Raw genomic sequence first — 56,269 nt, 5'->3', positions numbered from 1 at the left:
CTGCGGACGCGGCTCGCCGGGCGCCGGCGGGCGCAGGGCATAGTCCGGCGGCACGGCCAGCGGGGCCTTGCTGACGACGCGGAATTCGTCGGGAACCACCTTGTTCATGCCCAGGGCTTTCTGGGTCGAGGTGCAGCCCAGCCATGCCGATCGCGGCAATGGCGGTCAGGGCGCTCACGGTCGCGACCCGATTGAAACTCATCAAACCATGCTCCAGCAGGCCGACCCCCGGCCCAGAAATTCGGACGCTCTCGATACGACATCCGCGCCCGGGCGCCAATCTCCCACGCGAATGCGGCGTTATTCGGCCCGAACTCGCACGGCCAGGCTACTCGGCGGGGTCGGCCAGCTTCTTCTCGCCGTAGAGAAAGCTGTCGATCAGCAGCAAGGCCACCCCGATGTTGATCGCCGAGTCGGCGACGTTGAAAACCCACGGAAAGTTCAGGCGCGAGACGTCGATGAAGTCGACGACATAGCCGTACAGCACCCGGTCGATCAGGTTGTTGCCGATCGCCGCGCCGATGATCATGCCGACCCCGATGGCCGGTAGGAGCTTGGTGGCCTTGCGCGCCCAGAACGACAGGCCGATCACCACGAGAATCGAAAAGCCGATCAGCAGCCAGCGGCCCCAGTCGTGGTCCTTCAGCAGGCCAAAGCTCATGCCGTAGTTATGGACCATGGTCAGGTAGAGCGGACCAATGGCTTGCACGGACGAGCCCTGCTCGCGGCCCAGCAGCCCCAGGATCCAGAGCTTGGAGATCTGGTCCAGAACCAGGGTGGCGGCGGCGACGGCGTAGGCGGTCCAGCCGAGGCGGGTGATTTTCAAGGCCTTCTCCGTTCTTCCCTCCCCCTTGATGGGGGAGGGTAGGTGGGGGTGATGCGGCGATCGTCGCGAGCACGGCCAGCGCCCCGTCACCCCCATCCCCAACCCTTCCCCCATCAAGAAGGAAGGGGGCTAATTGTGCGTCGCGTCCCAATAAGCCACGGCCTCGGCGTCGCGAAGGCTAAGCTCCGGATAGCGGGGATCGGTTCCCACCTCGGGGAGGATGCGCCACGAGCGGGCGCACTTGTTCCCCTCGGCCAGTTTCGGATCCACCGACACGCCCTTGACCTCGTCGGTCGTGAACGCGCCGCCTTCACCGGCGACCAGGGTGGCGGCCGACGTGCGGAACACCTCGGCGGCGTCCAGGCCGTCGAAGGCGGCCAGCAGATCGGCGTCGGCGACGTGCACGACCGGCGCGGCTTCCAGAGCCGAGCCGATGCGCTTTTCGCGGCGTTCGACTTCCAGGGCGCCGGTGACCACCGACATCACGGTCTCGACCTTGGCCCAGCGGGCGGCCTCGGCGTCGTTCTGCCACTCGGCCGGCGTCGCCGGGATCACCCGCAGGCTGTTGGAGCCCGCTTCGGGGAAGCGCGTCTGCCACGCCTCTTCCATGGTGAAACTGGTCAGCGGCGACAGCCAGATGGTCAGACGCTCGAACACATAGTCCAGCACCGTGCGATAGGCCCGCCGACGCAGGGCGTTCGGCGCGTCGCAATAGAGGCTGTCCTTGCGGATGTCGAAGAACAGGGTCGACAGATCGCCCTGGCAGAACTCGATCAGCGGACGCGTCACGTCGGCGAAGCGATAGGCCTCGTAGGCGGCGCGCACCTGGCCATCCAGTTCCCACAGGCGGTGCAGGATGTACTTCTCCAGCGGCGGGAAGTCGGCGTAGTCGGTGACCCGCTCCTCTTCCGTGAATCCGGCCAGGGCGCCCAGCAGGTAGCGCGTGGTGTTGCGCAGCTTGCGATAGGCGTCGGTGGTGGTGGCCAGGATCGTCTTGCCGATCCGCTGGTCTTCCGAATAATCGACCATCGCCGCCCACAGGCGCAGGATCTCGGCGCCGCTTTCCTTGGTGATGGTCTGCGGCTCGACGGTGTTGCCCTTGGACTTGGACATCTTCTCGCCGTTCTCGTCCTGGGTGAACCCGTGGGTGAGAACCGCCTTGTAGGGCGCGCGGCCGCGGGTGCCGCAGCCTTCCAGCAGGCTGGACTGGAACCAGCCGCGGTGCTGGTCGGAGCCTTCGAGATAGAGGTCCGCCGGCCAGTGGCTGTCGGCGCGGCCCTCGATCGTGAAGGCGTGGGTGCAGCCGGAGTCGAACCAGACATCCAGGATGTCGCCGACCTTCTCGTACTGGGCCGGGTCATGGGCCTCGCCCAGGAAGTCGGCGTCGGGACGCGAGAACCAGGCGTCGGCGCCGCCTTCGCGGATGGCCGCCAGGATGCGGGCGTTGACGTCTGGATCCATCAGCGGCGCGCCGGTCTCCTTGTCGACGAACATGGCCAGCGGCGTGCCCCAGGCGCGCTGGCGGCTGACCAGCCAGTCGGGGCGCGTCTCGACCATCGAGCCGATGCGGTTGCGGCCGGCGTCGGGGTGGAAGGCGGTGTCGGCGATGGCCTGGAGGGCCGTCTCCCGCAGGGTCTTGCCGCTCTCAAGCGGCTGATCCATGCGGATGAACCACTGGGGTGTGTTGCGGAAGATGATCGGGGCTTTCGAGCGCCAGCTGTGCGGATAGCTGTGCTCGACGCGGCCGCGCGCCAGCAGGTTTCCGGCCTCGATCAGCTTGTCCATCACCGCCGCGTTGGCCGGACCGAACTTGCCGGCCTTCTTGCCCTCGGTCTCGATGACCTTGAGGCCTGCGAACAGGGGGACGTGCGGGTAGTAGGCGCCGTCCGGGTCGACGGTGTCGGGATAGAGTCCAGTGCGTATCCGCTCTTCAGCCACACGAGATAGTCGTCCGCGCCATGGCCCGGGGCGGTGTGGACGAAGCCCGTGCCGGCGTCGTCGGTGACGTGGTCGCCAGCCAGTAGCGGCACGTCGAAGCCGAAGCCCTCATCGAATTGGGCCAGCGGGTGGGCGCAGATCAGGCCGGTGGGATCGACGGGCTCGATCCGGCGCCAGGTCGCGACCTTGGCGGCCTTGCGGACGTCCTCGGCCAGCTTGTCGGCGACGATCAGGCGGTCGCCGGCCTTCGACCACGGGGCGAACTCGAGGTTCTCCTCCATGGCTTCCACCTCATAGAGGCCATACTCGACCTTCGGGTTGAAGCTGATGGCGCGGTTGGCCGGGATGGTCCACGGCGTGGTGGTCCAGATCACGACCGAGGCGTCGTTGGGCTGAAGGCGGAAGACGTTGTCGCCGGCCGGATTGCCCGACAGCGCGTAGTGCTCCTCGTCATAGACCTTGACCGGGAACTTCACCCAGATCGTGGGGCTGACGTGGTCGTGATACTCGATCTCGGCGTCGGCCAGGGCCGTGCGCTCGACCGGGCTCCACATCACCGGCTTGGAGCCGCGATAGAGCTGGCCCGAAGCCGCGAACTTGTGGAACTCGGCGACGATCGTGGCTTCGGAGGTGAAGTCCATGGTGGCGTAGCGGTTCCACCAGTCCCCCAGGACGCCCAGGCGCTGGAACTCGGTCTTCTGGGCCTCGACCCAGCCGCCGGCATATTCGCGGCAGCGGGTGCGGAACTCCTCGGCCGGGACCTCGTCCTTGCGGCGGCCCTTGGCGCGGAACTCTTCCTCGATCTTCCACTCGATCGGCAGGCCGTGGCAGTCCCAGCCCGGCACGTAGTCGACGTCGTAGCCCAGGGCGAAGCGCGAGCGGACCACGAAGTCCTTCAGCGTCTTGTTCAGGGCGTGACCAATGTGGATCGCGCCATTGGCGTAGGGCGGGCCGTCGTGCAGCACGAACAGCGGGGCGCCGTCGGCTTGTCTCTTCGCCCGAACAGCGCCGTAGAGGCCCTTGGGCGACAGGGCGGCCCAGCCCTCCAGGATCTCGGGCTCCTTCTTGGGCAGGCCCCCGCGCATCGGGAACGGGGTGTCGGGAAGGAAGACGGTTTCGCGATAGTCGCGGGCGGTCGTGGCGTCGTCGGCCATGGAATAGGTGTCCGGCTTGAAGGTATCGGAAGAGGGCGGAAAACCCGGCGCGCGCTGGAGGATCGTCCGGCGGCGTCACGCCGGGCGGATAATTCGCGAAATCTTCCGAACGAAATTCATGGCCAGCGGGATAGCAGAGGGAGGGCCGGGGCGCAAAGGCTTCGGCTAAGCCCCCGGCTTCCGCAGCTTCGGCGTCACGGTCACGGTCATCAGGCGGGCGTTGCGGATGACCAGGAACGGTGTCGGATGGCCTATGCTGTGGTGGTCAAGGGCGCGCAGCAGATCGTCAAGGCCGGTCAAGGGGCGGTCGCCGGCGGCGATCAGCAGGTCGCCCTCCTTGACGCCCGCCTTGGCCGCGGGGCCGCCGAGATCGACATGGGCGACATAGACCGCATAGGGCTGCTGGACGCCGGTGGCCCGCGCCAGGGCCGGCGGGATCGGGGCCTGCTGGGCGATCAGGCCGATCGAGCCGCGTCGCACGTGGCCGTGCGCCAGCAGCTCGCCGATCACGAACCCGGCGGTGTTGGCCGCCACCGCGAAGCACAGGCCCTGGTAGCCGGCGATGATCGCCGTGGCGATGCCGATCACCTCGCCGGTCGAGTTGACCAGCGGTCCGCCGCTGTTGCCGGGGTTGAGCGCCGCGTCGGTCTGGATCAGGTCCTCGATCAGGCGGCCGCGCTCGCCGCGCAAGGACCGGCCCATGGCCGAGACGACGCCGGTGGTCACTGTGGCCTCGAAGCCCAGCGGCGCGCCGATGGCGATGACCAACTGGCCGCGCCGCAGCTTCTTGGAGTCGCCCAGCCGGGCCACCGGAATGTCGGCCGCCTGGTCGATCTTGATGACGGCCAGGTCGGTGTCGGGATCGTCGCCGACGCAGCGGGCGGTGAAATTGCGGCCCTCGGCCGTGATGACCACGAAGCGGCTGGCGCCCTGGATCACGTGACTGTTGGTCAGGATCAGCCCGCCCCCAAGCTCCTTGTCGGCGCCGATGGCGAAGCCTGAGCCGACGCCGGACATCCGGGGATCCTCAAGCATCGGATGGATGCGCACGACGCTGGGGCCGACCCGCTCGACGGCGCGGACCACGGCGTTGGAATAGGCGTCCAGCAAGTCGCCGTCGGGCAGGGCGCAATAGCCGCCCTCGACCTCGAGCGCCTTGCCGGTGTCGAACACGAACCGCGCGCCTTCGGGATAGGCCAGGATCTCGTGGGCGGGCGTCTTCGCCGGCCGCCTGGCGCGCGCGAAATGTTGGTACTTGCGCCCCTTGAGCATGCGGTCCCCACCCAGCCGTTAAACAAGGTTAACGGGGCGGGGGAAGAGGGGAAAGGGTTTCGTGCGTCGGGAGAGCCCCCCATCAAGGGGAGGGAAAAATAGTTAGAACCCCGGCGCCACGATCGCCCGCGCCGCCTGCTCGTCGCGGTGGATCTGTTCGATCATCAGCTCAAGGCTGTCGAACTTCAGTTCTGGGCGCAGGAAGGCGATCAGGTCGGTTTCGATGATCTGGCCGTAGAGATCCTCGTCGAAGTCGAACAGCCAGGTCTCCAGCCGCGTCTCGACCATGCCGGTGGTGGGATTGTTGCCGAGATTGGCCACGCCGGGCACCTCGCGGCCGTCGGGCAGACGGGTGCGGGTGGCGTAGACGCCGAGCTTGGGGACGACATAGTCCTCGACCTCGACATTGGCGGTGGGGAAGCCCAATTGGCGGCCCAGTTGCTGGCCCCGGCGCACCACGCCCTCGATGGCGAAGGGCCGGCCCAGAATGCGGGCGGCCTGGTCCGGCTCGCCGTTGCGCAGCGCGTCGCGGACGCCGGTCGAGGAGAACTTGTCGCCGTCGCGGCTGGCCACGGGTTCGGCGATCGAAACGGTGAAGCCGTATTCGTCGCCATAGGTCTTCAGCAGGTCGGCGCTGCCGCTGCGGCCGCGACCGAACGAGATGTCGAAGCCGGCGGCGACGTGCTTCACGCCCAGGCCCTCGACCAGCACCTTTTCGACGAACTCTCGGTCGCTGAAGCTGGCCATCTCGAAGTCGAACGGCAGCAGATAGAGCAGGTCGACGCCGAGGCCGCCCAGCGCCCGGGCCTGCTGGCCGTGGGTCATCAGCTTGAAGGCCGGTTCGGTCGGCCGGAACAAGCGGCGCGGGTGCGGATCGAAAGTGATCACGCCCAGCGGCGTCTTGTCGGCCAGGGCCGCTTTCGCGGCCTGGGCGATCACCTGCTGGTGGCCGCGATGCACGCCGTCGAAATTGCCCAGCGCCACGGCGGCGCCGCGCTCGTCGGCGGGGAGGTTCTTCCAGGCGTTGACGGTCTTGAGCGGCATCAGGCGGCCTTGCGCGGAACCATGACCACGGCCTCGCCATCGACGACCGCCTTGCCGCCCACCTTGCAGACGGTGGCGAGGGTGACCTGGGCCTTGGCCTCGTTGATCTCGGAGATGGTGACCACGGCGGTGACCTCGTCGCCGATCTTGACCGGGCGTTTGAATTTCAGCGTCTGCGACAGGTAGATCGCGCCCGGCCCGGGCAGGGTGGTGCCCAGCACCGCCGAGATGTAGCCGGCCGACAGCATGCCGTGAGCGATGCGCTCGCCAAAGCTGGTCGTGGCCGCGTAGTCGGCGTCCAGGTGCACCGGATTGGTGTCGCCGGTCACCTGCGCGAAGGCGACGATGTCGGCCTCGCCGACCTTGCGGACCAGCTGCGCGGACTGGCCGACGCTCAGCTCTTCGAGAAACTTGCCCTGCATCACGATCCCCTTGTTCTTGTTGTCACCAGACCAGGTCGCCGATGGCGTGGGTCGCGCCCACGGCCTCGGCGTCGAGCAGGGCCCGGACGGCGTCCGGGATCAGCAGGCCATCGGGACCGATCGCCTTCTCGCCATGGATGCCCTTGGCGATGAACAGGCAGGCCAGCCTCTGGTCGTGGGCGCCCTTGACGTCGGTGATGACACCGTCGCCGATGCACAGCACGCGGTCGCGGTCGACCGGACGGCCCAGCAGCTGCGCCGCCTCGGCCACGGCCAGATCGTAGATCGCGGCATAGGGCTTGCCGGCCATGATCGCCTTGCCGCCCAGGGTCTCATAGAGATCGGCCAGGGCCCCGGCGCAGAAGATCAGGCGTTCGCCGCGCTGCACGACGCGATCGGGATTGGCGCAGATGAACAGCAGCCCCCGGTCGGCGGCGACCTTCAGGCGATCGCGATAGTCCTCGGGGATTTCCTTCTCGTCCTCGTAGAGGCCCGAGCACAGGATGAAGTCGGCGTCCTTGGGGCCCGCCAGGGTCAGGTCGAAGCCCGCCCACAGCGGTCCGTCGCGCTCGGGACCGATCTTCCAGACCTTGGTTCCCGTGTGCGGCGTCAGCAGGGCCCGGGTCGCGTCGCCCGAGGTGACGAAGCCCTGCCACGCCGAGCGCGGCACGCCCAGGCCGTCCAGCTGAGCGACCACGTCGTACGAGGGGCGCGGCGAATTGGAGATCAGCACCACCGGACCCTTGGTCTGGCCCCACCGGGTCAGCGCCGCGCAGGCTTCGGGAAAGCTCTCCACCCCGTTGTGGATCACGCCCCAGACATCGCACAGCACCACGTCGTAGCGGTCGGAAAGGGCGGAAAGGCCAGCGGGAAAGTCCATCATGGATTGGGCGGTAAAGCTCGCGGGAGTGGGCGTCAACCAGGAGCCATCTAGGCGTTCGCGCCCTCGGTCGCCAGGGCCAGGCTCATCTGTTCGGCCAGCCAGTCGTTCATGCGGGCGTCGATGACCAGGTGAACACGGTCCGTGGCCCCGCGATTGGCCGCCGTATGAGGGTCGGACAGGCGCAGGTACCAGGCCTCGCCCGGGGCCAGCGGCGCGGCGACGCCGTTGACCCTGAACTCGACGTCCGGATTGCTGGTGATCGGGATATGAATCCGCGCCTTGCCGCCCTCGGCGCACAGGTCGAGGTCGGTATGCTCCTTGATCACCGAGCCGGGCGCCAGCTTCATCAGCCGCACGCTGGTCAGCGGGCATTCGAAGGCGGCCAGGACCGCCTGGAAATAGGCGCAGGCCTCGAGGAAGGGCGTGGGAACGTAGTCGGTGCGGACCGGGTCGGAATAGATCATCCGGATCGGATGGGTCTCTCCGGTCATGCAGCGCAGGGCGATGGCGCTCCAGTCGCCGTCATAGTTCTGGCGGACGAAATGCGAGACCCAGGTCGTGTCGGCCTCGACCCGTGCGAGATCCGCGCGCAGCCGGTCCGGATCGAAGGCCAAGGGCAACCGCACGCGGTCTGGGAAGCGCATGATTTCAGCTTATGATAGTGTTCCGCGCCGCTACAAGCGTTGATCTTCGGGAACTCGAATGACCCTCGCACCCAGCTTGGCGGCCTTCGAGCGGCTGCTCTCAGATGCGGATCTTCGCGTGCGTCTCGCCGAGGAGCAGGACATCGGCGCGGTCGCTGTGGCGCTGGGTCTGGAACAGCCCGGCTGGCAGGCTCAGCCGATCCCGGCTCGACCAGGCGCCGCCGCCAGGCTGGCTGCCGGCCGCGACCGACGACGACCGGGTGTCTTGGCGGTGGTTCGGGCGCCGGGGGCTGCACGACGGCTTCTACGCGCACGAACTGCAGACGGCGGGTTTTCTGGCGATCAACCGGCTGTTCGCCGTCGAGACGCCGCTCTCGGCGTTGCCGTCGGGTTCGCGCGCGCCGGACGGCCTCGTCTTTCACATGTCCCGCTGTGGCTCGACCCTGATCGCGCGAATGCTGGCGGCCGATCGCGACGCCACCGTGATCTCGGAGGCCCAGCCGATCGACGCGGCGGTGCGGACCGGCGACCCGACCCTGCTGCGCGCCGTGGTCGCCGCCTTCGCCCGGCCGCGCGGGATCGGCGAGGCGCGGCTGTTCCTGAAGCTGGATTGCTGGAACAGTCGGGCGCTCCCACTGTTTCGGGCGGCCTTTCCCGACACGCCCTGGATCTTCTCCTACCGCGCGCCCGTCGAGGTGATGGTCTCCCACGCCCGCCGCGCCGGAAGCCAGATGGTCCCCTCGCTGGTTCCGTCCTCGATCCTCGGATTGGCGTGGGGGAACCCGCGGGATCCGCTCTATCATGCGGCCGTTCTGGCCAGCGTCTGCGAGGGCGCGCTGGACGGCTGGGCGAGCGGCGGCGGGCTGCTGATCGACTACAGCGACCTGCCGGAGGCGGTGTTCACGCGGGTGATGCCGCATTTCGGACTGACGCCGGCTTGCGACGTCGAGGCGGCGATGCGGGCGGTCGCGGGCGTGAACGCCAAGGTCCCGGGCGAGGCCTTCACGCCCGACAGCGAGGCCAAGCGCCGCGAGATCAGCCCCGCGATCGTGGCGGCGTGCGAGGGCCGCCTGGCGACCGCTCACGCGCGGTTGCGCCAGCTTTCGGAAATCGTCGTTCCGTGACTATGATCCCGGGATAAGCGGGAGGGGCCGATGACGATACTGATCCTGGGGCTGGCGCTGTTTCTGGGCGTCCACTCGGTGCGGATCCTGGCCGCGCCGTTCCGCAACGCCCAGGTCGCCGCCAATCCGGGGCGCTGGAAAGGGCTCTATTCTGTCATCTCGGCCGTCGGGCTGGGGCTGATCATCTGGGGCTGGATCCAGTTCCGGCCGATGGCGCCGCAGCTCTACGACCCGCCGCCCTGGGGCCGTCACGCCGCGATGGGCCTGGTCTGGATCGCTTTCGTGCTGCTGGCCGGCTCGAACGGGCCGGTTGGACGGATCAAGGCGACCGTGCGCCACCCGATGCTGCTCGGGACCATCCTGTGGTCGGCCGGCCACCTGCTGGCCAATGGCGACCAGGCCTCGGCGCTGCTGTTCGGGGCGTTTCTGGTCTGGGCGATCGTGGACCTGATTTCGGCGCTGGGACGCGGGGAGCCGGCGCCGGTGGTGACCAAGCCGATCGCGGACGTGATCGCGGTCGTGGCGGGCACGGCGCTGTATGCGGTGTTCGTGGTCTTCCTGCACCGGCTGCTGTTCGGGGTCTCGCCGTTAGGCTAGGTGGCGTCGTGGAAGATGACGCCCAGGGTCCGCCGCCGGCCTGAGCGAATCTCGCTCACGCCATGCCGCAGCACGCGACGGTGGACGCCGCGCACGCCCTCGGCCGGCCGTTCGCGCACCGCGAAGATCACGCCCTCGCCTTGTCTCAGCGGCACGACCTGCGGCGCGCTCTGTTGGCGGGGCCGCTGCTCGACGATCACGAACTCGCCGCCGTCGAAGTCCCGGCCCGGCTCGTCCAGCAGGAACGCCGCCTGCAGCGGGAAGACGTGCTCGCCGTAGAGATCCTGGTGCAGGCAGTTGTAGTCGCCGGGACCGTAGGTCAGCAGCAGGGGCGTGGGCCGGGCCTGGCCGGCCTCGCGGCAACGGGCCAGCATGTCGTCCAGTGCTTCAGGGAACCGGCGGTCCTCGCCCAGACGCTCGGCCCAGCGGTTGGCGATCGTCGACAGCGGACCGTAGAGGCGCTGCCGGAGCCGCTGCACGACGTCCGGCAGGGGATAGCTGAAATACTTGTACTCGCCGCGTCCGAAGCCATGGCGGGCCATGACCACCCGACTGCGGAAGCCCGCGTCCTGGAGATAGAGGTCGGCGATCCCCTGGCAGGTCTCGGGCTTCAGGATCGGGCCCGTCAGGGCCCAGCCGCGCCCGTCGAGCTCGGCGCCGATGCGAATCCAGTCGAGTGTCACGCGGCCACGCGCGCCCCTTCACGCGCCAGGAGGGCCTGCTTGCGTTCGACGCCCCAGCGGTAGCCCGACAGGCCGCCATCGGCGCGGACCACGCGATGGCAGGGCGTGATCACCGCCAGCGGATTGGCCCCGCAGGCCTGGGCCACGGCGCGCGCGGCGCTGGGCCGGCCGATGGCGCGGGCGATCTCGGCATAGGAGGCGGTCTGGCCGGCCGGGATCTCGCGCAGCGCGCCCCAGACGGCCTTCTGCAGTTCGGTGCCTTGCGCGTCGGTCGGCAGGTTCGGCGCGCGGTCGGGATGATCGACCAGATCGGCCACCGCCTTCAGGTCGACGGCCAACCCTTCGGCGTCCGGCGCGATGCGGGCGTGCCTGAAGCGTTTTTCCAGGTCGGCTTTTAGCGCCTCGACCTCGTCGCCCAGGGTGACCAGGCGCAGGCCCGCGTCCGAGCGGGCGACCAAGGCCAGGCCCAGGCTGGTCTCGCCGACGGCCCAGCGCAGGGTCTCGCGATTGATGTCGGGCTTGCAGCGCAGGCAGGCGCGCAGACCAGCGGCGCGGGCGTCTTCCCGGGTGGCGTAGAAGGCGACGTTCTTGCGCAGCGGACGGCCGCCGCAGCTGCCGACGCAATAGACGCCGGTGGTGCGCACGCCGATATAGAAGGCGCCCTCAGCGGCGCGGTCCTTGGCGCGCATGGCGTCCCAGCGCGCGTCATCATCGGGATAGGTCGAAGCGATCATGGGGATCTCCTTTCGTAAGGAGACCATGCGCCGGACTATGCCGGCGATCATTCCGAAGCTTGCGGCTCCGCGCCCAAAGCTGTCAGCAGTCTAGTGTCCCGATTCCGAAGTTCGCAAGCGTTTGTGGCAAGCTCCGACGAACTTCGGAATCGATAAGGACACTAGTAAGTTTATGTTTCTAGTGTGCTTTTTTGGATTTGAAGTTCGCTCAGAGCCTGATCCAAGTACGGGCGAACTTCAAATCCAGCACACTAGGGGCCTACCAGCCGACGGCGCGGCGGCGCAGGGCGCCGCGGATGAAGTCCTGCGGCGGCTCGGCCTCGGCCAGCACCGCGTCGCGGATGGCGCGCGGTTCGCCGAACAGGTGGCCTTGGCCGTAGCCGATGTCGAGATCCAGGATGTCGACGATCTGCTTCTCGGCCTCGACCTTCTCGACGATGACCTCGATGCCATAGCGGCGGGTCAGGGCGGCGAAGTCGGCGGCGTTCAAGTCGGGCAGCGAGGCGATGACCAGCTTGCCGTCCTGCTCTTCCAGCTGGTCCAGCATCATCTGGGCGCCGACCTTCAGGTAGCGGACGTCGGCGCGGGCCAGGTCCTGGAAGTCCAGGTCGAGGTCGTTGACCTTGTCGAGGCTGAAGCTGAAGCCCAGGCTGGCCAGGCGGGCCATGTGACGGGCTTCGACCGGACCCCGGCGATCGAACGCCGCCTGGCCCAGCTCGAAGATCACCGCGCCGGCCAGGTCCTTGTTGGCCTGCATGAATTCCAGGAACTGCGGGAAGAAGCTCTCGTCGCCCAGGCTGGCCAGGGAGATGTTGCAGAAGATCCCGACCTTGCGATCCTGCTTGGCCAGACGACGGACGATCTGCACGCAGCGGAACAGCAGCAGGTTGTCGATGGCCGTCATCAGGCCTTCAGGCTCGGCCACGGCCAAGTACTCGGCCGGCATCATCACGCGGCCGGTTTCGTCGCGCAGGCGCGAAAAGCTCTCGTAGAACACGGTCCGGCGCTGGGGCAGGCTGACGATCGGCTGCAGGTAGAGGTCGACGCGGTTCTCGGCCAGGGCGTCCTGCACGACCTGAAGCATGTGGCTGGTCTGCGGCGCGCGTTCGCGGCCCAGATTGTGACTGCGGGCCGAGGCGGCGGCGACCTGGTGGCTGAGCTGGTGCTCCAGCCGGTCGTTCATCTGACCGATCAGGTCTTCCAGCTGATGGACCTCGGTCGACAGCTCTTCGGTGCGGCGCTGGGCGTCGGCGGCGACCGACTCCACGAGATCCGACACGCGCGCGTCGACCTTCTCGATCTGGTCCAGCAGGATGGCGTGAGCCTCGCGCACGGTGTCGATATCGCCGCGCAGCGCGGCGGCCAGGAAGGTCTGGCCCAGCAGGCCGTGGAAGGCGAAGCACAGCCCCAGCGCGCCGATGAAGGCCGAGACGCCGACAGCCGGGGCCGCGCCCATCCTCCAGAGGAAGAGGGAGACGATCAGAGCCAGACAAAGATAAGCCCCCGTCAGGAGCCCCAGCATCAGCCTACGCATCATTCGCCCATACGAATCGTAACACGCAATCAGACCGACCCACGGTCGAAGAGTCGAATCTATTAACGACCCTGCGCCATTCGGTCCCAACAGCCCGCTGGCCCGCCCGGACCGGATGTTCCATCCGAGCCGGATAAGCAGGCAAGCGCTTCTCGGTTACGGGTCTTCCGGCCGTCGAACCGCAAACACGCTTCGGCGGAACACCCTTAAGGGACGATCATAACCCAAGACGCGCGGATCGTTGAATCGACATTGGCCTCTTCGACTGATAATCGTTCGCAATCTAATCGGAGCCATTATGTCCGAAGCGTTCGCGTTGTCCCCTCAGTTCAATCCCGCCGATACTCTCGACGTGCGTCCCCTGGCCACGGCCGGGCGGGGCGATCGCGGGGTGATCGTCAAGGTCACCGGCGTGTCCGGCGCGGCCGAGGCCGTGGTGGCGGAGGAGCTCGAGCGACGCCTGCTGGAGATGGGCTTCGTCGAGGGCGCGGCCATCGAGGTTCTGCATGAGGGCCTGTTCGGCCGCGACCCGATCGCCGTGCGCGTCGACGACACCCGCGTGGCTCTGCGCCGCCGTGAAGCCGGCGCCGTCACCGTGAAATTCGACGGAACTCTGACCTTGCCCCTCGATACTCCCTTGAGCCAGGGCCCTGGCGTCGTCGCCAAGTCCGAGCTCACCGAGCCCGCTCGGGTCGCCCTGGTCGGCAACCCCAACTCCGGCAAGACCGCGCTGTTCAACGCCCTGACCGGCAGCCGCCAGAAGGTGGCCAACTATGCCGGCGTCACGGTCGAGCGGAAGGAAGGCGTGCTGACCACGCCCTCCGGCCGGCAGATGCGCGTGCTCGACCTGCCCGGCACCTATTCCCTGCGGGCCCGCAGCCCCGACGAGGTGGTCACCCGCGACGCGGTGATCGGCAAGCTGGAGGGCGAACTGGCTCCCGAGGCGCTGATCTGCGTGGCCGACGCCACCAACCTGCGCCTGGTCCTGCGCCTGGCCCTCGAACTGAAGCAGGTGGGCCGGCCGTTCGTGCTGGCTCTCAACATGTTCGACATCGCCCAGCGCCAGGGCCTGCGCATCGATCTCGAGCGCCTGTCCCAGGAACTGGGCGCGCCGATCGTCACCACGGTGGCGACCCGCAAGCGCGGCCTGCCCGAGCTCCTGGAACAGGTCGAGGCCCTGGTCGCGGCCCGCAAGGTCGAGACCGAGAACGTCTGGCACGAGCCGACCGCGAGCGAAATCCGCGTCGCCCACGCCGAGGCCCAGCGCATCTTCAAGGCCTGCGTGAAGCCGCCCGAGCGTCCGGACACCGTCACCGGAAAGATCGATGACGTGCTGCTGCACCCCGTCGCCGGCGTCCTGATCCTGATGACCCTGCTGTTCGTGATGTTCCAGGCGGTGTTCACCTGGGCCACGCCGGTCATGGACGGTATCGACGGGGCCTTCGCGGCCATCGCCGGCTGGACCAGCGCCCACCTGCCGGCGGGCCTGGTGACCAGCTTCATTTCCGACGGCCTGATCGCCGGCGTCGGCAGCGTGCTGGTCTTCCTGCCGCAGATCCTGATCCTGTTCTTCTTCATCCTGCTGCTGGAAGACAGCGGCTACATGGCCCGCGCGGCCTTCCTGATGGACAAGATCATGGGTGGGGCGGGCCTGCATGGCCGGGCGTTCATCCCGCTGCTGTCCAGCTTCGCCTGCGCCATTCCGGGCATCATGTCGACGCGGGTGATCGACAACAAGGAAGACCGGCTGACCACCATCCTGGTCGCGCCGCTGATGACCTGCTCGGCGCGGATCCCGGTCTACACCCTGATCATCGGCGCCTTCATTCCCAAGCAGACCGTCTGGGGCGTGCTGTCGCTGCAAGGCCTGGTCATGTTCGGCCTCTATGCCGGCGGCATCGTCAGCGCCCTGCTGGTCTCGTTCGTCATCCGCCGGGTGTTCTGGCGAGGCGCGGTCGAGCCTTTCATGATGGAACTGCCGACCTATCGCTGGCCCGAGCCGCGCAACGTGCTGATGAACCTGTGGACCCGCGCCCGGATCTTCATGAGCCGCGCCGGCCGGATCATCCTGCCGCTGATGGTCCTGGTGTGGGTGCTGTCGACCTTCCCCTATCCGCCGGAGGGCGCGACGGGTCCGGCCATCGACTACAGCTTCGCCGGCCGCATCGGTCACTTCATCGCCCCGGTCATGGCGCCGATCGGCTTCAACTGGCAGATGACGGTCGCCTTGATCCCGGGCTTCGCGGCTCGCGAGGTCGCGGTGGCGGCGCTGGGCACGGTCTATGCGGTCGGCGGCGACGGCGACGCGGCCGCCACGACCCTGGGCTCGCTGCTGGCCCACCAGTGGTCGCTGGCCAGCGCCCTGTCGTTCCTGGCCTGGTACGTCTTCGCCCCGCAGTGCGCGGCGACCCTGGGCGTGGTCAAGCGCGAGACCAACGGCTGGACCTGGCCGACGGTGATGTTCGTCTACATGACCAGCCTGGCCTATCTGGCCTCGTTCGTGACCTATCACGTCGCCGTGGCGATGGGCGCGGGCTGAGGTCTGCTACAGGCCCTTTAGCCAGACGAAGACGTCGTCGGGGCGCTCCTGGGCCGACAGGCCCTCCTGGCGCGCCGCCTCGCCCAGCTTGCGCAGCCGGCCGGGCGTGACGCCGAACCGGGCCCGGAAGGCGCGGCTGAAGTGGGCGTCCGACCGGAACCCATGGCGATAGCCAACCTCGGCCAGGGTCATCTGCTCGGCGCGGTCCTGAAGGATCACGTCGAAGGCCTGGTCCAGTCGCCGCCGCTGGATGAAGGCGCTGACGCCGCCGGCGGGTTCGAACACCTTGTAGAGCTGGCTGCGCGACACGCCCAGGTGCTCCCGCACCGTCTCCGGTGACAGGTCGGGATCGTCCAGCCGCCGCTCGACGAACTGCTGGCCGGTGATCAGCAGCACCTTCTCCAGCGGTCGGGGATCGGCGCCCATCGGTTCACCGCAGGCCAGGATCGCGCCGCTCACCAGGGCGACCGTGGCCCTGGCGGTCATCGGCGCCTCGGCCGGCGTCATCGTCTCGATCGACTCCCACAGGGCGCGCAGGTGCGAGGCCAGCATCCTCCCCGTCGGGCTGGTCTCCGCGACTACCCGGCCGTGGAAGTCGAGGCCGGCGGCCCTGGAATCCAGCAGGCCTCGCGGGATCATCAGGTAAAGCGTGACGTAGGGGCTATCGATCGTCGAGCGGTAGGGCCGCGCCATGTCCACCAGCCGGATCGCGCCCATGTCGCTGCTGGCTTCGCGGCCGTCATAGTCGGCGCGCCAGACGTTCTTCCCCAGATCCAGCACCGCCATGACGGTGTCCGTCGGGTCGGCCATGATGTGGGTGAGCTTGCGCTCGAACCGCTGGGGAACGCCGACGCAGCGTGCGAAGACGACAGGGCCAAGCTGGTACCCTTCCAGCTGGTTGTGGAAGTCCGCCTCGGGCGACAGCAGGGTGATGTCGAACAGGTGCGCGCAGGCCTTGCGGTACGTTTCGACGGCGTCGGGCTGCTCGCGGGCGTCCAGCACCCATAGATCCCGACTTAGACGGTCACTCACGCGGAAGCCTCGCCGAACGGCCGAGAACTCATCCCGGCGAAAATCCCAGAGCAATAGAATGTGGATCGTCGGTCAATGACAGAGCCGGGTCGCCGCGCGAGAACAGGGGGCATGTCGCGCGCCGGTGGGGTACAGGCGCGCCATGCCCAGAGCCTCCTCCTTCGCGGAACCCAGGAGGTGGTGGGGCGGTTCGTCGGCGCGTGTCCTGATCGCGCCGACGAAACGCTGGGGCCCTAGCGGGGCAGGCCCTAGCGGGTCGGAACCGGGACTTCGCCGCGATAGTCGTAGAAGCCTCGGCCGGTTTTCTTGCCCAGCCAGCCGGCCTCGACATACTTCACCAGCAGCGGGCAGGGACGGTACTTGCTGTCGGCCAGGCCTTCGTGGAGCACGTTCATGATGCTCAGCACGGTGTCCAGGCCGATGAAGTCGCCCAGCTCCAGCGGGCCCATCGGATGGTTGGCGCCCAGCTTCATCGCCGTGTCGATGGCGTCGACCGTGCCCACCCCTTCATACAGGGTGTAGATCGCCTCGTTGATCATCGGCACCAGCACGCGGTTGACGATGAAGGCGGGGAAGTCCTCGGCGTTGCTGGTGATCTTGCCCAGCGATTTGGCGAAGGCCACGGCCGTCTCGTAGGTCGGCACGTCGGTGGCGATGCCGCGGATGATCTCCACGAGCTTCATCAGCGGCACCGGGTTCATGAAGTGCAGGCCGATGAAGCGCTCGGGACGATCCGTGGCCGAGGCCAGGCGCGTGATCGAGATCGACGAGGTGTTCGAAGCCAGCAGCGTGTCGGGCTTGAGGTGCGGCTGCAGGCTGCGGAAGATCGACTTCTTGATCTCCTCGTTTTCCGTGGCCGCTTCGATGGCCAGGTCGGTGTCGCCGATGGTCTCCAGGCCCTCGGCCGCGGAGATGCGGGCTAGGGCCGACTTCATCGCGGCGTCGTCGATGATGCCGCGACCGACCTGACGGGCCATGTTCTTCTCGATCAGGGCCAGACCGGCGTCGATCCGCTCGCGCGAGACGTCATGCAGACGCACGTCATAGCCGGCGAGGGCGACGACATGGGCGATGCCAGACCCCATCTGGCCGGCGCCGATAACGCCGACCGTCTTGATTTCACTCATAAAAGCCAAGCCTTCGCTTGAATTCGCGCCGGACATTCGCGCCGGACCCTGGGATGTGCCGACTTTTCTAGCACGAGAAAGCCCGCGCTCGCCAAGGCTTTGCTGCGATGCAACGTGAGCGTGGTTGTTAGGCGGAGATCACGCCGTGGGCGGATAGGCGCGGACCGCGCCGTCCGGGTCCTCGATCGCGCTCCCCCCAGGTCCTTGCGAGACGTAGTTCGGTCCGACCGGGACCTTGCCGTGGCCGCCGGGGATGTTCGAGGACATAGGTCGGCTGGGCCAGGCCCGAGACCGTCCCGCGCAACGCCTTCATGATCGCCTGTCCCTCGGCCAGAGTTCGTGCGCAGGTGGGCGGTGCCCGGCGCGTGGTCGCCATGGTGCAGGTAGTAGGGGCGGATTCGCGTCTCGACGAAGGCCCGCATCAGGTCCGCCAGCGCCTCGGCGTCGTCGTTGACGCCCCGCAGCAGCACCGTCTGGCTGACCATCGGGATCCCGGCGTCGACGATCCGGGCGCAGGCGGCGCGGGCGGCCGGAGTCAGCTCGCGGACGTGGTTGGCGTGCAGGGCGACATAGACGGTCTTGGTCGTGCGTTTCAGCGCCGCGATCAGGTCGTCGGTGACCGCGTCCGGATCGACGGCGGGCACGCGCGTGTGGAACCGAACGATCCTGACGTGGGGGATCGCCTCCAGGCGGTCCATCAGGTCGGCCAGGCGGCGGGGCGACAGCACGAAGGGGTCTCCGCCGGTGACGATGACCTCCCGAGATCTCCGGTCGGCCGGCGATATAGGCGAAGGCGGCGTCCAGCTGGGCCGGAGTCAGGTTCGCCAGACCCTCGGGCCCGACCATTTCGCGGCGGAAGCAGAACCGGCAGTAGACCGCGCAGGTATGAGTTGGCTTCAGCAGCACGCGGTCGCGATAGCGATGGACGATCCCTTCGACCGGACTGTGGACATTGTCGCCGATCGGATCGCCGTCCTCGCCGGGGCTGCTGATCAGCTCCTCGGGCGAGGGGATGAACTGACGGGCGATCGGGTCGTCGTCACGGGCGGGATCGATCAGCTCGGCCATGGCCGGGGTGACCGCCACGGCGTAGCGCGCCGCCACCGCCTCCAGCGCCGCCAGGCGCTCGGGCGGAACCAGCCCGGCCTCGGTCAGGGACCCGACGTCGCGGAGGGTTTTCCCCAGGTTCGAGAAGGGGGGGACATGAGGCGCGGGGATATGCGGGATTTCCGGGCCGGAGGCAAATTACGGGTCTGTTCAGCTCTGGCCCTTAACCGTGACCGCGAGGCGGAGGACCATCGTGACCCAGGACAGCGCGATCGCTCGCAACGTGGCGCCCTTGGCGGCGGCCCTGGTCATGGCGACGGTCTTCCTGTTCCTGCCCCAGGTGCTGAACGACGGCGACACCTACTGGCACATGGCCACGGGGGAGTGGATCCTGGCCCACGTCCGCGTCCCCGACCGTGATGTCTTCTCCTATACGCAGGCCGGCCGGCCGTGGGTGGCGCACGAGTGGCTGTCCGAGGCGCTGATGGCCCTGGCCGCGCGCCTGGCCGGTTGGGCTGGGGTAACGGCGCTGTTCGCGATCGCCATGGGCGGCGCGGCCTGGATGCTGGTCCGCCGGCTCTCGCTGCGGCTGGGCGGCCTGACCCTGATCACGACGACGGTGCTGGCCCTGGCCTGCATGAGCGGCAGCCTGCTGGCGCGACCGCACCTGTTCATGCTGCCGATGCTGATCGCCTGGACGATCGAGATGCTGACGGCCCGCGACGAACATCGGGCGCCGCGCCTTTGGTTCGCCCTACTGATGATCCTGTGGGCCAATCTGCACGGCAGCTGGGTGTTTGGCCTGGTGGTCGCCGGCGCCTTCGGGCTGGAGGCGCTGGCCGAGCCGAACGCCGACAAGCTGAAGGTGCTGCGCGGCTGGGGCCTGTTCGGTCTGGTCAGCCTGGTCTGCGCCGCGATCACCCCGCACGGGCCGGCGGCGCTGCTGTTCCCGTTCCAGGTCACCAGCATGGCGGTGCTGCCGCACATCACCGAGTGGCGGGCCGAGGACTTCTCGCACGTCTCGACCTTCGCGATGGTGCTGCTGGCGACCCTGTTCGTCTGCCTGGGACGAGGCGTGAAGGTCCCGACCGTCCGGCTCCTGCTGCTGCTGACCTTGTTGTTGATGGGCCTTCAGCACATCCGTCACCAGCTGGTGCTGGCCGCCATCGCGCCGCTGCTGCTGGCGGGGCCGCTGGCCGAGGCGCTGGGCCATGAGCCGGCCAGGCCCAAGCCGTCACGGGCCCTGCTGGCCGGCTTCGGCATGGCCTGCGTCCTGTTGCTGGGCGCTCGCCTGGCCTTGCCGCTACAAAGGGTCGACGGTCTCAACAGCCCCGTCACGGCCCTGGACAGCGTGCCGGCCGAGCTCCGGACCCAACCGGTGCTCAACGGCTACGGCCTGGGCGGCTACCTGATCTACAAGGGCGTGAAGCCCTTCATCGACGGGCGCGCCGACATGTACGGCGACGCGTTCAGCAAGCGGTACTTCCAGGCGGTCGAGCCCGACCCTGTCGCCCTGCGCAAGCTGCTGGCAGACTACCGCGTGGCCTGGACGATCTTCACGCCGGACGATCCGGTGGTGGCGCTGCTGGACCAGGATCCGGCCTGGCGTCGGATCCACGCGGACCCCTATGCGGTGGTCCACCGGCGAGTGAATTAGGCGTCCGCCACCGGCGTCCAGACCACGTCCTCGATCCGACGGGCGCCGGTGGCCAGGAGAACCAGGCGGTCGAAGCCGAGGGCGGATCCCGAAGCTTCGGGCATGTGCTCCAGGGCGGCCAGGAAGTCCTCATCGACCGGATAGCGCTCGCCGTAGATGCGGGCCTTCTCGTCCATCTCGATCACGAACCGGCGGCGCTGCTCGGCCGGGTCGGTGAGCTCTCCGAACGCATTGGCCAGTTCAACCCCGCAGGCATAGAGCTCGAACCGTTCGGCCACGCGCGGGTCGGCGTCCTTTGGGCGGGCCAGGGCGGCCTCGCTGATCGGATATTCGCACAGCACGGTGGCGCGGCCTTCGCCCAGTCGCGGCTCGACCTTCTCGACGATAACGCGGCTGAAGACGTCGGCCCAGCTGTCGTCGTCGGCCACGCGGATCCCGGCGACGCGGGCGGCGGCGGCCAGGGCGTCGCGGTCGGTCGAGCCGTCGGCGGCCACGCTGGCCAGCAGGTCGACGCCGGCGTGTCGGTGGAAGGCCTCGGCCACCGACAGGCGCTCGGGCTCGGCGAACGGATCGCAGGCCATGCCCCTGAAATCGAAGCGCTTCGCGCCCGCCGTCTCGGCCGCCAGAGCCAGCAAGGTCGCGCAGTCGTCCATCAGCGCCTGGTAGGGTGCGCCGGCCCTGTACCATTCCAGCATCGTGAACTCGGGATGGTGCAGCGGCCCGCGCTCGCGGTTGCGCCAGACCTTGCCCAGGCTGAAGATCCTGTCCTCGCCCGCCGCCAGCAGTTTCTTGCAGGCGAACTCCGGCGAGGTGTGCAGGTAGAGCGGACGAGCTTCCCCCGAGATGGTCAACGCCTCCGTTGCGAAGGCGTGCAGGTGCGCTTCGTTACCGGGCGAGATCTGCAGGGCCGCGGCCTCCACCTCCTCGAACCCCTCGGCTTCGAACCAGGCACGGAACGCCCGAGTGATCCGGTTGCGGGCTAGCAGGAACGGGCGGCGGTCGGCGTGGACGTCGCTACGCCACCAGGCGGCGCCGTGGGGGGGAGGGGGCTGGGACAAGAGCGGAAACCGAAGAAGCTGGAGATTTCGCCCCGTTCGCTATAGGAGGGCGGGCACGGATCAATAGCATGATCGCGCCCGCGGCCTCGCGCGCGCTTTCCACCGAGGACGAAACTTAAGTGAAGGTCGCAGCCAGCTCGCTCCGCAAAGGCGCCGTCGTCGACATGGACGGCAAGCTCTACGTCGTCTTGACGGTCGACAACATCCACCCCGGCAAGGGCACCCCGGTGACCCAGCTGAACATGCGCCGCATTTCGGACGGCGTGAAGGTTTCGGAACGCTACCGCACGACCGAGCAGGTCGAGCGCGCCTTCGTCGACCAGCGTGACCACACCTTCCTCTACCAGGACGGCGACGGCTATCACTTCATGAACCCGGAAACCTTCGACCAGGTCGTGGCCACCGAGGAGGTGATCGGCGACGCCGCGCCCTACCTGCAGGAGAACATGACGGTCCAGCTGTCGACTCACAACGACGTGCCGATCGCCATCGAACTGCCGCGCACCATGATCCTCGAGATCGTCGACACCGAACCGTCGGTGAAGGGACAGACCGCCTCGTCGTCCTACAAGCCGGCCCTGCTGAGCAACGGCGTCAAGACGACCGTCCCGCCCTACATCACCGTCGGTACCCGCGTCGTGATCCTGACGGAAGACAACTCGTATCAGGAACGCGCCAAGGACTAAGTCCTTCGGAGCTTCGAAACGCGAAAGGCCCGACGGGAAACCGCCGGGCCTTTTTTGTTCGCGGTTCCCAGGTCTAGAGGCCGATGGCCTCCAGTTGGGCGACGCTCATGGCGTCCAGCTGGGCCGCGGTCAGCTTGTTGACCTGGGCGCGCGACAGGCCGCTCAGCTGGTTGGGACTGAAGGCGGCGATCTGCTCGCTGGTGAAGCCCGATATCTGGCTGGGCATGATCTGGCCGATCTGCTCGCCGGTGAGGCTGCGAATGGCCACGGCGGGCAGCTGGCCGACCTGGGTGGTGGTCAGGGCCCCGAGCTGCGCGCCGGACAGGCGCGCCAGGCCTTCGGCCCCGAACGCCGTCAGCTGCTCGCCCGAGAAGCCGCGCACCTGGGTCGCCGACAGGCCGCCAAACTGTTCGTCGCTCATGCCGTTCACCGCCGCTAGCGACAGCGCGCTGATCTGGGTGTTGGTCAGGGCCGCGACCTGGGTCCGGTTAAGCTCGCCAATGTCGGTGGGGGTCAGACCGCGCACCTGCACGGGCGTCAGCGCCGAGATCTGGCCGGCCGAGAGCGCCGCCACCTGGGTGACGTTCAGGGCCGAGATGTCGGCGGCCGAGAAACCTTCCAGCTGGCCCGCGCCCAGGGCGCCGATCTGGGTGGCGGTGAACTCGCCAATGTCGGCGGCGCTGAACCGCTCGATCTGGCTGGTCGTCAGGCCCGCGCACCTGGGCGGTGGTCAGGCGGGCGAACTGGGTGGCGTCCAGGGCCGAGAGAATCTCGCCGCTGACCGCGCCGATCTGGGTTCCGGACAACACCGCCACCTGGGTGGTGGTCAGGGCCCCGAAGGCGCTTGCGTCGAGGCTGGCCACCTGGGTCGTCGACAGGCCCGTGATCTGGCTGGTGGTCAGGCTGGTCAGGCGGGAGGTCCCCAGGGCCGCGAAGGCCGTGGGCGACAGGGCGCCCAGCTGGGTCGGGTTCAGGTTGGCGACCTCGGTCGAGGTGAGATTGGCGATGAACGAGCCGGACAGGCCCGCCATCTGGGTGGCGCTGAGCGTCGACAGGCGCCCCTTGAAGACGCTCTCGGGCAGTACGGCCAACTGGGTTGGCGACAGGCCCGCGAACTGGGCGGCCGTGAGGTCGCCGATGGCGGTCGTGCTCAGGCCGCCGATATTGGTGGTCGACAGCGCGCCCAGCTGCGAGGGGGTCAGGCCGTCGACCTGGGTCGCGGACAGCTCGGCGAAGTCGGTGGTCGACAGGCTGGCGATCTGGGTGGTGCTGAGGCTCTGCACCTGCGCCGCCGACAGGCGGGCGACCTGGGTGGCGTTCAGGGCGGAGAAGGCCGTCGGCGTCAGGGCCGACAGGAACGAACCGGAGAGGCTGCCAACCTGGGTGACGGCCAGGGCGGACAGCTGGTCGCCGGTTATGGACCCGGCCTGGGTGGTCGACAGGCCGGCCAGTTGGGCGGAGGTGAAGCCGGCCACCTGGGTGGCGCTTAGCGCCGGCAGGGCGTCGCTGGCCAGGGCCCCGACCTGGATCGAGCTGAGCGCCGCCAACTGGGTCGCCGATAGCCCGCCAACCTGAGTCGATTGCAGGGCCGAGATCTGCGACGGGGCGAGCGCGCGGAGCTGGGCGGTGCTCAGGGCGGCCAGTTGGTCCGGCTTGAGGGCCGCGACGTCGGTGGCCGGGAGGCCGCCAAGCTGCGACGCGGCGATCGCGGCCACCTGGGTCGTGCTCAACTCGCCCATGTCCTCGGGCGTCAGGCCGCGCAGCTGGGTGGCGTTCAGGCCGCCGATCTGGGTGGTCGTCAGGGCCGCGACCCGGGCGGCGTCCAGCGCCGAGAAGGCGGTCGCCGTCAGGCCGCCGATCTGTCCTGCGGTCAGCAGGCGGAGGCGCTCGGTCGCGATCGCCGCCACCGCCGTTCCTGTCAGGCCTGCCAGCTGGCTGGCGCGCAGGCCGGTCCACTGGGTGGTGTTGAGATAGGTGAGGTCGGTCGCGTCCAGGCCGCCCAGCTGGGTGGCGGTGAGGCCCTGCACCTGGGTGACCGCCAGGCCCGCCCACTGGGTGGCGTTGAGATTGCCGATCGTCTCCGGCGACAGGGCGCCCAACTGCATGCCGGTCAGGGCCGCGATCTGGGTGGGGGCCAGAACGCCAAACATCGTTGTGGCGAAGCCCTTCAACTGCGTCGATGTCAGACCGCGCAACTGAGAGGCGGTCAGCTGCCGCAGGCTTTCGGGGCTCAGGCGGCCCAGATTGGTCACCGACAGCGCGCCGAGCTGGCTGGCGTTGAGGCCGCCCAGCTGGGTGGCGCTCAGGTTCGCGGCGATGTCGGACGGCAGGCCGGCCATCTGGTCGGTGGTCAGGCCGCGCAGCTGGCTGGCGCCCAGGGCCGCGATCTGGGCGGCGCTGAGGCCGTCCAGAGCCGTGGTCGACATCTTGCCGATCTGGGTGCTGCCCAACAGGCTGACGGCCGTGGTCGACAGGTGCGGGACCAGGACGCCGACCTGGGTCCCGTCCAGGGCGCCGATCTGCGCGCTGCTCAGCTCGCCGACATCGTCGTCGGTCAGGCCCTTCAGCTGGGTGGTCGTCAGGCCGCGCATCTGCACGACATTGAGCCGCGCCGTCTGGGTGGCGTTCAGGGCCGACAGCGATTCGGACGTCAGGCCGCCGATCTGCGTGGCGCTCAACGCGGCGACCTCGGTGGCGGTCAGCCGGCTGATGTCGGTGGGCGTCAGCACCTTCATCTGCGTGGCCGTGACGCCCTTCAGCTGCAGGCTGGTGAGCGAGGCGACGCCGCGCAGCGTCGCGAACTGGGTCCCCGACAGGGCGCCGATCTGGTCGAAGGTCAGGGCCCCGACCTGCTCGGTCGTCAGGGCGGCCAGGTCGCTGGTCGACAGGGCCTTCACCTGCAGCGGCAGCAGGGCCTTGATCTGGGTCGGGGTGAACGCGGCGAAGTCCTCGTCCGACATCCCCGCCAGCCGCTCCGGCGGGAGCTCGCGGATCTGGGCGGCGGTGAAGGCCTTCAGCTGGGCGCGGGTGAACTCGTTGAAGTCGTCGCCGTTCAAGCCCTTCAGCTGATCGGGCCGCAGACGGGCGATCTGGCTGGCGCTGAGCGCGGCCACGTGGGTGGCGTCGAGGCTGGAGAAGGCTGTGACCGACAGCCCGCCGACCGCCACCGGATCCATGGCGGCCAGCAGTTCGGGCTTGAGGGCGTCGACCGCCGTCACCGACAGGCCGCCCGTATGGTTGCCGGACAGGCCGGCGATCTGGGTCGGCGTCAGTTGGTTCAGGAAGTCAGCGCCGGCGCGACCGATCTCCACGGAGGGGAGGCTGCGGATCTGGGTCGGCTTGAGCGCGGCGATCCGCTCGGGACCCAGGGCCTTCAACTGTTCGGCGGTCAGGGCCGACATCTGCAGGGCGCTGGCGCCGGCCCACTGTTCGGGCGTGGTCAGGGCGATGGCGGCGGCGTTCAGACCTTTTAGGGTCGGCACCGAGAGCCCGGCGAACTGAGCGGGGCTCAGCGCGCCGACCTGCTCGGCCGACAGGCTGGCGAACTGGGTCTGGGTCAGGCCGCCGATCTGGGTGGCGCTAAGAGACGCTAGCTGCTGGTTGCTGAACTCGCCGATGTCGGAGGGGGGCAATTGCCGCAGCTGGGTCGGGGTCAGGGACCGCACCTGGGCCAGGGACAGGCTCTGGATCTGGTCGCGCGACAGGGCTGCGACGGCCGTGGACGACAGGGCGACGATCTGGGTCAGGGCCAGGCTGTCCAGGGTGGTGGTGCTGAGCTGCGCGATCGTCGTGCCCGACAGGGCCTTCACCTGGACGGCGTTCAGCAGCTTCAACTGCTCGGCGCTGAAGGCGACGGACGACGACAGGCGCGGCAGCTGGGCGGTGGTCAGGGCCGACAGCTGGGTCTTGTTGAACTTGGCGAACTGCTCGGCGGTCAGACCGCCTATGGCCGTGGCCGAGATCGCCGCGACCTGGGCCTTGGTCAGCTTGGCGAATTCGGATGGTGGGGCCTCGGCCAACGCCGAGGCGCTCAGCGTCGCGATGCGAGCGGCCGACAGGCTGGAGAGGGCCGAGCTATCTGAAACGCCGGCGACCATCGCTACTCCACTTACTCCGCGCGCCGTAGGCGCCGCCAGCACGATCGCACGAATCGCAAATCCACTTTAGGTGGAAATTAATACAGTTTAAACTATATTTCCAATTCGCGCGTAGCGGGTCAAGCCTTCGACCAGGGCGTCGAAGACCAGGCGGACCCGGCGCACGTCCTTCAGGTCCTCGTGGGTGACCACGAAGGTTTCCAGGTCGATGGCGAACAGATCGGCCATAACCCGCTCCAGCATCGGATCGCGCGCGGCCAGGCCGACCTGGCAGATGCCAAGACCCAGGCCGGCCCGGATCGCCGCCAATTGAGCCACGTCGTTGTCGGTGCGGAAGGAAAAGTCCTCGACCCGCAGGTCGAGACCCAGGCCCATGGCCTTGATCGCCCGTACGCCGATCGTTTCGCTCTCGTAGCCGATCAGCGGCATGCGGCGGGCTTGCTCCATCGTGGTCGGCCGACCCCAGGCGTCCAGCACGCGCTTGTGGGCGTGCATGCCCAGGCTGATGGCGCCGATCCGCCTGGCGACCAGGGCGTCCTGCGTGGGCCGGACCATCCGCACGGCGATGTCGGCCTCGCGGCGCAACAGATCCTCGCTGCGGTTGGTCAGGGCCAGCTCGAAGACAAGGCCCGGATGGGCTTCGCGCAACTCCGCCAATATCGCCGGCAGAACCTCCATGCCGACCACCTCGCTGGCGGTGATCCGGACCACGCCCGAGGCCGCCCCCGCTTCGGCCGAGGCCGCGCGGGCCAGGGAAGCGGCGGCCAGGGCCATGGCCCGGGCGTGCTGGGCCAGGTCCTTGCCCAGCGCCGTCGGCGTCAGGCCCGAGGGCGAGCGGGTGAAGAGCGCCACGCCCAACTGGGCCTCCAGATCCTCAATCCGCCGACGCACCGTGGGCTGGGCGGCGCCCAGTTGGCGAGCGGCGGCCGAAAGGCTGCCGGTATCGACCACGGCCAGAAACGCGCGCTGACGCTCCCAGTCGACGGCGGTGGGCGGATCCAGGCTCATATATTTTTGATAGGCTAATGGAGCATTCTCGGCAATTTCTATCGAGGCGCGCACGGCTCATTTTCTGGTCATCGACATTCCAGGAGACGCCCGATGACCATCCCGACCCGTATCGCTCTCGTCCTCGGCGCCAATGGCGGGGTGGGCGGAGAGACCGCCGCCGCTCTGGTCCGCCACGGCTGGACCGTCCGCGCCCTGGTCCGTGACCTAACCAAGACCGCCCGTCCGGGCTTCGACTACATCCAGGGCGACGCCCTCGACCGCGACGCCGTGGTCTCCGCCGCGAAAGGCGCTTCGATCATTGTCCACGCGGTCAATCCGCCCGGCTATCGCAGCTGGAAGAGCCTCGTCCTGCCGATGATCGACAACAGCATCGCCGCCGCTCGCGCCAGCGGCGCGCGGATCCTGCTGCCGGGCACGATCTACAACTACGATCCGACCGCCCATGCGCTGATCCACGAGACCACGCCGCAGCGCGCCTTCACCCGCAAGGGCAAGATCCGCGTCGAGATGGAGGCGCGCCTGGAAGCGGCCGCCGCCCCGGGGAGCGAAAATGGCGGCGTGCGCTCGCTGATCCTGCGGGCGGGCGACTATTTCGGACCGCGCTCGACAACGAACAGCTGGTTCGCCTCGGGCCTCGTCACGCCCGGCAAGCCGGTGAAGACTATCCTCTATCCCGGCGACAAGGGTGTCGGTCACGCCTGGGCCTATCTGCCCGACGTCGGCGAGACCTTCGCCCGGCTGGCCGACCGCGAGGCCGAGCTGCCGGCCTTCGCCCGCTTTCATTTCGATGGGCTTTGGGACGCCGATGGGACCGCCTTGATCCGCGCCATCGCCCGCGCCGCGGGTCTCAAGCGCCCCAAGGTGTTCCGCCTGCCCTGGGGCCTGGTTCCGATCGCGGGACTATTCAACGAGACCTTTCGCGAACTGACCGAGATGAGGCCGTTCTGGCGAGAACCCGTTCCGCCTCGACAACCGCCGTCTCGTCGCCTTCCTCGGCGAGGAGCCGCGCACCCTGCTGGAGACGGCCGTTACGGCGACCATGCGGGGCCTGGACGTACCGGTGGCGGAGCAGGGCGCGTCGTCGCGGTTGGCGCGGGCCGCCTAAGCCCGCGCGAGCCGTCGGTCGAACTGTCCGATGGTCGAGACGAGGGTCGCCATCTCGATCGGCTTCTCGATGAAGGCGTTCATGCCGGCCGAGAGGGCCTCGGAGCGCTCGTCGTCCATGACCCCGGCCGTCAGGCAGATGATCGGCAGTCGCGCCCAGCGGGGTTCGGCGCGGATGCGGCGGGTGGCTTCCAGCCCGCCCATCCTGGGCATGTTGAAGTCGATCAGCACCATGTCGAAGTCGGCCTCGCCCAAGGCGTCGATCGCGCCCTGGCCGTCGCCGGCCTCGACGATCTCGCAGCCCAGAGGGGCCAGCATCATGCCGATGACCTTGCGATTGACCGGATAGTCGTCGACGACCAGCAGCCGCAGCGGCGGTCCCGCCGGTGTCCCGCTGGGCTCAACCGTCGCGGCGGGCAGGTCGCAGAGGAAGGTCAGGACAAAGGTCGAGCCCTTGCCGACTTCGCTTTTGGCGGTGACCGCGCCGCCCATCATCTGCGCCAGGCGGCGAGTTATGTTCAGGCCCAGGCCCGTGCCGCCGGTGCGACGCGCCGTGGCCGGATCGGCCTGGACGAAGGGCATGAACAGCCGCTCCAGCACCTCGGGGCGGATGCCGATGCCGGTGTCGGAGACGGTGATCTTCACCCGCACGCGATCCGTCCCGGGCGCGGGCGCGCAGCCGACCCGCACGAGAATCTGTCCGAAGGGGGTGAACTTCACGGCGTTGGAGATCAGGTTGGTCAGGCACTGACGCACCCGCAGCGGGTCGAACGTCAGGGCGGCGGGCACAGTGTCTTCGACCCGCAGGGTGATGGTCGAACCCTTTTCGCGGGCTTGCGGCTGGTTCAGTCGCACGACGCGGTCGGCCAACTGGGCCAGATCGCCGACGATTGGAGCGATCTCCAGCTTGCCGGCCTCGATCTTGGCGAAATCCAGCACGTCGTTGAGAAGGGCCAGCAGGGTGCGGCCGGATTCCTCCAGCAGTTCGACCTGCTCGCGCTCGCCGGGCTCCAGAGGCTCCAGTTTCAGAGCCTGGGACAGGCCCAGCATCCCGTTCAGCGGCGTGCGCAGCTCGTGGCTCATCAGGGCCAGGAACTCGGACTTGGCCTGGCTGGCGATCTCGGCCCGGGCCTTGGCCTCCTCCAGGGCTCGACTGTTGCGGATGTTGGTCACGGCGGCTTTGGCGGTATAGGCGGTGAGCATCAGCGCGGCGAGGAAAAGCACTAGCCGCTGGCCCGCCGGGAACGGATTGAAGACCGCGGTCAGGGCCAGCAGCAGCAGGGCCGCGCCGCCGCCGACGATCAACAGCAGGAGCTTCGATCGCGCCGTGAACGCCTGGGCGTGGACCAGCAGGGCCGACAGCAGGCACAGGGCCGCCAGGCGCATGACCTCCTGGTCCAGGCTCCAAAGCAGCACGACCAGCGCCCACCAGACCAGATTCATCCAGACGACGGCCGCGACATAGGCCTGGCGCTGGCGGGGCGTGGTCGTCTGATCGACGCGCTGAGGCTTGCTGGCGATCCAGACCGCCGCCTCGGCGCTGGCGATGGCCAGACCCCAAAGCAGACCCGGAAGGGGCTCGACGAACAGGGCGTAGCACGTCGCGCTAAGCGCCCCGATGGCCAGGCGCAGGCCCAGCGTCGGCAGGCTGCGCGCCGTGACCGTGGTGACGCCTTCATCGAACCATTTCGACCAGCCCGGCACGATCGTTCTCCCCCGCTGCCCGCGCCCCTCGGGTTGCGGTCACGCTTTCGCACCCGAGCGCGGCGTGAGGCAACAGGCGGCGCCGAGGGCGGAACCGAAATCGGGTGTTTCGCTCAGCGGGTCCGCTCGTATCCCCGCCCAATAAGAAAGGCCCGGAGTTCTCCTCCGGGCCTTTCCCATGTTCGCGAGCCAGGGAGGCTGGGTTTATTTGCCCGCCGCCGTCAGGGCGTCCATCAGTTCCGGGACGGCCGTCTTGTAGTCGGCGACCAGGCCGAAGTCGGCCACCTGGAAGATCGGCGCGTCGGCGTCCTTGTTGATCGCGACGATCACCTTGGAGTCCTTCATGCCGGCCAGGTGCTGGATCGCGCCCGAGATGCCGATGGCGACGTAGAGCTGCGGGGCCACGACCTTGCCGGTCTGGCCGACTTGATAGTCGTTCGGGGCGTAGCCGGCGTCGACGGCCGCGCGACTGGCGCCGACGGCGGCGCCCAGCTTGTCGGCCAGCGGCTCGATCACGCGCTGGAACTCCTCGGCCGACCCCATGGCGCGACCGCCCGAGACGACGATCTTGGCCGCGGCCAGTTCCGGACGGTCCGACTTGACCATCTCTTCGCTGACGAAGCGGGTCTTGCCGGCGTCAGCGCCAGCGACGGTCTCCACCGAGGCGCTGCCGCCTTCCGCCGCCGCCGCGAAGGCGGTCGGGCGGACGGTGATCACCTTCTTGGCGTCGCTCGACTGGATCGTCTCCAGCGCATTGCCGGCGTAGATCGGGCGCGTGAAGGTGTCGGCCGAGACGACCTCGACGATGTCCGAGATCGGGGCGACGTCCAGCTTGGCGGCGACGCGCGGGGCGAAGTTCTTGCCGCCCGAGGTGGCCGGAACCAGGATCGCGTCGTAGTTGCCAGCCAGGGCCAGGACGGCGTCGGCCTGGGCTTCGGCGATACCGTGGCCCAGGGCGTCGGACTCGGCCAGCAGCACCTTGCGGACGCCGGCGATCTTGGCCGCTTGGTCGGCCACGCCCTTGGCGCCCTTGCCCAGGACCAGCACGTCCACGTCGCCCGAGATCTTCAGGGCCGCGGTGACGGTCTTGTGGGTGCCATCGCGCAGGTGCGCGTTGTCGTTATCGGCGACGACGAGAACAGCCATTACAGCACCCCCGCGGTGTTAAGCTTGGAGACCAGATCGGCGGCGGTTTCCACCTTGATGCCGGCCGAGCGCTTGGCGGGCTCGGTCACCTTCAAGACTTTCAGGCGCGGCGCGATATCGACGCCGTAGTCGGCGACCGTCTTGCTGACGATCTCCTTCTTCTTGGCCTTCATGATGTTGGGCAGAGACGCATAGCGCGGCTCGTTCAGGCGAAGATCGGCGGTGATGATCGCCGGCAGATCGACGTCCAGGACCTGCAGGCCGCCGTCAACTTCGCGGGTGACCTTGGCGGTCGAGCCCGAGACTTCCACCGCCGAGGCGTAGGTCGCCTGCGGCCAGCCCAGCAGGGCCGACAGCATCTGGCCGACGGCGTTGTTGTCGCCGTCGATCGCCTGCTTGCCCATCAGGACCAGGTTGGGGTTCTCTTCAGCCACGACGGCCGCCAGCAGCTTGGCCACGGCCAGCGGCTCGGGATCGGCGTCGGTGGTGATCAGGACGCCGCGGTCGCCGCCCATGGCCAGCGCCGTGCGGATCGTCTCCTGGGCTTGCGCCGGACCGATGCTGACGATGACGACCTCGGTCGCCACGCCCTTTTCCTTGAGACGCACGGCTTCTTCGACCGCGATCTCGCAGAAGGGATTCATCGACATCTTGACGTTCGCAAGGTCGACACCGGTCTGGTCCGCCTTCACGCGGGCCTTGACGTTGTAATCGATAACCCGTTTGACCGGGACTAGGACCTTCATCGGTTTCCACCGCCTCCAGGCTGCTTTTTTTCCTGCTTGGCCTCCGACTTACCGTTTCGGCGCCGCAATGCAAGTTTCCCTTTGCGTAAGCGTAATGCGTTAGGCTGGGTATGGTTCAAACGGTTGTACGATTTCCGGCGCTCCGTTGCGCGCTGGCGGCGCCTGGCGCCAATTCCCTTACGTGCGGAAAGGCGGTAAGGGGCGGCCATGAACAAGACTTTCACGCGCCTGAAGTACATCTTCCTGGGCCTGTTCGTGCTCCTGAGCGGCGCCGCCCTGACCTACCACGTCGTATGGGTGTGGCCGAAGGAGAAGTGCGAGCGTCAGGGGCGTCTCTGGGCTGGCAAGTGGATGAAGTGCGCCACAAGCTATTCGATCGAGACCTTGACGCGCCGCCCGCTGAACGTGCCGCCGATTAATGGCGAGGCCGCGGCGTCGGCCCCCGCGCCGGCGACCTCGCCGTCCGTTCCGGAAAAGAAGTAGGCGCTACCGCGTCGCGCCGGGCTTCCACAGGACGTCGGCGCGACCCTTGTCGTTGCTCCACCGCGCCGCGACAAACAGCAGGTCCGAAAGCCGGTTCAGATACTTGATCGCCGGTTGGCCCACGATCTCGCCGTCCATCTCCGACAGCGCCACGCAGGTCCGCTCGGCCCGGCGGCAGACGGTGCGCGCCACGTGCAGGGCCGCGGCTGCTGGCGACCCCGCGGGGAGCACGAACGACGTCAAAGGCGCCATCTCGCCGTTCAGCAGGTCGATCTCGCGCTCCAGCCGTTCGACCTGGCCGTCGAGGATGCGCAGCGGCTCCCATTCCGGCTTGCCGTGCTGCTCTGGCGTGGCCAGATCCGCGCCCAGGTCGAAGAGGTCGTTCTGGATCCGCTCCAGCATGGCGTCGAGCACGGGGTCGGTCGCCGTGTGCTGGCGAGCCATCCCGATCGTCGCGTTGGTCTCGTCCACCCCGCCGTAGGCTTCCACCCGCGGCGAGGCCTTGCTGACCGGCGCGCCGGTGGCCAGCCGCGTCGAGCCGCGGTCGCCCGTGCGGGTATAGATGCGATTAAGCGTGACCATACGTCGCGGACTCCGGTTCGGCGAAGCAGTCTACCTACGCGCCGCCACGCCGCCACCAGAACGCGGCGGCGACCAGCACGATGATGGCGATGAACTGCAGCAGCACGCGCAGGCGCATCAGCTTGTTCGAATAGGAGCGGCCGAAGTCGCCGCCGCGAAACAGGGCGTAAAGCCCGGCGGCCAGGGCGATCAGGACCGCCAGCAGGGCGGCGGGAACGAGGAAGTCGAACAGGTGGCTCATGGCCTCGGAGAATAGGGCGTTGCGTCAAGCCGCGCCATAGAGGCTGGAGCCGTAAGGGCGTCAGGGGAACGCCTCGGAGGTCCCTCGACCCAGGGCGGCGACCGAGTTCGATGACCATCGTCCGTTGAGCTAATTCGCCGAACTTGTTCGGTGAGTGAATTTGTCGCAGTGACCCCTTGAGAGCGCTCTCATATCTATGGCACGCGCCATTGTTCGGCGATTCGAGTTCTATTTTGCGGTTGCAATGGCCTCCCCCTGGCGTTATTGCGCCCGCTTCCTATTTTTCAGTGTGCGTTCGTTGAACATGATCAACCTCCCCCACCGCGGATCGTTCAACGCCTTTCACTCACCCCAGCGGGGGTAGGAGTTACCTGCAATGGCCCAGAGCGCTCTGCTCTCGACCAACGCTGAGCTCTCCGCGTCCGATCGCGAAGAAGCCATGGCCGAAGTCCGCCAACTGATCACCGACCTCCGCGACGCCGCGCAGGATGGCCGTCAGTTGGCCCGCCGCTACGCCGACGTCCTTCAGAATGTCGTCGATGAGTACTGCATTGAATTCGAGAAACGCGCTGAAGCCGCTCTCGCCCGCCTGGAGGCCGCCGCATGAGCTTTGTGTCCGTCAATATCGAGTCCGCCACCGATTCCCCGGTGAAGCTGACCCGCCGGGCCCTGGCCAAGCAGCGCACTCGTGAACGCGTCCTGGCCGCCGCCCGCAGCCTGTTCAGCGAGCGCGGCTACGAAAGGCGCCACCATCCGGGATATCGCCCAGGCCGCCGGCATGTCGACCGGCGCCGTGTTCGCCAGCTTCGCCGACAAGTCGGAGCTGTTCGAAGAGATCCTGACCGCCGACTACGAGGTCATCTACGCCCAGATGACCCAGGCCTCGCGCAACGCCAAGACCGTCGACGAAGCCCTGCTGGGCCTGTTCGGCGTCGCTTACGGCTTCCACGTCGAGCAACTGCCGCTGCTGCGCGCCAGCATCGCGGTGTCCTGGACCCGGTCGGAAGCCGCCGAGCGTCGCGCGCGCGGCGACATCAAGCACCTGTTCCTTCTGATCGCCGACGCCCTGCAACGGGCCATCGATCAGGGCCAGTTGAAGAAAGATATCGACGTCAAGCTCTTGGCTGAAATGAGCTGGGACGTGTATGTCGCCAACTATCGCCGCGCCGTCTACGATGGTTGGTCGGTGGAAGCTCTGCTGGCGCGGCTTTCGGATCAGCTGAAGGTCATCTTCGCGGGCGCTCGCGCCTGACGAACGAAACTGGGCGCTCTGTTCGGGGGAACGGAGCGCCTTTGTTACAACGACGCTAGCGTGTTCGAGGGGGACGTGCGTGGGCGTAAGAACTGATCAGAAGGCGGCGACTCGGGAACGAGTGCTCGAAGCCGCCAGGGACCTCTTCAACGAGGTCGGCTACGACGAGACGACCATCCGCGCGATCGCCGAGCGCGCGGGGGTTTCCGTCGGTAGCGTGTTCACGACCTTCGCCTCCAAGGCGGAGGTGTTGAGCCACGTGATGAACCACCGGTTGGCCGAGCTCTACGCCGAGCTCGACCACGTGGCGCCGCTCCTGCGCGGCGGCACCGCTGACAAGCTGTGCTCGATCTTCGCCATCCACTACGAGTTCGAGACCCGGCGGGTGAAGCTGTTCCTGGCTCACATCGCCGCCTCATACAATCCGAACAACGATCCGGGCGTTACGCCCTATGGCCGCAATCCGCGTCTGTCCCAGATGCTGCTCGACGTCCTGGAAGAGGGCGTGCGCAAGGGCGAGGTGCGGGGCGACCTGGATTTGCGCCTGATCATCGACACCCTGAAGGCCTCGTACGCCTGGAATTACCGCATGGCCGCCGCGGCTGGCGGGAACATGCCGGCGGCCGAGATGTCGGCGGTCATGGACAAGCAGATCGCGGTGATCGCCGAGGGGTGGAAGCCACGGTAACGGGCGCTTTTTGATTTAGATCATCCGGAACAGGGCGCCCGTCTGGGAATTGTTAACGCGCCACCCAGGAGCGTCGGCATGCGTGTCCCGATCTCGTCTACCGTCTCTTTCGCCCTTCCGCTGATGGTCGCGGTTCTGGCCGCGACGCCGTCCCTGGCTTGTTCGGCGCGGGCGGCGGCGGGAGACACCATCGCCGGACCGGTGCTCGAGGTTCCCGCCGCCAGCGTGATTTGCGTGGCCCTGGGCCCCAAGCCCTCGGACTGGGTGCGGGTACGTCTGGATGGCGGCGCATCGGGCGCTTCGATCGACCGTAAGGTCCTGATGGCCGCCGCCTTCGCTCGGCGGGTGGAGTGCGTTTTGGACGCCGACGGCCGGGGCCAATGCCGCCTGGAGGGCGCCGACGTCGTGAGCCTGGCCCAGACGCCGACCGTTCAGCAAGCCGCGCTTAGCTGGCGCTGAGCACCCCTTTCCCTACTGTGGTCCCGCCCCCGGGTTCTGGAACTCGAAGCCGGGATCCTTGCGGCCCTTGCCCGTCCCGAAAGTCCAGGCCAGCGTGATGCGAATGTTGCGGGCGTCGGGGTCGCGGACCACCAGGCTCTTCAGCGCGGGCGTATCGATCACCTGCTTGTCTCGGTAGAGGCCGAGGGCGTCCTGGACGGAGACCAGCAGGGACAACTGCTCGCTGATCTTGCGGCGATAGCCGAGGTCGATCCCCGCGAAGGGCAGGGCGTAGCCTTGCGGCGTCAGGCGCTTTCCGACCAGGAAGCCGTTGACCTGCAGCAGGTCCTTGGGCGTGGCCTGCCAGCTCAGGCTGGCGCGGCCCTGGGCCGTCGTGCCGTTGCGCTTGTCGGTGAAGCCCAGGTTCGAGCCGTCCAGCTGCGCCCAGAACAGGGTGCTGCTGAGATTATAGGTCAGCTTGGGGGTCAGCTTGCCGTTCAGGACCAGCTCCAGGCCGCCGTTGCGGGTCTGGGCGACATTGGCCTTGGTGGTGACGAAGACGCCGCCGCCCCGGTCGGTGACCACGTCGGTGACCACCTTGTCGTTCTCGCGATAGAATAGAGTGGCGAGGGCCATCATCGGCGCCTTGCGGTACTGCCAGCCCAGCTCGAACGAGTGGGTCTGCTGGGGCTTCAGGTTCGGGTTGCCGATCCGGTAGTTCAGCGGGTCCACCAGGAACGGCACGGGATTGAGGTCGAACGGACCGGGGCGTTGCAGCCGCTCGCTGTAGCTGGCGGTCAGCTTCTGCCGGTCGTTCTGCTTGTACGACAGGTGCAGGCTGGGCATCAGCTTGGTCGTGTCGTTGTCGTCCTTGCGGCCGCTCGAGGTCAGGTCCAGCTTCGACTGCTCGTAGCGCAGGCCGGCCAGCATCGTCAGCGCGCCCAGCGGGCGCTCGTAGGTGACATAGGCTTGGCTCAGCCGCTGCTCGTAGAAGAACGTGTTGGTCAGGCCGGGGTCGGCGGCGAGGCCGCTCAGCGAACCGCCGCGCAGGCCCACATTCTCATAGACATTGTCGTCGAACTGCAGGTCGAAGCCCAGCTTGAGGGTCTGGCCCGGACCCATCGGCCGGACATAGTCGCCCTTGAGATCGGTCTGGCGGGTGTCGTAGCCAAACCGCTGCTGGTCGTAGGCGCTGGAGGCGCTTGGCGCCGTCGCCAGGGTGTGGCCGGTGCGGGTGCGGTTGTCGTCGGTGACGTCGTAGCTGAGCCTCAGCGACAGCTCGTGGCCGTCGCCGTCGAACTTGCGGCGCAGGCTGCCGACGATCGCGCCGTTGTCGCGGCGCTGGCGGAGCGTCAGGTCGCGCCGATAGGCCTGGATGAGCGCGCCAGTGGCGTCCTTGCGCGTGGTGTCGGCCGCGCTGTCTAGCGCCAGGTTGAAGCGCGACAGCCGCGCTTCGCCGCCGATCCGCAGCTTGTCGGAGACGTCGTAGTCGACCGTGGCCTGGCTGGTGACGCCATCGATGTCGAAGTCGGTGGCTCCTTGGGTTTCGCTGTCGAGATTGGCCTGCTGGCGGCGCTCGTAATCGACCTGGTCGAAGACGTCGCGGCGATAGTTGATGTCGCCGGCGGCCGACAGCTTGCCGCTGTTGTAGCCGATATTGCCCGACAGGCCGCTTCGGCCATGGTCGCCGCCGGTCAGGCGGATCGAACTGGTGCGGCCCGCGCCCTTGGCCTTCTTGGTGATCAGGTTGATGACTCCGCCCGTGCCGTCGGCGCGGAACTCGGCCGAGGGGTTGGTGATCACCTCGACGCGGTCGATGCGCTCGGCCGGCATCTGCTGCAGCGCCTGGCCTCGGCCATCGCCCTGGAACAGGCCCGAAGGCTTGCCGTCGATCAGGATGGTGACGTTGGGATCGCCGCGCATGCTGACATTGCCCTGCACGTCGACCTCGACGGAGGGGACGTTGCGCAGGGCGTCGGCGATACCCCCAGACTGCGCCGCCAGATCGCCTGAGACGCTGTAGCTGCGGCGATCGATCGAGGTGCGCACCGCCGGGGCGTCGGCGGTGATGGTCACGGCGCTGACGCCATTACCGCCCTCGGCGGGCCTGGCGGCGGGGGTCTTCGTCTCCGTCGACGCCTGGGAGGCGGTAGGCTGCGGGACGGATGACGTCGCCGCGGCGGCTTGAGCGGCGAACGCGATCCAGGCGGTACCGATTGGCACTTGAAAATTCCCCTCTAGGTGGCTGGCGTCGGTGACGAACTGAGCTAGGATACAGCTGTATTCTCAATTGGAATACAAATGTACTTTCGGTAATGGAGTGGGCGCATGCGGATTTCGGGCGCCGAGAGCCAGGTCATGGAAGCGCTGTGGCGCTGTGGCCCCCTGACGCCCGAAGGCGTGGTCGCCGAGGTCGGCGAGGCCCACGATTGGGCGCCCGGCACGGTGAAGACCCTGATCACCCGGCTCCTGAAGAAGGGCGCGATCGCAGGCGCTCGCGAGGCGGGCGGCTATCTCTATCGGCCGCTGGTGTCGCGCGACGACTACGTGCAGTCCGAGAGCCAGAACCTGGTCGACCGCCTTTTCGGCGGCGAGGTAGCGCCCTTGGTCGCGCACTTCGCGCAGCACCGGGCGCTGACGGCTAAGGACGTCAAGCTGCTCAAGGACCTGATCGCGGACATCGAGGACGATGGCTGAACTCTTCTCGGACCTGCTGGACCTGAACCTCGCCATGGCCGTCGCGGTCGCGGCGGTGATGGCCCTGCGCCTGCCGGCGCGGCGGCTGTTCGGAGCCCGGGTGGCCTATGGTCTGTGGAGCCTGCCGCTGCTGGCCGCGCTGGCCATGCTGCTCCCCGCGCGGGTGCTGACGATCCGGGTTCCGGCGGCGTCGGTCGAGGCGGGGCAGGCCTCGGTCGTGTCCGGGACGACCCTGGCCAACGCCCCGGTCGATATCCGGCCCTATCTGGCGGGGCTCTGGCTGATGGGCGTGGTCGCGAGCCTGGCCTGGCTGGCCTGGAACCAGCTACAGTTCGCCCGCGCGGCGAAGGCGGGAAAGGCTGGGCCGGCGGTGATCGGCGTGCTGCGGCCGCGGGTGGTGGTCCCCGACGACTTCGAAGGCCGCTACACGCCGCGCGAGCGCGAGGTGGTGCTGGCCCACGAGCACGCTCACCTCCAGCGCCGCGATCCGCCGGTCAACGCGCTGATGGCGCTGGCGACCTGCGTCAACTGGTTCAACCCGGCGGTCCATGTGATGAGCCGCTGGCTGCGTATCGACCAGGAACTGGCCTGCGACGCCGGCGTGGTCGCCGCCTATCCGAAGGCGCGCCGCGCCTATGCCGAGGCGATGCTGAAGACCCAGCTGGCCACGCGGCCGCTGCCGCTGGGCTGTCACTGGGCGGCTCATCCCCTGGCCCAGCGCGTGCGGTTGTTGTCGCGCCCGACGCCCAGCCGCTTCCGCCGCCTGGCCGGCCTCTGCTGCATCGCCGTGCTGGGGCTGGGCGGCGCTTCGGCCGTCTGGGTCTCGCGGCCGCCGGACGTGGTGATGGCCTTCGACCCGCCGCGCTCGGTCGAGACGCCGCCGGCGCGAGCGCCGCGTCCGCCCAGCCCTCCAGCCGCGCCGCCCGCGCCCAAGGCCGCGCCGCATCGCGCCCTCACGGCGCCCGCCCCCGTCGCCGTCACCGAGCCGATCCTGGCGCCCGTGCCCGAGCCGCCGCCGGTCGCGATCGAGCCGCCGATGCAAATGCGCCGTGTACGGATCATTCACGCCATGGCCGACCGTTCACAGGTCCAGCCCGGCTCGGCGGTGCGGGTGGTGGCCAGCGGCGTCGCGCCCGACGGCGCCCACCTGTGGGCCGACTTCACCGCCTTCGGCTCGCAGCGGCTCTATCGCAAGGGGGCCTATGAGCGGGGCGGCAGCCGCTATTCGCTGTTCACCAGCGTCGTCCAGCAGGGCGAGCGCCTGCTGGTCACGGTCAGCCTGGGCCGGGGCTTCCGGCCCGACCAGACCGGCTCGATCGATCTCCTGCCCAACCAGACCGGCGTGGTGCGTTTGCCGACCGGCCAGGATATCGTCGTGTCCACCAGCGTCCGCGCCGAGACCCCGGACGAGATCGAGGAAGGCCGCCAGCTGACGGCCTACCAGGCGATGTTCGAAGGAATGCGGCGCCCTGAACGGGGTTAGGCTTCCTTGGTCAGCCGCAGGTCCTGGTAGTCGAAGCTGAAGTCGGCCAGCGGCGACACCGCCTTGACCAGGGCCGAAACCACCTTGCCGTCCTTCAGGTCGAAGGTGAAGAAGGCGTCCTCCTGCGTGCGGTCGTCGAAGACCGTCTTGAAGGTCTCGCCGTCGAAGACCTCAAGCTTGCCCTTCAGGAGCGGGGTCTTGTCGAAGGCGACGTGCAGGCCCTGCTTCTTGCCCCCTCTTCCCTTGGTTGGGCCGACGACCGTGATCGTCACCGTGCCGTACCAGGGGTCGCGATAAACCCCGGCATAGGCGGCCAGGGGCAGGCTGGGCTTGGCGCCGGACGAGGGCGTCGTGGCCTTGGCCGCGTCCTTGATCGTATCGGCGTCGGCCTGGGCCTGGACACGTTTGGACGAGGCGATCCAGTCGAAGTCGTTGCGGCCCTGCAGGCGGTCCGGCCCGCCGTAGCGCAGCGAGCGCAGGACCGGATTCTCCTCGGCGTTGGTCATGACCATGATGCCGGATTTCCGGCCCGGCAGCAGGCCCGTGTAGGAGATGAAGCCGGCCAGGCCGCCGGTGTGCCACAACAGACGCTCGCCGCGATGATCCTGGACGAACCAGCCCAGGGCGTAGGCCTGGATCGACGGACGGACCGGGTTCTCCGTGATCGGACCATCGGTCGAGGTGGTGATGGTCTGCGGCTTCCACATCTCCTTGGCCGAGGCCTCGCTCCACAAGCGCTTGCCGTTGGGCGAGAGCCCCAGGCCCAACTGGACCATCAGCCACTGGGCGATGTCCTTGGGCGTGGAATTGACCCCGCCGGCCGGACCCGCGGCGTCGAAGCTGCCGTCGAACGGCAGCACGGTCTGCGGACCGAGGCCCCGTACGGGCGGGCCCAGGCGGCAGTGCGGCTCGGCGCGGTGGGCGCGGTCGACCAGGGCCGGGCTGGAGACGGTGTCGTTCATGGCGAGCGGCTGGAAGATCCGGGTCTTGATGACCTCTTCCCACTTCTGGCCGGTGACGGTCTCGATCAGGACGCCGGCGGCGACATAGAGCACGTTGTCATAGGCGTAGCCGCCCCGGAACTGGCCGCCGATCGGCAGGTACTTCAGCCCCGCCACGATGTCGGCGCGGGTATGGGTGGGCGAGGGCCAGATCATCAGGTCGCCCGCGCCCAAGGTCAGCCCGCTGCGGTGGACCAGCAGGTCGCGGACGGTCATCAGCTTGGTGACCACCGGATCGCTCATCTGGAACGACGGCATGTACCGGGTGACCGGCGCGTCCCACTCCAGCTTGCCCTCCTCGACCAGCATGGCGATCAGGGCGGCGGTCATGGCCTTGGTGTTGGAGGCGATGCCGAACGCGGTGTTTTCGTCGACCTTGTCCTGGCCCCCCAGGCGCTTGACGCCATAGCCCTTGGCCAGGGTGACCTTGCCATTCTCGACCACCGTGACACCCAGGCCCGGTTGATCGGGGAAGGCGGCCATGACTTCTTGCGCGAACTTGTCGACCGCCGCGCCGACCGCGCCGGTGTCCTGGGCGCCGATTCCTTGGGCAAGGGCGCGGTTCCCGAACGCCGCCAGACCCCCGGTCGCGAGCGCGGAAACGAGGGCGGTGCGTCGGGTCGTGGCGATCATGGAGGCGTCCTTGTTTGAGGGCGCGAGGCTAAGCCGAGCCTCGGCCTATGGACAAGCCTCAGTTCCCGCCGTCCAGAAGCCGTCGCGCGATCACCTGGGCCTGAATCTCTCCGGCGCCCTCGAAGATGTTGAGGATCCGGGCGTCGGCCAGCAGGCGGCTCGCCGCGTATTCCATGGCGAAGCCGTTGCCGCCATGGATCTGCAGGGCGTTGTCCGCCGCCGCCCAGGCCACGCGGGCGGCGATCAGCTTGGCCATGCCGGCCTCGAGATCGCAGCGCTTGCCCTCGTCCTTCTGGCGGGCGGCGAAATAGGTCAGCTGGCGCACGCCCATGATCTCGGCCGCCATCATGGCCAGCTTGTTGGACACGCGCGGGAAGTCAAAGATCGGCTGCCCGAACTGCTGGCGGTCGAGCGCATAGCCGAGGCCGGTCTCCAGCGCCGCCTGGGCCACGCCGACGGCGCGGGCGGCGGTCTGGATGCGGGCGCTCTCGAACGTGGCCATCAGCTGTTTGAAGCCCTGGCCCGGGACGCCGCCCAGCAGGTTCTCCTTGGGCACGGTGAAGCCGTCGAAGCCCAGCTCGTACTCCTTCATGCCGCGATAGCCGATCACCCCGATCTCGCCGCCGCTCATGCCCTGGGCGGGGAAGTCGTTCCCTTCGACGCCGCGCGGCTTGGGGGCCAGCAGCATGGAAAGGCCGCGATAGTCGGTGGTGGCCGGGTCGGTGCGGACCAGCAGGGTCATGACGTCGGCGCGGGCGGCGTGGGTGATCCAGGTCTTGTTCCCGGTCACGACGTAGGTCTCGCCCTCCAGCGTGGCGCGGGTGCGGAGAGACCCCAGGTCGGAACCGGTGTTCGGCTCGGTGAAGACGGCGGTCGGCAGGATCTCGGCGCTGGCGATCCTGGGCAGCCAGTATTGCTTCTGCTCTTCCGTGCCGCCGGTCAGGATCAGCTCGCCGGCGATCTCCGAGCGGGTGGCCAGCGACCCGACGCCGATCCAGGCGCGCGACAGCTCCTCGGAGACCACGCACATGGCGGTCTTGCCCATGCCCGAGCCGCCGTACTCCTCCGGAATGGTCAGGCCGAAAACGCCCAGGGCGCCCAGCTCCTCGACCAGTTCGATCGGAATCAGCTGGTCCTTCAGGTGCCATTCGTGGGCGAACGGGGTGACCTTTTCCTCGGCGAAGGCGTGGAACTGGTCGCGGATCATCTCGAAGGTCTCGTCGAGACCGGTATGCTCCAGCGTCGGGCGGCCACGCGCCTCGGCGAGCAACTGGGCCACACGGGTCTTCACGGCTTGGCTCCCGCCCTCAACCATCAGCTTCATCAGGCCGTTGGAGTAGAGCCGGTTCAGCACCGCCCGGTCTTCGACCAGATGGGCCGGACGGACGATCTCGCCCTGGTTCATCGGCACGCCGCCGACCAGCTGCGCGCAATATTCGCTGAACAGCAGTTGAGCCAGCAGGGCCTCGACCTCGCCGAACCGGCCTTCGTCCTGGAGGCGCTCGGCCCAGCCGGCGACCTGGTTCAGGAGCTCCGCATAGGCCGCGTACCAGCCATAGCCATGGACGCGGTGCTGGTGGACGTCGGCCAGTTTGCGGTCGACCTTCCCTCCGGCGGGAGCGATGTGGGCCAGGACCTGCGGCTTGGCCTCGGCCACGAACAGCTGGGCCGCGTCCGCAGCCTCGCGCAGCAGGCCGATCAGGCCCGGCAGGATCAAGGTTTCAGTCGTGTTCCGGCTGACCGTATCGGTCATGGCTTGCTCCCCTGCGCCAAACAGTTGTTTTCTTTCACCCTGACGCCTTTCGCATCTGCGAGCAATGCCGCAGCGCAACATGCGGTTCAAAAATCGGGGAAGAAACAATGCTGACGGTCCACCACCTGAACGAGTCGCGCTCGCAGCGGATCCTGTGGCTGCTGGAGGAGCTGAACCTCCCCTACGAAATCGTCTTCCACACCCGCGACCCCAAGACCCGTCTGGCGCCGCCGTCGCTGACGGACATCCATCCGCTGGGCAAGTCGCCCGTGATCGTGGATGGGGATCTCACGATCATCGAGTCCGGGGCGATCATCGACTACGTCATCCGCCGTCATGCCGAGGGGCGCCTGGCCCCCGATCCGGCCAGCGCCGATTACGACCGCTACCAGCAGTGGCTGCACTATGCCGAGGGCTCGGCCATGCTGCCGCTGATGCTCAACATGTATGTCGGCCGTCTAGGCGAGGCCGGCGCGCCGCTGCACCCGCGCATTCAGGGCGAGATCGCCAACCACCTGGCCTTCGTCAACGACCATCTGGCCGGGCGTGCGTATTTCGTCGGCGAGGACCTGACCGGCGCCGACATCCAGATGAGCTTCGTGCCCGAGGTGGCGAAAGCCATGGGCAAGCTGTCGGAGTACCCGCACATGGCCGCCTGGATCGAGCGGATGCACGCGCGGCCGGCCTGGAAGGCGGCGCTGGAGAAGAGCGGTCCCTACGCGCTGGGGGCCTGAGCCAGATTTTTTCAACATGAACGAAATCTGCTGAATCGGTCCGCGCTACCGTTCAGCTTCACCCTGTCATGGTCTGTCTCACGGGGTTGCTGACCCCGGCAACTTTCAAAGGGACATGAAGACCATGACCATCACCACCAAGATCAAGACCATCACCCTGACCCTGGGCGCGGCCGCCACCGCTCTGTCGCTGGCCGCCGCCCCGCAAGCCAACGCCGGCGTCGTCGGCTGCAAGGCCTCGGGCTCCAAGCAGGAAGTCGGCGCGGTGCTGGGCGGGCTGCTGGGCGCGGTCGCCGGCAACAAGATCGCCGGCAAGGGCGACCGCGGCACGGGCACGGCCATCGGCGCCGTGGTTGGCGCCGGCGCCGGCTCGGCAGTCGGCTGCGGCATGCAGAAGAACGAGGCGGCCAAGCAGGTCGGCGGCGTCTACAAGTCGGGCGGCTATCGCTACGCCCAGACGGTGCAGGCCGCCCCGCTGGTCAAGATGGACAAGAAATACGTCACCCGCTCGACCGTGAACCTGCGGGCCGACGCCTCGACCCGCGGCGAGCGCCTGGGTTCGGTGGCCTCGGGCACGACCTTCCAGGCCCTGGGCCGCACCGGTGACGGCAAGTGGATCCTGGTTGGCCAGGACGGCGTCGGCGTCGGCTACGTCTCCAGCGCCTACGTCTACCGCGCTTAAGGTTTGAGTTTCGGGGCGCGTCCGCTCCGTCCCTCTGGCCGCGCCTTCGAGGAGAGCCCGTTCGGTCGCCCCCATGACCGGACGGGCTTTTTCGTGCGCCTATGAGAGGGCGCTGACCCCGCCCAGCCAGGTCTGCCAGATCACCACCAGCGCCCAGTGCAGGATCACCGCCGGCCAGATCGAGCCGGTCCGGCGCTTCATTACCGCGCAACCCAGGCCCAGCACGGCGCAGCACAGCAGGAAGTCGGGGCGCAGGAAGATCGGGGCGGCGGCGGGCAGGAAGGTGACCGCCTCGAAGACGTGCCAGAGCGTGTAGAGGCTGGTGGAGAGGGCGATCTCAAGCCTTGGGCGGACGCTGTCGTTGGGGCCGGGCGTCAGGACGCCCCGGAAGGGGATCTCCTCGCCGAGGGCGGGGACGAAGAACGCCACCAGCATCCGCAACGCCAGGCCCGGTTCGGTCGGCTGGAGCCGATAGAGGCCGGTGACGAAGCCGATGACCATCATCAGCGCCAGCGTGGCGGCGGAGACGGCGAGGCAGAACACCCAGCCGCGCGGGGAGGGCAGGGTGCGGAGGCTGGTGAGGAGGCGGTGGCGATAGATGTTCAAGTTCAGTCCACCGCGAAAACCCTCTCTCTATGAGAGAGGGCTTTTAAGTCCGCCATCGCAGCGTCTGATCCTTCACCGGATTGACGAAGGGGCGCCCCTCTTTCCGGCTGGCGGCCCATTCGCGCTTGCATTGGTGGTACCAGCGGGCCTGCTGGTCGGCGTCGCCCACCCACATCAGCGGCGGATTCTGCCGCAACCCCGGGGTCTGGGCCGCGACGATGGCGCCGTCCTGGCGCAGGAAGGCGCGGGCGGCCACGCGGATGATCGGATAGAGCGCCGTGAACGCCCAGTGATCCGACCACATGATCTGGTTCATGCGGGTCTTGTGGGCGTTGATCGGCGTCATGGCTGACAGGGCCAGCACCTGCCTGTCGCCGACCGTCACGTGCTCCCAGCGCAGGCCCGGCAGACGGAAGGTGATCTCGGTCAGCGGCTCGCCGCCCAGGATGGCGTAGGCCTTGGAGTTCTTGGAGGGCTCGTGCCGCACCATGGTGAAGCCGGCCTCGGACGGGCTGAAGGTCTTCTTCTTCTCGTGCTGGCTGGTCTTGGTCCGCCACCACCATTGCTGATGGACGAACGGTCCGTGGGCCGGGTCGATCAGGCCCAGCACGGCGTGGTCGATGTGGATGTCGTAGTCCAGATGGTCGACCAGCTTGGGCTTGCCGCCCACGATCCCGGGGATGGTCGGCGGCGGCTCTGGCGGCTGGCCCTCGAAGCGGGGGGCCGACGACATCCAGATCCAAACCAGGCCCTGCTGTTCGACCGTGGGATACTTGCGCACCCGCACCTTGGAGATGTCGAAGTCGCTGTCGGCGGTCAGGGACGGGATCGCCTTGCAGGCGCCGTCAGGTCCGAAGCGCCAGCCGTGATAGGGGCACTCGACGCTGTCGGTCCCGTCGGCCTCGCGGTGGACGCGGCCGGCCGAGAGGGCGGCGGCGCGGTGGGGGCAGATGTCGCGGATGGCGTAGACTTGGCCCGCGCGTGTGCGGCCCAGCAACACCGGCTCACCGAGATATTCGCGCTTGTCCATCTTGCCCGGCTTGAGGTCGGGCGACAGGCAGGCGACGTACCAGGCGTCCCAGACAAAGCCCTCGCCGAACCTGTCCAGCGGAAGCTTGCCGGGTTTGACCTTCAGCAGCGGGGCGTCGTCGGCGGGCATGGTTGCGCTTCTAGCGGTTCAGTGGACACCGTAACTCGAGGCGCGATGTCGCACGCCAATGCGACACCCGTGCTTGGGCTCGGGAAAGCGACAGCCAAAGTTGTAGGCGGTTTGTTTCCGCCAAGTCCCCCGACCGTGTTCCCCCGAACACGCCCCACCCCAGGAAGACGTCACCGCGACGCGGCGGTCTCCACCAGGCGCTGATAGAAGCGCACCATTCGCCCGACATTGTCCAGGCTGATGTGTTCGTCGGTGCCGTGGATGATCTTGGTCTCGTCGACCTTCAGCACCAGCGGCTGGAAGCGATAGACGTCGCTGGCCACGCCGCCGAGGTAACGGCTGTCGGTGCCGGCGGTGACCAGGCCCGGCACGACCGGAGCCTTGCTCTCGTCGGCGGCGAGGCCCGCCAGGGTCTTCCAGGCGTCGGAACTGGTCGAGGAGATGGGAGAGGGCTCGTCGGTCTTGGTCCACGACAGTTCGACCGGCAGCTTGCCAACGGCGTCCTTGGCCCGCGCCATCACCTTGGCCGAGCTGTCGCCGGGCGCGATGCGGTAGTTGATCCAGGCCGTGGCGTCCTGAGGCAGGACGTTCTCCTTGGGTGAGCCCTTCAGCATGGTCGGCGCGATCGTGGTGTGCAGCATGGCCGCCCTGCAGGGGTCTTGGCCGTGACCTTGACCAGCAGCGGCGCGAACAGCCAGGTGTTGGCGGCGAAAATCTTCACCACGGGCGAGGCGTGCGGAGCGATCGCTTTCAGCATGTCGGCGCCCGGGCCCTGGAACTTCATGGGCGCCTGGTGCTCGTCGATCGCCTGCACCGCCTTGGCCAGCGTGACGACGCCGCCGCCGTCGGCCGGCGGGGCCGAGGAGTGGCCGCCCACGGCGGGGGCCACGACCTTCATGGTGCCGTAGCCCTTCTCGGCCGTGCCGATGATGGCGGCGGGCTTGCCGGTGACGGGGTGGTCGGCGACCACGGCCATGCCCTCGTCCAGCACGAACTGGGCCTTGATGTCGCGCGACTTCAGCAGCGCGGCGGCGGCGCGGGCTCCGACGCCGCGCACCTCCTCGTCATGGCCGCTGACGATGATGACGGTGCGGACGGGCTTGAAGCCGCTGGCGGCCACGGTCTCCAGCGCCTCGAACAGCGTGACCAGCGAGCCCTTGTCGTCGATCGAGCCCCGACCCCAGACCGCGCCGTCGGCGACCACGCCGTCGAACGGCGGATGGGTCCACTGGCCCTCGCTGCCGGGCGTGACCGGCACCACGTCCTGGTGGGCCATCAGCACGATGGGCGGCAAGGCGGGGTTGGAGCCGGGCCAAGTGTAGACCAGGGTATGCTCGGCCACGACCTCGCGGGTCATGACCTTGTGCGCCTGCGGATAGGTCGTCTGCAGCCAAGCGTGCAGCTTGTCCCACTCGGCCGGCTGGTCCTCGGCCTTTTCCTGGTGGCTGATGGTCTGGAAGCGGACGGCCTCGGCCAGGTGGCCGGCGACCTTGTTGACGTCCAGAGGGCGCGCGGCGGCGAGTTTCACGCTGGCCGGATCCACCGCGGCCGGCGCCTTGAAAGTGGCGGTCCGCACCGCGACCACGGCCGTCACGGCCAAGACGAGACCCACGGCCGTCAAAGCGACCTTACCCCCGACACCCATCCTTCACTCCCCAGGCTCTGCGGCCGAACACTTGTTGGAGGCGACTGTGCGTCGGGCGGGCGCGGCTGGCAATGGCGCCGTTGGGGAGGGGCCTTCAGGCCCGTCCGGCCTTCAAACCTTCGACCCAGGCCCGTGTGGCATGACAGGCCGCCATGGCCCGAAGGTAGCCTTGGCGGGCGGTGGCGCGGGCGACATAGGCCTGTAGGGCGTCGCTCAGGGGATAACCATCGGTGCGCTGGGCGAATTCCAGGGCGTAGGTCACCGAGATGTCGGCCGCCGTGAACGCCTCGCCGGCCATGTAGGGGGCGCGCTCCAGTTGGCGGGTCACCAGGCCAAGGCGGCTCTCGAACACCGACCGAGCCTTGCGGGCGCCCCAGTTGTCGCGCTCCGCCTCGGGCGCGAGCATCTTGCTGACGACCACGAAGAACCAGGAGGCCGCCAGGCCCGCCTCGCCCAGGTGCAGGAACTGCAGGTACGCGCTAAAACTAGGATCTTCCGGGCTCGGCGCCAGCGGCGTCGGGCCGTATCGGGCGATCAGGTACTCCATGATGGCGATCGACTCGACCAGGATGGTGTCGCCGTCCTGCAGCGCCGGGATGAAGCCGGCGGGGTTGATGGCGAGATAGTCCGGATCGTTCTCGACGCCGGCCAACATGTCGACCGGCCGGAGCCGATAGGGCAGCCCCATCTCCTCCAGCAGCCAAACGACCCGGAAGCCCCGGCCTTCGCCATAGACGGTGATCATGGGTGAGCTCCCTGGGCTCCAAGGTCACCATAGCTTGTCACCCCGGCCTTAGCGAAGCACGGAGGTCAGCGTTCCTCGCTCAGCTCCTGCACTTCCTCGAACGTCCGCAGGCCCGGCCGCTGGGCGCAGACCAGCACCGCCATGTTCCCCGGCAGATGCTGGTTGGCCAGCATCTTCTCGTGGGCGGCGGGGATGTCGTGCCAGGGGAAGACTTCCGACAGGCACGGATCGACGCGGCGGTCGATGACCAACTGGTTGGCCGCCGACGCCTGCATGAGGTTGGCGAAGTGGCTGCCCTGCACGCGCTTCTGGCGCATCCACAGGAAGCGGGCGTCCATGGTCAGGTTGAAGCCCGAGGTGCCGGCGCAGATGGCGACCATGCCGCCGCGCTTGACCACGAACACCGAGACCGGGAAGGTCGACTCGCCGGGGTGCTCGAAGACGAGATCCACGTCGCGGTTGCCGGTGATCTGCCAGATCGCCTTACCGAACTTGCGGCTTTCCTTCATGTAGTCGTTGAACTCGGGGCCGTTCGACCTTGGGCAGCTGGCCCCAGCAGTTGAATTCCTTGCGGTTCAGCACCGCCTTGGCGCCCATCGACAGCACGAACTCGCGCTTGTCGTCGTCGCTCACCACGCCAATGGCGTTGGCGCCGACCACGGCGGCCAGCTGCACGGCGAAGACGCCCAGGCCGCCGGACGCGCCCCAGACCAGCACGTTCTGGCCGGGCTTCAGCTCATGCGGCTTGTGGCCGAACAACATGCGGTAGGCGGTGGCCAGGGTCAGAGTGTAGCAGGCGGCCTCTTCCCAGGTCAGGTGCTTGGGGCGCGGCATCAGCTGGCGCGACTGCACCCGGCAGAACTGGGCGAAGCTGCCGTCCGGCGTCTCGTAGCCCCAGATGCGCTGGCTGGGCGAGAACATTGGGTCGCCGCCGTTGCACTCCTCGTCGTCGCCGTCGTCCTGGTTGCAGTGGATGACGACCTCGTCGCCCAGCTTCCAGCGCTTGACCTTCTTGCCCACCGCCCAGACGATGCCCGAGGCGTCGGAACCGGCGATGTGATAGGGCTGCTTATGAGCGTCCAGCACGCTGATCGGCTCGCCCAGGGCGGCCCAGACGCCGTTGTAGTTGACGCCGGCGGCCATCACGAGGACCAGCACCTCGTCCTCGCCAATCTCCCAGGTGGGCACGACCTCGACCTGCATGGCCTGTGTCGGCTTGCCGTGGCGCTCCTTGCGGATGCTCCAGGCGTACATGGTCTTCGGGACATGGAAGGCCGGCGGGATCTCGCCGATCTCGTAGAGGTCCTTCAGGACCGGCGTTTCAGACGTCTCGAGCGTCGCGGTCGTCATCTCCACTCCCCATTCCTTGGCCGTCTTTCGCGCTGCAACAACGCATGAGGGCCAAACTCGGCTATGCGCGCCCGCTTGTTTTCGGGTCTCCGGAGCAAGGCTGAGACAACTGTTTGAAACTGGCAAGCGGAATCTTGTGCGTCGCAGCATCGCGTTGGGGAAGGTTGCCGGCTCCGACGCGCCGGGCCACGGTGGCGGCATGATCCACCTGTCGCGTCCGCAGCCCGCCATCGCCCTCGTTGAACTGGACACCGCGCCGGCCAACGTCCTGGCCATGGCCGAGCGGGCGCGGCTGCTGGAGGCCTTCGCCGCCATCGAGGCCGACCGAGCGGTGCGCGTCGTGGTGCTGACCGGCCGCAACGGCGCGTTCTGCACCGGCGACGATCTGGCCGAGTCGCTGTCGCGCGACGTTCCGACCCAGAGCGCGGCGATCCTGCACTTCCTCGACATGTGCGATCGCGTCGCGGCCTGCCGCGTCCCGGTGATCGCCGCCATCGACGGCTGGTGCATCGGCGGCGGGCTGGAGCTGGCCCTGGCCGCCGACATCCGCCTGGCCAGCGATCGCGCCAGCTTCGCCTGCTCGGCGGTGCGGATGGGCCTGACCGCCTCGGCCGAGCGCCTGACGCGGCTGATCGGCGAGAGCCGCTCCAAGCCCCACCTGCTGACCGGCGCGCCGTTCGACGCGGCGCGGGCCCTGGCGGACGGGGTGGCGGCGGAGATCCATCCGGTGGCAGACTTGCTTGAGGCGGCGCTGGCCGTGGCCCGCGTCATCGCCTCCAGAGCCCCGTTGGCCGTGGAGGCCGCCAAGCGGGTGGCTTCCGGGGTGTCGACGACGGAAGCGGAGACGCCGGGGCTCGCGGCGAGCGCCGACCACGCCGAGGCGAGGGCGGCGTTCATGGGCAAGCGGCCGGCGGTGTTCGAGGGGCGCTAGTTCGCACTCGCGAACCGCATATTGCGTCGCAGCAAATCCCGGCTCATGATCGCTGGTAATCAAGAACGATAAGCGCCCCGGGAGCCCGCCATGTCCTCGAACGCCGTACCAGCACGCGCCCGATCCGCCGTGGATCTTCCGCACCTATGCCGGACACTCGACGGCGGAGAAGTCGAACGCGCTCTATCGGAGCAATCTGGCGCGCGGCCAGACGGGCCTTTCGGTGGCCTTCGACCTGCCCACCCAGACCGGCTACGACCCCGACCACATCCTGGCGCGCGGCGAGGTCGGCAAGGTGGGCGTGCCGATCAGCCACCTGGGCGACATGCGCCAGCTCTTCAGCGAGATCCCGCTGGAGAAGATGAACACCTCCATGACCATCAACGCGCCAGCCGCCTGGCTGCTGGCGATGTATGTCGCCCTGGCCGACGAGCAGGGAGCGGATCGGGCGTTGTTGCAAGGCACGACGCAGAATGATCTGATCAAGGAATATCTGTCGCGCGGCACCTACATCTTCCCGCCGGGACCCTCCCTGCGGCTGATCGGCGACATGATCGCCTGGTGCTATCGCGAGGTTCCCAAGTGGAACCCGATGAACGTCTGCAGCTACCACCTGCAGGAGGCGGGCGCGACGCCGGAGCAGGAGCTGGCCTTCGCCCTGGCCACGGCCATCTCGGTGCTCGACACCGTCAAGGCCGGCGGCCAGGTGCCGGACGAGGACTTCGAGATCGTCGCCTCGCGCATCAGCTTCTTCGTCAACGCCGGGGTGCGGTTCGTCACCGAGCTGTGCAAGATGCGCAGCTTCACCAAGCTTTGGGACCAGATCCTGCTGGAGCGCTATGGCGTGCAGGACAAGAAGGCCCGCCGCTTCCGCTACGGGGTGCAGGTCAACAGCCTGGGCCTGACCGAGCAGCAGCCCGAGAACAACGTCTACCGCATCCTGATCGAGGCCCTGGCGGTCACGCTCAGCAAGGACGCCCGTTGCCGGGCTCTGCAGCTGCCGGCCTGGAACGAGGCGCTGGGCCTGCCGCGGCCGTGGGACCAGCAGTGGTCGCTGCGCCTCCAGCAGGTCTTGGCCTACGAGACCGACCTTCTGGAATACGAGGACCTGTTCGACGGCTCGCACGTGGTCGAGGCCAAGGTCGCCGACCTCTCGAAGGGGGCGCTGGAGCAACTGGCGCTGATCGATGCGATGGGCGGGGCGCAGAACACGATCGACTACATGAAGACCGAGCTGGTCGGCTCCAACGCCAAGCGGGTGCGCTCGGTCGAGACCGGCGACCTGACCGTCGTGGGCGTCAACCGCTGGACGGACACCGAGGTTTCGCCGCTGTCGGCCGGGGAGGGCTCGATCGAGACGGTCGATCCGCGCCTGGAGGCCGATGTGGTCGCCCGCCTCAAGGCCTGGCGCGAGGCCCGCGACGACGGCGCCGTGCAAGCGGCGCTGGCCGACCTGCAGGCCGCCGCTCGCGAAGGCCGCAATGTCATGGAGCCCTCGATCGTCGCCGCCAAGGCCGGCGTCACCACCGGCGAGTGGGCCGGGGCCCTGCGCGCGGTGTTCGGCGAATATCGCGGCCCGACCGGCGTGGCGGTGGTCGTCTCCACCGGCGAGGCCGAGGACGTCGAAGCGGTGAAGGCCGAGGTCGAGCGCGTCTCCAAGGTGCTGGGCCGCACGCTCACCTACCTGGTCGGCAAGCCGGGCCTGGACGGCCACTCCAACGGCGCCGAGCAGATCGCCACCCGCGCCCGCGCCTGCGGCATGGAGGTGGTCTATGACGGGATCCGCTCCACGCCCGAAGAGATCGTCCGCCGCGCCAAGGAAAGCCGCGCTCACGTGGTGGGCCTGTCGATCCTGTCGGGCTCGCACCTGGACCTGGTGCAGGAGGTCATCCGCGTGATGCGCGCCGAGGGCCTGGGCGATATCCCCGTCGTGATCGGCGGCATCATCCCCGACGCCGACGCCCTGATCCTCAAGCAGATGGGCGTGGCGCGGATCTACACGCCCAAGGACTTCAAGATCACCGAGATCATGGGCGATGTGGTGCAGTTGGTCGAGGCGACCGCGCTGGAGCGGGCTTAAGCTCGCCCCAGCCGCCAGGCCGCGACGAACCCCAGCACGGCCAGCGGCAGGAACGCGCCGAACAGCAACGGGCCGTTGGTCGGGGCCAGAGCCAGATCGACGCCGTGGCTGAAGCCCAGGACGTTGGCGATGGCGCCCGCGCCGGCCGAGCCGGCGGCGCCGCCGATCAGCTGGGCGGTGGGAACGGCCCCGGAGGCCATGGCCTGTTCCTCGGCGGGCACGGCCGCAATGGCGCGGCGGGCGATGAAGGCGTGGCAGAGGCCAAAGCCGGCGCCAAGAACGCAAAAGGCGGCGGCGATTTCCATCAAGGTTCCGCGCGGCACGGCCCAGGCCGAGAGGGCGGCGCCCAGCAGAATCACCCCGGCCCCGATACGGACAAGGCGACCGTCTTTCTCGGCCGGCGTGTGGCCGACCAGCATGGCGCAGAGCGTCCAGCCGGCCGCGATCGCGCCGGTGACATAGCCCGCCGTCAGGGGCGAGGCGTGATGGACCGCCTGGATGAAGGCCGGGCCATAGACGGTGAAGCCGATCACGGCCGCCTCGCAGGCGAAGATGGTCAGCAGGCCCAGGCCCGTGGCGGTGCGCAGGTCCGCCGCCGTGCGGGGCAGCAGGCGGTCGTGGGTTCTGGCGTTGGCGGCCAGCATGGCGGCCATGCCGATCACGCCGCCGATCGCCAGGCCGATCGCCCATCGCGGCGAGGCCACGACGCCCGCCGCGCCGATCAGGCTGACGCCGACGACCAGCAGGAAGAGCTGCAGGCTGGGAACCCGGCTCTGACCCCCTTTGGGGCCGTTCTTGTCGGCGGGCAGCATGACCATCACCGCGCCGACGAAGATGATTGCCTGGACCACGAACAGCCAGAACGCTCCACGCCAGAAGCCGGCGGCGGCGAACAGGCCGCCCAGCAGCGGGCCCAGCAGGGTCGCCGCGCCCCAGATTCCCGCCACGGCGCCATAGACGCGCGGCCACAGGCTTTCGGGGAACAGGGCCGTGATGGCGACGTAGCAGAGGGCCACGACCGCGCCCGCGCCCAGGCCTTGGATCAGGCGCCCCAGGATGAAGGTGACGAACTCCGGCGCCACGGCGCTCATCGCGCAGCCGATAGCGTAGACGAGGCCCGTCAAGGCCGTCGCGGTGCGCAGGCCCAGGGCCATGGAGAGCTTGCCCGAGCAGGCCCCGGCGACGATCGAGCCGGTCAGATAGGCCGCCACCGACCAGCCGAAATAGGCGTAGCCGCCGATGTCGCGGGCGACGCTGGGCATGATCGTCGCCGTCACCAGGGTGTCGGCGGCGTTCAGCCAGATGCCCAGGCACAGCAGGGCGAAGCGCGGCGCCAGGGTCTTGTCGACCAGGCGCCCGGAAGAGGCGGACGTGTTCATGCCGCGCACATGACCTTTTTCCGCGTCGTAGCCAAGCCCGGGGAACCTCGACGGTTGAACCCGTCGCCTGGGTCGTGCTTGGTGACCGGCGTTAACCGTTTCCTCCGAGGCGCTTCCCCCGTTCCATGCGCTACCGCGTTCCGCACAATCCGCGCATCGAGCACGAGGTCCGTCATCGGGCGCGCCTGGCCCGCTACGCCGGCCTCGTCATCCTCTGGCTGATCGTGCTGCTGATGGTTTTCGTGGCCGAGCGGAAGGTCCCCGACCAGCACCTGCCTTGGAAGCCGCTCAGCGTCGTCGATCCCGTGGGCCTGGCCACCCGGGTCAAGGCTGCGCGGGCCGGGGCCGATCCCAAGCTGTGTCGCGCAATCATGGCCAAGGCCGGGGTCGTCTATGTCGAGGTTCCGGAGCGCGCGGAGGGCGAGTTCTGCGAACTACGCGATGCGGTGCAACTGCGGTCGGGCCTGGCCAGGCTGGAGCCGGCCGAGGCGCCGCTGGCCTGCAAGGAGGCCCTGGCCCTGACCATCTGGGAGCGCCAGGTGGTGCAGCCGGCCGCCGACGAATTGCTGGGCCAGGGCGTGGCGGGCATCGAGCACTATGGCAGCTATGCCTGCCGGCGGATGTACGGCCAGAAGGACGGGCCGGTCAGCGAGCACGCCCGCGCCGACGCCATCGACATCGCCGGCTTCCGGCTGACCGACGGTCAGGTCGTCAGCGTGGCGTCGGACTGGACCGATCCGGGTCCGCGCGGCCAGTTCCTCCGGCGCGTGCGCGACGGCGCCTGCCGGGTCTTCCTGACCACGCTGAGCCCGGACTACAACGCCGAGCACCGCGATCACTTCCATCTGGACATGAGCGGTTGGTCGAAGTGTTCGTGAGGGAACGTCAGAGCGTCGCCGCCAGCGCCGCCAGCTGATCCGCCACGATCCCCCAGCCCTCGTGGAAGCCCATCTGCTCGTGGGCGGCCTTGTCCTCGGCGGTCCAGTGGCGAACCACGGCGCGATAGCGGGTCTTGCCGTCGCCCAGATCCTCGAAGGTGATAATGCCGACCATGAACGGCTTGGCCGAGGGCTTCCAGGTCTCGGTGAAGGCGTCGGTGAAGACGATCTTCTCGTTGGGGATCACTTCCAGATAGACGCCCGGCTGCGGCGCGACCTCGCCGTTCGGCCCGTTCATTTCCAGATATGTGTCGCCGCCGGTGCGGACATCCATGCGGACATTGGAGACCGTCCAGGGTTTGGGGCAGAACCACTTCGGCATCAGCTCCGGCGTGGTCCAGCATTTGTAGAGCTTCTCGCGCGGCGCATCGATAATCCGCTCAAGGACGAGTTCGCGATCGGAAGGGAAGTCGGCGGTGTCGAGCGGCATCGAGCGTCTCCTGTGTCTTGGCGTTCTCGCCCCAAGGACGGCCAGGATCCAGGCGTCCCGACATCCGGCCTGAAAAATTCCAAAGAACGCCGTTCCGTGATTGAATTCGCCAAATTCCGGCGGCTCCAGCACAGAGGCGCGGGGCCGAAAGACGGATGGTCGCTGTCAACGGTCGGACGGTCCGACCCGCCAAGGATAAGACCATGACCCGCAAGCTCGCCGGCGCGCTCGCCGCCCTGACCGCCTCGACCCTGTTCGCCACGACCTCGGCCCACGCGGTCGAGCCGTTCCCCGCCGGCTTCAAGGCCAGCGACATCGCCGCCAACGGCACGACCCTGCACGTCCGTGTCGGCGGGACGGGTCCGGCGGTGGTGCTGCTGCACGGCTTCGCCGACACCGGCGACATGTGGGCTCCGGCGGCCAAGGAACTGGCCAAGACCCATACCGTGATCGTGCCCGATCTGCGCGGCATGGGCCTGTCAGCCCATCCAGAAGGCGGCTACGACAAGAAGACGCAAGGCGAAGACATC

Annotated in this window: 45 protein-coding genes and 7 pseudogenes (2 of these 52 running past the window's edge); 19 read left to right on the top strand and 33 right to left on the bottom strand. The window is 68.3% G+C overall.

The annotated features are described in order from the left end of the window. The 8 genes and pseudogenes from ACHMW8_RS03780 to ACHMW8_RS03745 all read right to left on the bottom strand — a co-directional run. Nucleotides 1–202: pseudogene (locus tag ACHMW8_RS03780) on the bottom strand (DUF3035 domain-containing protein) (it extends 372 nt beyond the left edge of the window). 126 nt (nt 203–328) lie between these two features. Next, complete coding sequence (gene lspA / locus ACHMW8_RS03775; protein ID WP_395444797.1) at nt 329–826, bottom strand: signal peptidase II; 498 nt, start codon at nt 824–826, stop codon at nt 329–331. A 129-nt stretch (nt 827–955) separates the two neighbouring features. After that, a pseudogene (gene ileS / locus ACHMW8_RS03770) lies at nt 956–3,918 on the bottom strand (isoleucine--tRNA ligase). A 165-nt stretch (nt 3,919–4,083) separates the two neighbouring features. Further along, complete coding sequence (locus ACHMW8_RS03765; RefSeq protein ID WP_395444796.1) at nt 4,084–5,190, bottom strand: S1C family serine protease; 1,107 nt, start codon at nt 5,188–5,190, stop codon at nt 4,084–4,086. A 102-nt stretch (nt 5,191–5,292) separates the two neighbouring features. Next, nucleotides 5,293–6,234, bottom strand: a complete 942-nt coding sequence (locus tag ACHMW8_RS03760) for a bifunctional riboflavin kinase/FAD synthetase (RefSeq protein ID WP_395444795.1) — start codon at nt 6,232–6,234, stop codon at nt 5,293–5,295. Continuing rightward, nucleotides 6,234–6,659, bottom strand: coding sequence for a MaoC family dehydratase (locus ACHMW8_RS03755; protein ID WP_199743345.1), 426 nt, complete (start codon nt 6,657–6,659; stop codon nt 6,234–6,236). Before ACHMW8_RS03755 ends, ACHMW8_RS03760 begins: the two co-directional genes overlap by 1 nt. A gap of 19 nt (nt 6,660–6,678) precedes the next feature. Continuing rightward, nucleotides 6,679–7,539: a TIGR01459 family HAD-type hydrolase gene (locus ACHMW8_RS03750; RefSeq protein ID WP_395444794.1), complete on the bottom strand. Its 861-nt coding sequence runs from the start codon at nt 7,537–7,539 to the stop codon at nt 6,679–6,681. 47 nt (nt 7,540–7,586) lie between these two features. Further along, entirely contained in the window at nt 7,587–8,183 is a 597-nt protein-coding gene (locus ACHMW8_RS03745) for an aspartyl/asparaginyl beta-hydroxylase domain-containing protein (RefSeq protein ID WP_395444793.1), read from the bottom strand. Between the two features lie 104 nt (nt 8,184–8,287). On the opposite strand from ACHMW8_RS03745, the gene ACHMW8_RS03740 reads away from it, so the two are divergent. Both ACHMW8_RS03740 and ACHMW8_RS03735 read left to right on the top strand, forming a co-directional pair. Next, a complete protein-coding gene (locus ACHMW8_RS03740) occupies nt 8,288–9,307 on the top strand; it encodes an aspartyl beta-hydroxylase (RefSeq protein ID WP_395444792.1) in 1,020 nt (339 codons plus the stop codon). Nucleotides 9,308–9,337: 30 nt separating this feature from the next. Then, the gene (locus tag ACHMW8_RS03735; RefSeq protein WP_395444791.1) at nt 9,338–9,904 is read left to right on the top strand and encodes an NnrU family protein; all 567 of its coding nucleotides are present in this window, start codon (nt 9,338–9,340) and stop codon (nt 9,902–9,904) included. Here ACHMW8_RS03735 and ACHMW8_RS03730 read toward each other — a convergent pair. From ACHMW8_RS03730 to ACHMW8_RS03720, 3 genes are all read right to left on the bottom strand, one after another. After that, nucleotides 9,901–10,587, bottom strand: coding sequence for a 2OG-Fe(II) oxygenase (locus ACHMW8_RS03730; protein ID WP_395444790.1), 687 nt, complete (start codon nt 10,585–10,587; stop codon nt 9,901–9,903). The two genes, ACHMW8_RS03735 and ACHMW8_RS03730, sit on opposite strands and share 4 nt — an antisense overlap. Then, nucleotides 10,584–11,321, bottom strand: coding sequence for a methylated-DNA--[protein]-cysteine S-methyltransferase (locus ACHMW8_RS03725; RefSeq protein WP_395444789.1), 738 nt, complete (start codon nt 11,319–11,321; stop codon nt 10,584–10,586). Before ACHMW8_RS03725 ends, ACHMW8_RS03730 begins: the two co-directional genes overlap by 4 nt. Nucleotides 11,322–11,580: 259 nt before the next feature. Then, nucleotides 11,581–12,855: an EAL domain-containing protein gene (locus tag ACHMW8_RS03720; RefSeq protein WP_395445890.1), complete on the bottom strand. Its 1,275-nt coding sequence runs from the start codon at nt 12,853–12,855 to the stop codon at nt 11,581–11,583. A gap of 298 nt (nt 12,856–13,153) precedes the next feature. Between ACHMW8_RS03720 and feoB the strand changes: the two genes are divergently transcribed. Then, nucleotides 13,154–15,394 (top strand): ferrous iron transport protein B, encoded by a 2,241-nt coding sequence (gene feoB, locus ACHMW8_RS03715; protein WP_395444788.1) that lies wholly within the window; start codon nt 13,154–13,156, stop codon nt 15,392–15,394. 6 nt (nt 15,395–15,400) lie between these two features. Here the strand turns inward: feoB and ACHMW8_RS03710 are convergent, their stop codons facing one another. From ACHMW8_RS03710 to ACHMW8_RS03700, 3 genes and pseudogenes are all read right to left on the bottom strand, one after another. Next, on the bottom strand, nt 15,401–16,426 hold the full coding sequence (locus ACHMW8_RS03710) for a helix-turn-helix domain-containing protein (protein WP_395444787.1): 1,026 nt from the start codon (nt 16,424–16,426) through the stop codon (nt 15,401–15,403). A 248-nt stretch (nt 16,427–16,674) separates the two neighbouring features. Further along, nucleotides 16,675–17,553, bottom strand: a complete 879-nt coding sequence (locus ACHMW8_RS03705; RefSeq protein ID WP_125155327.1) for a 3-hydroxybutyryl-CoA dehydrogenase — start codon at nt 17,551–17,553, stop codon at nt 16,675–16,677. Between the two features lie 138 nt (nt 17,554–17,691). After that, nucleotides 17,692–18,738, bottom strand: a pseudogene (locus ACHMW8_RS03700) (lysine-2,3-aminomutase-like protein). A gap of 115 nt (nt 18,739–18,853) precedes the next feature. Here ACHMW8_RS03700 and ACHMW8_RS03695 point away from each other — a divergent pair. Next, nucleotides 18,854–20,257, top strand: a complete 1,404-nt coding sequence (locus ACHMW8_RS03695) for a hypothetical protein (RefSeq protein ID WP_395444786.1) — start codon at nt 18,854–18,856, stop codon at nt 20,255–20,257. Here the strand turns inward: ACHMW8_RS03695 and epmA are convergent. After that, entirely contained in the window at nt 20,254–21,315 is a 1,062-nt protein-coding gene (gene epmA / locus ACHMW8_RS03690) for an EF-P lysine aminoacylase EpmA (RefSeq protein WP_395444785.1), read from the bottom strand. The two genes, ACHMW8_RS03695 and epmA, sit on opposite strands and share 4 nt — an antisense overlap. Before the next feature lie 119 nt (nt 21,316–21,434). On the opposite strand from epmA, the gene efp reads away from it, so the two are divergent. Continuing rightward, nucleotides 21,435–22,001, top strand: a complete 567-nt coding sequence (gene efp / locus ACHMW8_RS03685) for an elongation factor P (protein ID WP_125155331.1) — start codon at nt 21,435–21,437, stop codon at nt 21,999–22,001. Nucleotides 22,002–22,074: 73 nt separating this feature from the next. Here efp and ACHMW8_RS03680 read toward each other — a convergent pair whose 3' ends face one another. The 3 genes from ACHMW8_RS03680 to ACHMW8_RS03670 form a co-directional block, all read right to left on the bottom strand. Further along, on the bottom strand, nt 22,075–22,599 hold the full coding sequence (locus tag ACHMW8_RS03680; protein WP_395445889.1) for a hypothetical protein: 525 nt from the start codon (nt 22,597–22,599) through the stop codon (nt 22,075–22,077). Continuing rightward, nucleotides 22,490–26,098 (bottom strand): ice nucleation protein, encoded by a 3,609-nt coding sequence (locus ACHMW8_RS03675; RefSeq protein WP_395444784.1) that lies wholly within the window; start codon nt 26,096–26,098, stop codon nt 22,490–22,492. The genes ACHMW8_RS03680 and ACHMW8_RS03675 overlap by 110 nt, the downstream gene beginning before the upstream one ends. An 87-nt stretch (nt 26,099–26,185) precedes the next feature. After that, on the bottom strand, nt 26,186–27,106 hold the full coding sequence (locus ACHMW8_RS03670) for a LysR family transcriptional regulator (RefSeq protein ID WP_125155333.1): 921 nt from the start codon (nt 27,104–27,106) through the stop codon (nt 26,186–26,188). 93 nt (nt 27,107–27,199) lie between these two features. Here ACHMW8_RS03670 and ACHMW8_RS03665 point away from each other — a divergent pair. Further along, nucleotides 27,200–27,799, top strand: a pseudogene (locus ACHMW8_RS03665) (NAD(P)H-binding protein); the annotation flags it as partial. Between the two features lie 411 nt (nt 27,800–28,210). Here ACHMW8_RS03665 and ACHMW8_RS03660 read toward each other — a convergent pair. The 3 genes from ACHMW8_RS03660 to ACHMW8_RS03650 all read right to left on the bottom strand — a co-directional run bounded on the left by ACHMW8_RS03660 (nt 28,211) and on the right by ACHMW8_RS03650 (nt 31,809). After that, entirely contained in the window at nt 28,211–29,917 is a 1,707-nt protein-coding gene (locus ACHMW8_RS03660; RefSeq protein ID WP_395444783.1) for an ATP-binding protein, read from the bottom strand. 204 nt (nt 29,918–30,121) lie between these two features. Further along, a complete protein-coding gene (locus tag ACHMW8_RS03655; RefSeq protein ID WP_395444782.1) occupies nt 30,122–31,063 on the bottom strand; it encodes an electron transfer flavoprotein subunit alpha/FixB family protein in 942 nt (313 codons plus the stop codon). Further along, the gene (locus ACHMW8_RS03650) at nt 31,063–31,809 is read right to left on the bottom strand and encodes an electron transfer flavoprotein subunit beta/FixA family protein (RefSeq protein WP_395444781.1); all 747 of its coding nucleotides are present in this window, start codon (nt 31,807–31,809) and stop codon (nt 31,063–31,065) included. The genes ACHMW8_RS03655 and ACHMW8_RS03650 overlap by 1 nt, the downstream gene beginning before the upstream one ends. A 207-nt stretch (nt 31,810–32,016) precedes the next feature. Here ACHMW8_RS03650 and ACHMW8_RS03645 point away from each other — a divergent pair, with 207 nt between their 5' ends. After that, on the top strand, nt 32,017–32,292 hold the full coding sequence (locus ACHMW8_RS03645; RefSeq protein WP_395444780.1) for a hypothetical protein: 276 nt from the start codon (nt 32,017–32,019) through the stop codon (nt 32,290–32,292). A 3-nt stretch (nt 32,293–32,295) separates the two neighbouring features. Here ACHMW8_RS03645 and ACHMW8_RS03640 read toward each other — a convergent pair whose 3' ends face one another. Both ACHMW8_RS03640 and ACHMW8_RS03635 read right to left on the bottom strand, forming a co-directional pair. Next, complete coding sequence (locus ACHMW8_RS03640; RefSeq protein WP_395444779.1) at nt 32,296–32,874, bottom strand: cob(I)yrinic acid a,c-diamide adenosyltransferase; 579 nt, start codon at nt 32,872–32,874, stop codon at nt 32,296–32,298. A 34-nt stretch (nt 32,875–32,908) separates the two neighbouring features. Next, a complete protein-coding gene (locus ACHMW8_RS03635; protein ID WP_125155340.1) occupies nt 32,909–33,115 on the bottom strand; it encodes a twin transmembrane helix small protein in 207 nt (68 codons plus the stop codon). Between the two features lie 376 nt (nt 33,116–33,491). Here ACHMW8_RS03635 and ACHMW8_RS03630 point away from each other — a divergent pair, with 376 nt between their 5' ends. The 4 genes and pseudogenes from ACHMW8_RS03630 to ACHMW8_RS03615 all read left to right on the top strand — a co-directional run bounded on the left by ACHMW8_RS03630 (nt 33,492) and on the right by ACHMW8_RS03615 (nt 35,514). Continuing rightward, complete coding sequence (locus ACHMW8_RS03630; RefSeq protein ID WP_125155341.1) at nt 33,492–33,722, top strand: hypothetical protein; 231 nt, start codon at nt 33,492–33,494, stop codon at nt 33,720–33,722. Then, nucleotides 33,719–34,367 (top strand): annotated as a pseudogene (locus ACHMW8_RS03625) (TetR family transcriptional regulator). The gene ACHMW8_RS03630 and the pseudogene ACHMW8_RS03625 overlap by 4 nt, the downstream one beginning before the upstream one ends. Before the next feature lie 79 nt (nt 34,368–34,446). Then, nucleotides 34,447–35,055, top strand: coding sequence for a TetR/AcrR family transcriptional regulator (locus ACHMW8_RS03620; RefSeq protein ID WP_395444778.1), 609 nt, complete (start codon nt 34,447–34,449; stop codon nt 35,053–35,055). Between the two features lie 78 nt (nt 35,056–35,133). Further along, nucleotides 35,134–35,514: a hypothetical protein gene (locus ACHMW8_RS03615; RefSeq protein WP_395444777.1), complete on the top strand. Its 381-nt coding sequence runs from the start codon at nt 35,134–35,136 to the stop codon at nt 35,512–35,514. A gap of 12 nt (nt 35,515–35,526) precedes the next feature. Here the strand turns inward: ACHMW8_RS03615 and ACHMW8_RS03610 are convergent, their stop codons facing one another. Then, complete coding sequence (locus ACHMW8_RS03610; RefSeq protein WP_395444776.1) at nt 35,527–37,716, bottom strand: TonB-dependent receptor domain-containing protein; 2,190 nt, start codon at nt 37,714–37,716, stop codon at nt 35,527–35,529. A 105-nt stretch (nt 37,717–37,821) separates the two neighbouring features. On the opposite strand from ACHMW8_RS03610, the gene ACHMW8_RS03605 reads away from it, so the two are divergent. Further along, on the top strand, nt 37,822–38,190 hold the full coding sequence (locus ACHMW8_RS03605; protein WP_395444775.1) for a BlaI/MecI/CopY family transcriptional regulator: 369 nt from the start codon (nt 37,822–37,824) through the stop codon (nt 38,188–38,190). Continuing rightward, the gene (locus ACHMW8_RS03600; protein WP_395444774.1) at nt 38,183–39,673 is read left to right on the top strand and encodes a M56 family metallopeptidase; all 1,491 of its coding nucleotides are present in this window, start codon (nt 38,183–38,185) and stop codon (nt 39,671–39,673) included. The genes ACHMW8_RS03605 and ACHMW8_RS03600 overlap by 8 nt, the downstream gene beginning before the upstream one ends. Here the strand turns inward: ACHMW8_RS03600 and ACHMW8_RS03595 are convergent. Beyond that, entirely contained in the window at nt 39,670–41,307 is a 1,638-nt protein-coding gene (locus tag ACHMW8_RS03595; protein WP_395444773.1) for a serine hydrolase, read from the bottom strand. The two genes, ACHMW8_RS03600 and ACHMW8_RS03595, sit on opposite strands and share 4 nt — an antisense overlap. A 58-nt stretch (nt 41,308–41,365) precedes the next feature. Beyond that, nucleotides 41,366–43,060: an acyl-CoA dehydrogenase family protein gene (locus ACHMW8_RS03590; RefSeq protein ID WP_395444772.1), complete on the bottom strand. Its 1,695-nt coding sequence runs from the start codon at nt 43,058–43,060 to the stop codon at nt 41,366–41,368. A 107-nt stretch (nt 43,061–43,167) separates the two neighbouring features. Here ACHMW8_RS03590 and ACHMW8_RS03585 point away from each other — a divergent pair, with 107 nt between their 5' ends. Beyond that, nucleotides 43,168–43,794, top strand: coding sequence for a glutathione S-transferase family protein (locus tag ACHMW8_RS03585; protein WP_125155350.1), 627 nt, complete (start codon nt 43,168–43,170; stop codon nt 43,792–43,794). A gap of 115 nt (nt 43,795–43,909) precedes the next feature. After that, on the top strand, nt 43,910–44,476 hold the full coding sequence (locus tag ACHMW8_RS03580) for an SH3 domain-containing protein (RefSeq protein ID WP_125155351.1): 567 nt from the start codon (nt 43,910–43,912) through the stop codon (nt 44,474–44,476). 99 nt (nt 44,477–44,575) lie between these two features. On the opposite strand, the gene ACHMW8_RS03575 is transcribed toward ACHMW8_RS03580, so the two are convergent. The 5 genes and pseudogenes from ACHMW8_RS03575 to ccrA all read right to left on the bottom strand — a co-directional run bounded on the left by ACHMW8_RS03575 (nt 44,576) and on the right by ccrA (nt 49,981). Further along, nucleotides 44,576–45,082, bottom strand: a complete 507-nt coding sequence (locus ACHMW8_RS03575; protein WP_395444771.1) for a type II CAAX prenyl endopeptidase Rce1 family protein — start codon at nt 45,080–45,082, stop codon at nt 44,576–44,578. A gap of 43 nt (nt 45,083–45,125) precedes the next feature. Continuing rightward, entirely contained in the window at nt 45,126–46,241 is a 1,116-nt protein-coding gene (locus tag ACHMW8_RS03570; protein WP_395444770.1) for a Rieske 2Fe-2S domain-containing protein, read from the bottom strand. A 170-nt stretch (nt 46,242–46,411) separates the two neighbouring features. Next, nucleotides 46,412–47,886, bottom strand: a pseudogene (locus ACHMW8_RS03565) (M20 family peptidase). A 94-nt stretch (nt 47,887–47,980) separates the two neighbouring features. Then, entirely contained in the window at nt 47,981–48,631 is a 651-nt protein-coding gene (locus ACHMW8_RS03560) for a glutathione S-transferase family protein (RefSeq protein ID WP_395444769.1), read from the bottom strand. Nucleotides 48,632–48,696: 65 nt separating this feature from the next. Continuing rightward, a pseudogene (gene ccrA / locus ACHMW8_RS03555) lies at nt 48,697–49,981 on the bottom strand (crotonyl-CoA carboxylase/reductase). A gap of 199 nt (nt 49,982–50,180) precedes the next feature. On the opposite strand from ccrA, the gene ACHMW8_RS03550 reads away from it, so the two are divergent. After that, the gene (locus ACHMW8_RS03550; protein WP_395444768.1) at nt 50,181–50,912 is read left to right on the top strand and encodes an enoyl-CoA hydratase/isomerase family protein; all 732 of its coding nucleotides are present in this window, start codon (nt 50,181–50,183) and stop codon (nt 50,910–50,912) included. A 58-nt stretch (nt 50,913–50,970) separates the two neighbouring features. Next, the gene (locus ACHMW8_RS03545) at nt 50,971–52,992 is read left to right on the top strand and encodes a methylmalonyl-CoA mutase family protein (RefSeq protein ID WP_395445888.1); all 2,022 of its coding nucleotides are present in this window, start codon (nt 50,971–50,973) and stop codon (nt 52,990–52,992) included. Here the strand turns inward: ACHMW8_RS03545 and ACHMW8_RS03540 are convergent. Further along, nucleotides 52,989–54,371, bottom strand: a complete 1,383-nt coding sequence (locus ACHMW8_RS03540) for an MFS transporter (protein WP_395444767.1) — start codon at nt 54,369–54,371, stop codon at nt 52,989–52,991. The genes ACHMW8_RS03545 and ACHMW8_RS03540 overlap by 4 nt on opposite strands. Nucleotides 54,372–54,496: 125 nt before the next feature. Between ACHMW8_RS03540 and ACHMW8_RS03535 the strand changes: the two genes are divergently transcribed. Beyond that, entirely contained in the window at nt 54,497–55,249 is a 753-nt protein-coding gene (locus ACHMW8_RS03535) for an extensin family protein (protein ID WP_395444766.1), read from the top strand. A gap of 7 nt (nt 55,250–55,256) precedes the next feature. Here the strand turns inward: ACHMW8_RS03535 and ACHMW8_RS03530 are convergent, their stop codons facing one another. Further along, the gene (locus ACHMW8_RS03530) at nt 55,257–55,739 is read right to left on the bottom strand and encodes an SRPBCC family protein (RefSeq protein WP_125155363.1); all 483 of its coding nucleotides are present in this window, start codon (nt 55,737–55,739) and stop codon (nt 55,257–55,259) included. A gap of 203 nt (nt 55,740–55,942) precedes the next feature. On the opposite strand from ACHMW8_RS03530, the gene ACHMW8_RS03525 reads away from it, so the two are divergent. Next, a protein-coding gene (locus ACHMW8_RS03525) for an alpha/beta fold hydrolase (RefSeq protein WP_395444765.1) crosses the window boundary here: on the top strand, nt 55,943–56,269 show its beginning. 594 nt of this gene lie beyond the right edge of the window; the window shows 327 of its 921 coding nt (coding positions 1–327); the start codon lies at nt 55,943–55,945; its stop codon lies beyond the right edge, outside the window.

The sequence above is a fragment of the Caulobacter sp. UC70_42 genome (assembly GCF_044056025.1).
GTDB lineage: Bacteria > Pseudomonadota > Alphaproteobacteria > Caulobacterales > Caulobacteraceae > Caulobacter.
Note: the sequence above shows the minus strand (reverse complement) of the source record. Positions and strands in the feature narration are given on the sequence as shown.

Excerpts from the sequence above, each read along its gene's own strand:
- ACHMW8_RS03765 (WP_395444796.1), bottom strand. The coding sequence starts at position 5,190 with ATGCTCAAGGGGCGCAAGTACCAACATTTCGCGCGCGCCAGGCGGCCG.
- ACHMW8_RS03760 (WP_395444795.1), bottom strand. The coding sequence starts at position 6,234 with ATGCCGCTCAAGACCGTCAACGCCTGGAAGAACCTCCCCGCCGACGAG.
- ACHMW8_RS03750 (WP_395444794.1), bottom strand. The coding sequence starts at position 7,539 with ATGATGGACTTTCCCGCTGGCCTTTCCGCCCTTTCCGACCGCTACGAC.
- ACHMW8_RS03745 (WP_395444793.1), bottom strand. The coding sequence starts at position 8,183 with ATGCGCTTCCCAGACCGCGTGCGGTTGCCCTTGGCCTTCGATCCGGAC.
- ACHMW8_RS03740 (WP_395444792.1), top strand. The coding sequence starts at position 8,288 with ATGCGGATCTTCGCGTGCGTCTCGCCGAGGAGCAGGACATCGGCGCGG.
- ACHMW8_RS03735 (WP_395444791.1), top strand. The coding sequence starts at position 9,338 with ATGACGATACTGATCCTGGGGCTGGCGCTGTTTCTGGGCGTCCACTCG.
- ACHMW8_RS03725 (WP_395444789.1), bottom strand. The coding sequence starts at position 11,321 with ATGATCGCTTCGACCTATCCCGATGATGACGCGCGCTGGGACGCCATG.
- ACHMW8_RS03720 (WP_395445890.1), bottom strand. The coding sequence starts at position 12,855 with ATGCGTAGGCTGATGCTGGGGCTCCTGACGGGGGCTTATCTTTGTCTG.
- feoB (WP_395444788.1), top strand. The coding sequence starts at position 13,154 with ATGTCCGAAGCGTTCGCGTTGTCCCCTCAGTTCAATCCCGCCGATACT.
- ACHMW8_RS03705 (WP_125155327.1), bottom strand. The coding sequence starts at position 17,553 with ATGAGTGAAATCAAGACGGTCGGCGTTATCGGCGCCGGCCAGATGGGG.
- ACHMW8_RS03675 (WP_395444784.1), bottom strand. The coding sequence starts at position 26,098 with ATGGTCGCCGGCGTTTCAGATAGCTCGGCCCTCTCCAGCCTGTCGGCC.
- ACHMW8_RS03670 (WP_125155333.1), bottom strand. The coding sequence starts at position 27,106 with ATGAGCCTGGATCCGCCCACCGCCGTCGACTGGGAGCGTCAGCGCGCG.
- ACHMW8_RS03655 (WP_395444782.1), bottom strand. The coding sequence starts at position 31,063 with ATGGCTGTTCTCGTCGTCGCCGATAACGACAACGCGCACCTGCGCGAT.
- ACHMW8_RS03650 (WP_395444781.1), bottom strand. The coding sequence starts at position 31,809 with ATGAAGGTCCTAGTCCCGGTCAAACGGGTTATCGATTACAACGTCAAG.
- ACHMW8_RS03645 (WP_395444780.1), top strand. The coding sequence starts at position 32,017 with ATGAACAAGACTTTCACGCGCCTGAAGTACATCTTCCTGGGCCTGTTC.
- ACHMW8_RS03640 (WP_395444779.1), bottom strand. The coding sequence starts at position 32,874 with ATGGTCACGCTTAATCGCATCTATACCCGCACGGGCGACCGCGGCTCG.
- ACHMW8_RS03635 (WP_125155340.1), bottom strand. The coding sequence starts at position 33,115 with ATGAGCCACCTGTTCGACTTCCTCGTTCCCGCCGCCCTGCTGGCGGTC.
- ACHMW8_RS03630 (WP_125155341.1), top strand. The coding sequence starts at position 33,492 with ATGGCCCAGAGCGCTCTGCTCTCGACCAACGCTGAGCTCTCCGCGTCC.
- ACHMW8_RS03615 (WP_395444777.1), top strand. The coding sequence starts at position 35,134 with ATGCGTGTCCCGATCTCGTCTACCGTCTCTTTCGCCCTTCCGCTGATG.
- ACHMW8_RS03605 (WP_395444775.1), top strand. The coding sequence starts at position 37,822 with ATGCGGATTTCGGGCGCCGAGAGCCAGGTCATGGAAGCGCTGTGGCGC.
- ACHMW8_RS03600 (WP_395444774.1), top strand. The coding sequence starts at position 38,183 with ATGGCTGAACTCTTCTCGGACCTGCTGGACCTGAACCTCGCCATGGCC.
- ACHMW8_RS03595 (WP_395444773.1), bottom strand. The coding sequence starts at position 41,307 with ATGATCGCCACGACCCGACGCACCGCCCTCGTTTCCGCGCTCGCGACC.
- ACHMW8_RS03590 (WP_395444772.1), bottom strand. The coding sequence starts at position 43,060 with ATGACCGATACGGTCAGCCGGAACACGACTGAAACCTTGATCCTGCCG.
- ACHMW8_RS03585 (WP_125155350.1), top strand. The coding sequence starts at position 43,168 with ATGCTGACGGTCCACCACCTGAACGAGTCGCGCTCGCAGCGGATCCTG.
- ACHMW8_RS03580 (WP_125155351.1), top strand. The coding sequence starts at position 43,910 with ATGAAGACCATGACCATCACCACCAAGATCAAGACCATCACCCTGACC.
- ACHMW8_RS03570 (WP_395444770.1), bottom strand. The coding sequence starts at position 46,241 with ATGCCCGCCGACGACGCCCCGCTGCTGAAGGTCAAACCCGGCAAGCTT.
- ACHMW8_RS03560 (WP_395444769.1), bottom strand. The coding sequence starts at position 48,631 with ATGATCACCGTCTATGGCGAAGGCCGGGGCTTCCGGGTCGTTTGGCTG.
- ACHMW8_RS03550 (WP_395444768.1), top strand. The coding sequence starts at position 50,181 with ATGATCCACCTGTCGCGTCCGCAGCCCGCCATCGCCCTCGTTGAACTG.
- ACHMW8_RS03540 (WP_395444767.1), bottom strand. The coding sequence starts at position 54,371 with ATGAACACGTCCGCCTCTTCCGGGCGCCTGGTCGACAAGACCCTGGCG.
- ACHMW8_RS03535 (WP_395444766.1), top strand. The coding sequence starts at position 54,497 with ATGCGCTACCGCGTTCCGCACAATCCGCGCATCGAGCACGAGGTCCGT.
- ACHMW8_RS03530 (WP_125155363.1), bottom strand. The coding sequence starts at position 55,739 with ATGCCGCTCGACACCGCCGACTTCCCTTCCGATCGCGAACTCGTCCTT.